We start from the raw sequence: 54,128 nt of genomic DNA on the forward strand, positions 1-54,128 counted from the left end.
CAGTTCCATCGACCGCCAGGGGCGCTATGCCTATGCCAATCAGCCGGTGCTGGCCCATTGGAACCTGGCCCGGCTGGCGGAATGCCTGCTGGAACAGATGGACCCGGACCAGGAGAAGGCGGTCGCCATGGCGACCGAGGCGCTGGGACGTTTCGCCGATCTGTTCCGGGGCTACTGGCTGGACGGCATGTTCGCCAAGATCGGCATCGCCGCGCCGGCGGAAGGGGACAATACCCTGGTGCAGGGCCTGCTGGACGTCATGAAGGACGGACGGCCCGACTACACGCTGACCTTCCGCGCGCTTTGCGACGTGGCGGAACGGCCGGACGAGACGGGGCCCGTGCGGAACCTCTTTCTCGGCATGGAGGGGATCGACGCCTGGCTGTCGCGCTGGAGCGCACGGCTTGCGACGGACGGGCGGGCGCCGGCGGCGATCGCGTCGGCCATGCGAGCCGCCAATCCCGCCTTCATCCCCCGCAATCACCGGGTCCAACAGGCGATCGATGCCGCCATGAGCGGCGATTTCACGCCTTTCCACCTGCTGGTGGACGTGCTGTCCCGGCCCTTCGACGATCAGCCGGAAAACATGGCGCTGACCACGCCGCCCGAAGCGGACGAACGCGTGCTCAAGACCTTCTGCGGCACCTGATCACCAGACGCCGGTTCACCAGACTCCCGTATTGCCCATGGAAGCCCAGGGCTCGGCCGGGGGCAGGCTGCCGCCCTTCTGCAGCAGCTCGACCGAAATCAGGTCGGGCGAGCGCACGAAGGCCATGCGGCCGTCGCGCGGCGGGCGGTTGATGGTGATGCCGGCGGCCTGGAGGCGGGCGCAGGTGGCATAGATGTCGTCCACCTCGAAGGCGAGATGGCCGAAGTTGCGCGCGCTGCCGTAATCCTCCGTATCCCAATTGTAGGTCAGTTCGATCAGGGGCGCGGTCTCGCTGCCGTCGTGCACGTCGTCCGGCGCGCCCAGGAAGATCAGGGTGAAGCGTCCCCCCTCGCTGTCCATGCGGCGCAATTCGCGCAGGCCCAGATGAGTGCAGAAGAAGGTGAGCGCCGCGTCGAGGTCGCGGACGCGGATCATCGAATGCAGGAAACGCATGATGCCCTCGCGTGGCTGATCGGAATTCGTGATGGCATGGTGAAGCGGCACCCGCCCGGGCGCAAGACGCGCCCGGGCATGGCTGGCAGTCGTTTCCGGGCGCGGTTATTCCGCGGCGTCGGCGGGAATCGGCATGGTGCCGTCGCGCAGCGAGATGACGGTCTGCGGGAACGGGATGGTGATGCCGGCGGCGCCCAGCTTGATCTTCAGTTCCTTGAGGAGATCCCAGCGCGTGGCCCAGAAATCCTCGCGCCGGACCCAGCCGCGCACCAGGATGTCGACCGACGACGCGCCCAGCTCGCCGACCGCGACGATCGGTGCCGGTTCGGCCAGAATGCGGGACTCCGCCGCCATCACGTCGCCGATGATGGACATCGCCAGGTCGACGTCGTCGTCATAGTCGATGCCCATGGTGACGTTGATCATGCGCGTCGATTCGCGGCTGTAGTTGATCACGGCCGAGGACCAGACGGTGCTGTTGGGAATCTGGCGCCAGATGCCGTCGAAACTGACCAGCACGGTGGCGAAGAGGCCGATCTCCCGCACCGTGCCGGCATGGTCCGAAACCTCGACGAAATCGCCCAGCTTGAACGGGCGCAGCAGCAGCAGCATGAAGCCGGCGGCGACATTCGACAGCGTGCCCTGCAGGGCAAGACCGATGGCGAGGCCGGCGGCGCCCAGCATGGCCAGCAGGCTGGCGGTCTGGACCCCGAAACGGTCGAGGACCGCGATCAGCACGAAGACCAGCACCAGATAGCGCGCCAATGTCGCGATCACGGGCACCAGGGTCGGCTCGACGCGGGAGGAGGAGCCGAGGACCTTGCGCAGGGTGCGCGACAGCCAGCCCGCGACGGTCCAGCCGATGACGATGATCAGCAGCGCCACCAGAAGGTTCAGGCCCTGATCGATGATCCAGGTCACGAGGACGGGCGAATCCGCCATCAGTTGCTTGAAATCCATCGCTGCTTCCTTTCCGTCGTCCAGCGCTTTCCCGATCGGAACAGGGGCGAGGCTAAGGACTTTGCTTCATGGTGCAACCGCAAAAAAGCCTTAACGCTGCGTTGCACAATGATGAAATCGCAACCCTGGGCGGGAACCTTCCGCGCCCATCCCGCATTGTGACCCATGCGCATGGCCAAGCCGTGCGCGGGCTCGCCGGACACCGTTCCGGGCCGGGCGACGAAGTCCCCCATTCCGGGTATCCTGATGAAGACACGATCGAAATTTCCCCTCGGGCGCGGGATGTCGGCGCTCGCCGCCCTGCTGCCGGTGCTGGTCCTGACGGCGGCCTGCGCCGGGCCCGCAGCCCTGCCGGAAGCCGGCGTCGACTGGACCCTGGCGGCCATGCCGGGTACCGAACTGGAAGGTCCCGCGCCGACCATGACCTTCGCCGAGGAAGGCCGGGTCCACGGCTCGACCGGCTGCAACCGCTTCACCGGCACGGCCGAGGCCACGGCGGACGGTCTCAGCTTCGGGCCGCTGGCGGCGACGCGCATGGCCTGTATCGGCCCGACCGTCGAGACGGAATATCTGGCCCGCCTCGAACGGGTCGCGGGCTGGCGCATCGACGGCGAATCACTGGTCTTCACGGATGGCGCCGGCGCCGTCCTGATGGTCTATGATCGCTGAACCGTCGCATGGGCGCGAGGCGCAGGAAGGTTCCGTCATGCTGAATGATCCGCTTCCCAATCCCCGCACCAGGGAAGACGAGTTGCGCGGCTTCGCGCTCGCCGCCCATATCTGTATGGGGGCGGGCTTCATCAACGGCATCACCTTCGTCGTCGCCGTCGTCATCGCCTACATCAAGCGGGGCGAGGCGGAAGGCACGATCTATCGCAGTCACTTCGACGCGGTGATCAAGACCTTCTGGCTCTCCCTGCTGTTCGGCATCATCGGCGCCGTCGCCACGGTCATCCTGATCGGCTTCGTCGTTCTCGCGGCGGTCGCGGTCTATGTGATCTATCGCGTTGTCATCGGTATCGTCCGGGCCCTGGACAGACGGCCCTACTGACGGCGCCGCCTTGCCCGCGGCGGCGGGGATCGGCAAGATCCCCAACCCATGAGCAATCGTCTTCGCCCCTTCCTTCTGGCATCGCTGCTGATGGCCGCGCTCTCCCCCGGCGCGGCGGCGATCGAGCGCGAGGCGGCGCCGGCCGAGATCCTCAATATCGACGCCCATTATCCGGAAGGGCCGCAGCTGCTCGCCGACGGCAGCCTGCTGAGCGCCGAAATGCCCAGGGACCGGGTGGTGCGCAGCGGGCCCGGGGGCTCCGATGTCGTCTGGCAGGAGAAGGGCTGTGGTCCGACCTCGGTCAAGCGCCTGCCGGACGGCGGCTTCTGGGTGCTGTGTCATCTGGGCGGGCGCGTCGTCCGCCTGTCGCCGGATTTCCAGACGCTGGCCCATGTCGACTGGGCGGAGGACGGCAGCCGCATCACCTGGCCGAACGATGCCTCGGTCGATGAGAAGGGCAATCTGTTCCTCTCGTCCTCCGGCCTGTTCTCCCGCGCGGCACCGGCGACCGGCCGCCTGATCCGGATCGATGCCGCGACCAATGCCGCCAAGGTGCTGGCCGGCGGCATTCACTACAGCAACGGCGTCCTGGTGCAGGAGGACCGCCACCGGGTGCTGGTTTCCGCCCATCTCGACGGGCGGGTGCTGTCCTTTCCCCTGCTGGCGCCGGATCGGGTCGGGCCGCCGTCGGTCTTCTTCGATCTGGCGACGATTCCGCCGGTCGAACATCCCTATGACCTCGGCGGGCCGGACGGGCTGGCCGCCTTTGCCGACGGCGACGTGGTGATCGCGAACTACGGCAACGGGCGCCTGATCGTCGTCTCCGCGACGGGGGAATTCCACATGGTCATTCCGGTCGCCCTGCCCTATGTGACGAATATGGCGATCACGCCGGACCAGAAGAGCCTCTACGTCACCATGACCCGCGACAACCGTTCCCACGACCTGGACGGCCGCGTGCAGCGTTACGCCATCCGGCAAAAGGACAAGGATTGAGCATGGCCGAAACCGCCGCGCCCGCCGCGAGCCCGATGCGCAGCGCCGCCCTTCATGGCGCCGCCTTCTTCTCGGGCTTCGTCACCATGGCGCTGGAGATGATGATCGGGCGCACCTTCATCCCCTATTTCGGCGGCACCATCTATACCTGGGGTGCGCTGATCGCCGTCTTTCTGATCGGCATGACCGTCGGCTACGTGATCGGCGGGCGTTACGTCGACCGCCATCCCCACGGCCGGATCGTCGCCCTGCTGTTCTTCCTCTCGACCTTCACCATCCTGTTCATGCCCTTCTGGGGGGAAGAGGTGATCAACCGCATCCTCGACGAGGTCTACGACCTGCGCTACGCGGCCCTTCTCGCCGCCGTGGCGCTGGCGTGCCTGCCGGCGGCGCTGCTGGCGGCGGTCGGGCCGTTCTGCCTCCGCCTGCTGCTCGACGCGCGGACCCATTCGGGTACGGTGTCCGGCCGGATCTCGGCGCTCAATACGGCGGGCAGTATTCTCGGCACGCTGGGCACCAGCTTCTATTTCATTCCGAGTTTCGGCATGCGCTCGATCTATTTCGTGCTGGCGGGGGTCACGCTGTTCTTCAGCGTGATGGTCTATCTGCTGACCCGGCCGCGCCGGGGTGCGGCGAAGACGGCGGTGGCTGTGGCCTGTGCCGTGGTCGCGGCGCTTTCGACCGGCGGCGTGCCGCGCCCGGCGGCGGCGCAGGATGTCTCGCGCCTCGCCGCGCTGCCGGACGGCCTGCTGGAACGGGTCGATTCCGAATACAACACCGTCTTCGTCGAGAAGCATGGCGATGTCGTGGGGCTCTATTTCGGCTATCGGCGCCTGCGCTATACGGAATCCGCCATCAGCATCTCGAAGCCGCGTGCCCTGATCGTGCCCTATACCCGCTTCATGACGGCGGCCCTGGCCTTTCGCGAGGAGCCGGTGAAGCGGATCGCCCTGGTCGGCCTCGGTGGTGGGCGCACCATCAACTATCTGGTCCAGGCCTTGCCGGGCGCCGTCGCCGACGTCGCCGAGCTGGATGGTGCCGTGGTCGATCTGGCCGAACGCTATTTCGATACCCATGAAAGCGAGCGCCTGCACATCCACACCATGGACGGCCGCATCTTCATGCGCCGCACCGACGAGACCTATGACCTCGTCCTGCTCGATGCCTATCGCGGACCTTTCGTGCCCTTCCACCTGACGACCCAGGAATTCTACCGCCTGGTGCAGGAGAAGCTGTCGCCCGGCGGCATCGTCGCCCAGAACGTGGAGCCCACCACCATGTTCTTCGACAGTGCCTATGCCACCATGGCCTCGGTCTTCGATCAGGTGGACATGATCGTCGCCCAGGGCAACATCGTCCTGGTCGGCTATCAGGGCCCGCGCCTTTCGGACGAAGAGCTGGCGGCGCGTGCCGCCCGCGTGCAGGCCCGCGACCGGCTGCCTTATGACCTCCGCGAGCTGATCGAGGCGCGGCGCGACGTCGGCACCATCGACGAGCCGACCATCCTGACCGACGATTTCGCCCCGGTCGAAAGCCTGCACACCATCGAACGCCACAACGAAAAGCGGGAATAGGGCTCAGCCCTCGATCAGGGCCAGGATTCCGCGCCGCCAGTCCAGGGCCTCGGCATCATCGCCGACATGGGCGACGAATTCCTGCCCGCGCGAGGCGATCGCCAGCCCGTCGGGTGCCTGCCAGCGGTCTTCCCTGCCGTGATAGGAAAGCCCGATGCGGCGCAGCCAGGGCGGCACGATCCACTGGCGCAGCGGCCCGCCCGGCCGGGTCAGGCGCAGTTCCGGACCGGCCCGCCGCGCCAGGGCGCCCGGCCCTTCATAAAGACAATTGCCCGAACCCCATGCGCCGAGCCCATGGGGATGGGGCCTTTCCATCGGCCCGATCCCGGCGGGCACCGGGGTATGCACGGCTTCGACCGTCATCGCCCCGAAAATCCGGTGATGCCGCTCCCCCGTCGCCTCTTCGGCAAAAAGGCCGAAGAACAGGAAGACGTCGCCGATGCCAACGCCCTGATTGCGCAGATGGCCCTGGGCCGCGCCGTCCTGCCCGAACAGGCAGCGCCCGTCGAAAAACATGGGATCGTCATGGCACAGGTGATCCCGCCCGATCCGCCCCCTGGTCGCCACCTCGACCAGATCCCCGAGCCCACGCTGCGCATATGTCGTCCGCGACCGGTCGAGCGCCGGTATCGGCAGACTGACCGGCCGCCCACCCACGATCGGCGACGCCGCCCCGCCCGCCGCCGTATCGAAACCCTTCCGGCTGAAGATGATGCGCATGGGGCCTTGCTCAGCCCCACGGATTGATCACCGGCACGCCCGCCGCTTCGAAGGGTGCCGTATCTCGTGTGGCAACCGAGAAGCCGTGACTTCGGGCGATGGCGGCGATCTGGCCGTCGGCGAAGGCGATGGCGCGGCCCTTCATGCGGCAGTCTTCCTGAATGTCGGCGAAGATCCGGGCTGCTGCCGCATCGAAGGGCAGGATTCGATCGCCGAACAATCGGTCCAGCAGCGCGGCCAGGGCCCGGTCCAATCCGTCGCGTCGGCGACCTTGCGGCAGACGCCCGATGCCGACCAGCAATTCGGCGAGACTGACGGACGTCAGATAGAGTGTCTCCGCCGCCTGGGCATCCAGCCACGCACGCACGGCGGGATCGCCGTCGAGGCGCATGGGTTCGGAGACGACATTGGTGTCGAGGACGATCATTCGAAGTCGGCCGGCTCGACGGGGGTGTGATCGCGCTCCACCACCAGGTCCAGGCCGCCCATCTCGGCGCCGAAGGCGGCGAGGGCGGTGCCGATGGCGAGGCGTTCTTGCGGGCGCACCGCCGCCTCGAGGATGGCGCGGATCTCCGCCTCCGTGCTGCGGCCGTGGGCCGCCGCGCGCTGCTTGAGGGCGCGGTGGGTTTCCGCCGGTAGGTTGCGGATGGTGACGGCGGGCATGGCGCTAGCTTTCGATATCAAATCTTGAATATTGATATCATCCGGGGCGACCCAGGATCAAGAGAGCGCCTTGCGTGCCCCCCGACTCTCCGCTATAAGGCCCGCTTCCATCGCGGGGCCGGGCGAAAAGGGCTGCCTGGGCACCGCTTGACGATCCTTTGGATCAAGGAGGTTCAAATGCCCAAGATGAAGACGAAGAGCGGGGCGAAGAAACGCTTCACTCTGACCGGGACCGGCAAGGTCAAGGCGCTTCAGGCCGGCAAACGCCACGGCATGATCAAGCGCACCAACAAGCAGATTCGCAATCTTCGCGGTTCGACCACCCTGTTCAAGACGGATGGCGACAACGTGAAGAAGTATTTCCTGCCGAATTCGTGACGGAGGCCTGAGCTATGTCCCGCGTGAAACGTGGTGTGACCGGCCATGCCCGTCACAAGAAGGTTCTGGATATGGCCAAGGGTTATCGCGGCCGCGGTAACTCGTCCTTCCGGATCGCCATCGAGAAGGTCGAAAAGGGCCTTCAGTACCAGTACCGCGATCGTCGGGCCCGCAAGCGCAATTTCCGCGCCCTGTGGATCCAGCGTATCAATGCCGCCGTGCGCGAGCACGGCCTGACCTACAGCCGATTTATCGACGGTCTCGCGAAGGCGGGCGTCGAGGTCGACCGTAAGGTCCTCTCCGACCTCGCCATTCGCGAGCCCGGCGCCTTCAAGGCGCTGGTCGAGCAGGCGCGGGCGGCTCTCCCCACGGAGGCCTGACCCCCCGCCAAAGCACTGGCATTCATCCCCGGGGTTTGTGATAACCCCGGGGACACGAATTGGGGTCGAACATGAGTAATCTGAACGGTCTGGAGGCCGAGGTTCTGGCTGCCGTCGAAGGCGCCGCCGACCTTGCCGCCCTGGACGAAGTCCGCGTTTCCGCCCTTGGTAAGAAGGGGCGCATCACCGACCTGATGAAGACCCTGGGTGCCATGGCCCCGGACGAACGGAAGGCCTTCGGCGCAGCCGTCAATCAGGTGAAGGACCGGATCGCCGAGGCGATCGCCGCCCGCAAGGCCCATCTCGAAGACGAAGCCCTGGAGCGCCGCCTGGCCGCCGAGCGGGTCGACGTCACCCTTCCCGTCGCCGCCCAACCCGCCGGCCGCATCCATCCCGTGACCCAGGTCACCGAGGAATGCATCGAAATCTTCGGCGCCATGGGCTTCTCGTTGGCCGAAGGCCCGGACATCGAGGACGACGAGCATAATTTCACGGCGCTGAACTTCCCGCCCGGTCATCCCGCGCGCGAAATGCACGACACCTTCTTCCTGCCCCCGAATGCGGCGGGCGAGAAGGTTCTGCTGCGCACCCATACCTCCCCGGTCCAGATCCGCACCATGAAGAATGTGCAGCCGCCGATCCGCGTGATCGCGCCGGGCCGCACCTATCGCTGCGACAGCGACCAGACCCACACCCCGATGTTCCACCAGATCGAAGCCCTGGTGATCGAGAAGAACATCCACATGGGTCACCTGAAGGCGACGATCGAGCATTTCGCCGCCGCCTTCTTCGAGGTGGACGAAGTGAAGATCCGCTTCCGTCCCAGCTTCTTCCCCTTCACCGAACCCTCGGCCGAAGTCGACATCGGCTGCGCGCGCTCGAAGGATTCGATCCGCATCGGCCAGGGCGACGACTGGCTGGAGATCATGGGCTGCGGCATGGTGCACCCCAATGTGATCCGCAATTGCGGCCTCGATCCCGACGAGTGGCAGGGCTTTGCCTTCGGCATGGGGCTGGACCGGATCGCCATGCTGAAATACGGCATTCCCGACCTCCGCGCCTTCTTCGACTCGGATCTGCGCTGGCTGCGGCACTATGGTTTCGCCGCGCTCGACCTGCCGACCCTGGGCGGAGGGCTGTCGCGATGAAATTCACCGTCAACTGGCTGAAAGAGCATCTGGAGACGACGGCCACCGCCGCCGAGATCGCCGAACGCCTGACCGCCATCGGCCTCGAAGTGGAAGACGTGGACGACCGGGGCGAGACCCTGAAGCCCTTCACCGTCGCCCATGTGCTGACCGCCGAACAGCACCCCAACGCCGACAAGCTGCGCCTGTGCACCGTCGATGCCGGTGATGCCGCGCCCTATCAGGTGGTCTGCGGCGCGCCCAATGCGCGCGCCGGCATCAAGGTCGTCTTCGCTCGCATGGGTACCACCATCCCGGTCAACGGCATGGTGCTGAAGCCCACGGCCATTCGCGGCGTGGATTCCCAGGGCATGATGTGCTCCATGCGCGAAATGGGCCTGGGGGAAGATCACGACGGCATCATCGAACTGCCGGAGGATGCCCGCATCGGCCTGCCCTTCGCCCAGGTGCTGGGCCTCGACGACGCGGTGATCGACATCGCGGTGACGCCGAACCGCCAGGATTGCCTGGGGGTCGCCGGCATTGCCCGCGACCTCGCGGCCGCCGGCCTCGGCACCCTGAAGACCCCGCCGGTCGAAAAGATCGCGGGGCAATTCCCCTGTCCGGTCACCGTCCGCCTGACGGACGAGGTGAAGGATGGTCCCTGCCCGATCTTCACCGGCCGCCTGATCAAGGGCGTGAAGAACGGCCCGAGCCCGGCCTGGCTGAAGAACAGGCTGGAGGCGATTGGGCTGCGCCCGATCTCCACCCTGGTCGACATCACCAATCTGATCACCTACGACCGTGCCCGCCCGCTGCACGTCTTCGACGCGGCGAAACTGACCGGCGGCATCCATGTCCGCTTCGGCAAGTCGGGCGAGGAGGTGGAAGGCCTGGACGGCAAGACCCATGCCCTGGACGCCGCGACCATCGCCATCGCCGATGACGCAGGCGCGCTCGGCCTTGGCGGTATCGTCGGTGGTGTGCCGTCCTCGGTTACCGATGAAACAGTTGACGTCTTCGTCGAAAGCGCCCATTTCGATCCCGACGTGATCGCGGCGACCGGCCGGCGCACCGGCATCCAGTCCGATGCCCGCCACCGTTTCGAGCGCGGCGTCGATCCGAAATCGGCCCTCGACGGGCTCGAGCTGGCGACCCGGCTGATCCTCGATCTCTGTGGCGGCACGCCGTCCGAGGTGGTGGTGGCCGGCGAATTCCCGGCGGATTTCCCGTCCCGCAGCTTCCGCCCGGCCCGGGTGGAGAAGCTGACCGGCCTGCTGGTCCCGCTGTTCGAGATGGAACGCATCCTCGAAGCGCTCGGCTTCGGCATCGAGAAGGGCGACGACGCCTGGACCGTCGCGGTGCCGTCGTGGCGCCGCGACATCGAGGGCGAGGCGGATCTGGTGGAGGAAGTGGCGCGTATCACCGGCCTCGACAAGCTGCCGGTGGAACCTTTGCCGCGCACCACGGTCGTGCCGCTGCCGGCGCTCTCGCCGGCGCAGCGCCGCAACCGCCTGGCGCGGCGCCTGCTGGCGACGCGGGGCATGGTGGAGACGGTCAATTACAGCTTCATTCCGGAAAGCCATGCCGTCGCCTTCGGCTGGTCGGATCCGGCGCTGAAGGTCGCCAATCCGATCTCCGTCGAACTGGCGGTCATGCGGCCCCATCTGGTGCCGAGCCTCGCCGCCGCCGTGGTGCGTAACGCCGCGCGCGGCAATGACGACCTCGCCCTGTTCGAAGTCGCGGGCACCTATCACGGCATCGCGCCCAAGGACCAGAAGTCCGTCGCCGCCGGGCTGCGCACCGGTTACACGGCGCCCCGCCAGTGGCAGGGCGGGCGCCGGCCGGTCGATGTCTTCGATGCGAAGGCCGACGTGTTCGCCCTGCTCGGCGAATTGGGCGCGCCGGTTGGCAATCTGACCGTCGCGGCCGAGGCGCCGGCCTGGGCCCACCCCGGCCAGTCGGGCGTCGTCAAGCTCGGCCCGAAGACCGTGCTCGCCAGCTTCGGCGCGCTCCATCCCCGGGTGGCCAAGCTGCTGGATATCGACGGCCCGGCCGTGTTCTTCGAGGTCGATCTCGACGCCATTCCCCAGCCGAAGGCCCGCGCCAGCAAGGAGAAGGGCGCGCTTTCGTTGTCCGACTTCCAGGCGGTGACGCGCGATTTCGCCTTCCTGGCGGATGATTCGGTGGCGGCTGAGGCCCTGATCCGGGCGGTGAAGGCGGCCGACAAGGTGCTGATCACCGAGGTTTCGGTGTTCGACCTCTATCGCGGCACCGGCGTGCCCGAGGGTAAGGTCTCGGTCGCCATTTCCGTCCGGCTGGAGCCGAGGGACCGCACCCTCTCCGAACAGGATATCGAGGGTGTTTCCGCCAAGATCGTCGCCGGTGTCGAAAAGGCGACCGGCGCCACCCTCCGCGCTTGAGTCGACAGGCCATGACCGATCTTTCGCATATCCGCAATTTCTCGATCGTGGCCCATATCGACCACGGCAAGTCGACCCTTGCCGACCGGCTGATCCAGGTCTGCGGCGGCCTCACCGAACGCGAGATGACGCAGCAGGTGCTGGACTCGATGGATATCGAGCGCGAGCGCGGCATCACCATCAAGGCGCAGACCGTGCGCCTCGAATATAAGGCGAAGAACGGCGAGACCTATCAGCTCAACCTGATGGACACGCCCGGCCATGTCGATTTCGCCTATGAAGTCTCGCGCTCGCTCGCGGCCTGCGAAGGTGCCTTGCTCGTGGTCGACGCCTCCCAGGGCGTCGAGGCCCAGACCCTGGCCAATGTCTATCAGGCGATCGACGCCGATCTCGAGATCGTGCCGGTCCTGAACAAGATCGACCTGCCGGCGGCGGAGCCGGAGCGCGTCCGCGCCCAGATCGAGGATGTCATCGGCATCGATTCCTCCGAAGCCCTGCTGGTCTCGGCCAAATCGGGCATCGGCATCGAGGAGACGCTGGAAGCGATCGTCCACCGCCTGCCGGCACCGAAGGGCGACGCGAATGCGCCCCTGAAGGCCCTGCTGGTGGACAGTTGGTACGATGCCTATCTGGGCGTCGTCATTCTGGTACGCGTGGTCGACGGCGAGATCCGCAAGGGCCAGCGCATCAAGATGATGGCGGCCGACAAGGTCCATCTGGTCGAACGGGTCGGCATCTTCACGCCGAAGAAGGTGGTGGTCGACAAGCTCGGCCCGGGCGAGATGGGTTTCATCACGGCGGCGATCAAGGAAGTGGCCGATACTTCGGTCGGCGACACGATCACCGACGAGAAGCGCCCGACCGACACCCCGCTGGCGGGCTTCAAGCCCTCGGTGCCCGTGGTCTTCTGCGGTCTCTTCCCGTCCGACGCGGCGGAATTCGACACATTACGTGAAAGCCTCGGCAAGCTGCGGCTCAACGACGCCAGCTTCCAGTTCGAGATGGAGACCTCGGCGGCGCTCGGCCTCGGTTTTCGCTGCGGCTTCCTCGGCCTTCTCCACCTCGAGATCATCCAGGAACGGCTCGAGCGCGAATTCGACCTGGACCTGATCACCACCGCGCCCTCGGTCGTCTATCACGTCTATATGACCGACGGCACGATGGAGGAGATGCACAATCCGGCCGACATGCCGGACGTCATGCGCATCGCCCGGATCGAGGAACCCTGGATCAAGGCGACGATCTTCGTGCCCGACGAATATCTGGGCGACATCCTGAAGCTCTGCCAGGAACGGCGCGGTCAGCAGGTCGAACTCACCTATGCCGGCAACCGCGCCATGGTGGTCTATCGCCTGCCCCTCAACGAAGTGGTGTTCGATTTCTACGACCGCCTGAAATCGGTCTCGCGCGGTTACGCCTCCTTCGACTACGGCCTCGACGGCTACAGCGAGGAAGACCTGGTGAAGATGTCGATCCTGGTCAATGGCGAGCCGGTCGATGCGCTGGCCATGATCGTGCATCGCTCGCGCGCCGAAATGCGCGGCCGCCAGCTCTGCGAACGGCTCAAGGACCTGATCCCGCGCCAGCTCTTCCAGATCGCGGTCCAGGCGGCGATCGGCGGCAAGATCATCGCCCGCGAGACGGTGAAGGCGATGCGCAAGGACGTGCTGGCCAAATGCTATGGCGGCGACGTCAGCCGCAAGCGCAAGCTCCTCGACAAACAGAAGGCCGGCAAGAAGCGCATGCGCCAGGTCGGCAACGTCGAGATCCCCCAGGAAGCCTTCATCGCCGCCCTCAAGATGGACGACGACTGAGGGCTGGGTTCAGACATGAAGTTTGTTGATCATGAAGTGGCATTTTGTGATCGACAAACGAATTTGTCGTACATACATGAGACTCAAAGAGACGTATTGAGACTCAGAATACGTCGCGCCCCTCGGCAATGTTCAGCAGTTCCGGAAAACAGAAGATGGCGGAGCGCCGTCCGGCACCGGCCCGCAACTCCCGCAACAGCCCGTTGTCCCGGCAAACCCGGAGGATTCTGGCCGCAGTCGGCGCCGGAATGCCAGCGGCATCGCGGAATTCGGAGGCCTGGAAAATCGGCCGCTCGAACATCCAGTCCAGCGCCCTGACAGCGTATTGGGAATGTGTCTCGGCGGCGATCCAACCCTTCCGCATATTATAGAGATCCAGGATGGCTTGGACGCGCTGTTGATTGCTTTTGGCTTGCTCGGTCAATGCACGCAGGAAGAAGGCGCACCATCCGGTCCAATCGCCAATTCTCGAAACGGCCAGCAGGGCGGCATAATATTCATCGCGGTGGCCGTCCAAATATTCGCTTAGATAGAAACATGGTCGAGCAAGAAGGCCACGGTTGAACAGAAACAAGGGAACGATGAGGCGGCCAAGCCGTCCATTGCCGTCCAGGAACGGATGAACTGCCTCGAATTCCGCATGGATGACGGCTAGTTGGATCAGGATATCCGGCGCTTCGACGTGGAGATAATTCTCCCAAGCCGTCATTGCCGCCGGGATTTTTTCCGCGCTCGTCGGGATGAAGCGGGCCTGATCGATCGTGCATCCTTCCGGGCCGATCCAATTGGGAATGCGCCGATATTCACCAGGATCCTTCGACCGCCCCCTGACGCCCTGCATGAGAACCCGATGGGTCTGCCTCACCAGTTTCTGTGACAGAGGCAGAATGTCCATCAGCCGCGTCGCCTCGCGTAACGCCGCGCGATAATTCAGGACTTCGCGGATGTCCGCTTTCTTCGGCGTGCTTTCATCGATGGGGCCGCCTTCGGCCTCCACCTCGAGCACTTCGCCCATGGTGGCCTGCGTGCCTTCGATACGGCTGGACAGTACGGCTTCCTGCATCGTCATCGGCGACAGCAGGACATCGGGATTGGGAATGCCTTCCAGCAGGCCGGCATAGCGCGCGATGGCGGCATTGGCCGGACCGATCAGGGGCAGAAGCCGCGGCCAGTCGAAGGTTTTGGGCGGGAAGGCGCCGTCGTGATAGAGGACGGGACTCAAGGCATGTCACCAGCGGTTCGCGAATATTGCTGTCGATAGAAGATCGCGAGAAATAAGCCTTGAACAGCAATTGTTTCGCCGCTGTTCCGGATCACAGCACCTCGGCACCCAGTTTCTCGCACCAATGGGTCTGGCGGTCGCGCAGGCGGCGGGCGACGAGATAGGCTTCCTCTTCTTCCGGCAGGGTCTCCAGGACCTCCAGCGTGAAGGTGTCCGCGCCGTGGCGCTTCCAGGCGTCCTGGAGGGCGCGGTGCGGGTCCTTGCCCATGCCGAGCGAGAACCAGATGCGGTTCCGTACCGTTTCCAGATTGCGGCTTTGCCCGACCCAGGCTTGGCCCGAGGCGGCACAGCGAAGCAGGAAGATGCCGCCGTGCGTCTTCCGTTCCTTATAGGCGGCGATGGCCGCCTTCCTGTCTTCCTGTCGCATTGTGCGCTCTCGTGCCGGTTTCGGGTCGGCGGGCACGATAGGGATATCGCGCCCTTGTCGCAATAATTTTATCCGGGTAAAATACGCCATGACGAAAGATGGCGATATGGCCGAACCTTCGGGCTGGACGGCATTCGAAGGGCAGCGCCGGCTGGCGGCCGGGCCGCCGGCGACCGTGGCCCTGGCGGTGAAGGCGGCCGAAGCCCGGGGCGACGGGGCGGCGATCCTGGTGTTCGACGATGCGACGGGACGGGTGGTCGACCTCGACCTGCGCGGCAGCGATGCGGAGATCGCGGCGCGCGTCGCCCCGCCGGAGCCGGCGATGGCGGTGACGGTGCCCGCCACGCGGAAGCGGGGACGGCCCCGGCTCGGCGTCGTGGCGCGGGAAGTGACGCTGCTGCCCCGGCAATGGGACTGGCTCGCCGCTCAGCCGGGCGGCGCCTCCGTCACCCTCCGCCGGCTGGTGGAGGAGGCGCGGAAGGCCGAAGGCGGCGGGACCGCGCGGCGCGCCGCGCGGGACGCCGCCTATCGCTTCATGGCCGCCCTGGCCGGCGATCTGCCGGGTTACGAGGATGCCCTGCGCGCCCTCTTCGCCGGCGACCCGGCGGGCTTCGATGCCCGGATCGGGGCGTGGCCGCGCGACGTTGCGGCCCATGCCCGTCGTCTGGCATTCGGCGGGGCGCCGGACACGGGTTGATCACCGTCTCAAGGCACCGCCATCAGGGTGACGGTGGCGGTGGCGACGCGGGTCTCCTTGTCCCCGTCGCGGGTGATCAGGTCGACCTCGCTGACGCGCAGGGCGCGGCCCGGGTGGGCGCAAACGGCGCGGGCGACGATGCTGCGGCCCCGCGCCGGCTTCATGAAGGTGACCTGCAGGTTGGTGGTGACGACGCGGGTGGTCATCGGCTCCGCCGTGGCGCCGGCCCCGCCCCCGGCGCAATCCGCCAGGGTCGCGATCAGCCCGCCGTGGAAGAAGCCGTCGAATTGGGTCACGGCGTCCGACATCTCGACTCTGAGGTCGACGGCGCCGGGCGCGACCGCTTCGATCTCGATCCGCGCGGTCGAGGCGAAGCCCGAACGGGCCAGCACGGTCTCCACCAGACTGCGGTGGGGCGATTTCTCTTCCATGGTCGCGCGTTTCTCCTTCGTTCGCTCGCGGCTGCAGGTCTATCCGCCCCGACCGGCCGTGGCAACTCGGCTCGTGCGCGGGCCGTTTCGGGGGGGCGGCCTGACCGCCGGTCAGAGCGCGAAGGCGTAGGTGCCGCCCTTCTCGATCGCGGCCTGATAGGCGGGGCGATCGTGGATGCGCCTGGCATAGTCGGCGAGGCGGGGATAGGGCTCGCCATAGCCGAACAGGCGCGCCAGTTCGACGATGAAGATCAGCAGGAAGTCGGGGCCCCTGGGCGTGTCGCCCAGGAAGAACGGCCTGTCGCCCAGCGCCGCCTCCATATAGCCGAGGTGGTTCGCCACTTCCGACCGGATGCGCGGCATCAGGGGCGCGGCGGCATCGCCGAGGCGGCTGGTGTAGAGCGTCAGCATCAGGGGCAGCATGGCCGAGCCCTCGGCGAAATGGAGGAAGTGGTGATAGGCGACCTTCTCCGCCGTCGAGGGGCCGGGGCCGAAGCGCGCGGCGCCGTAAGTCTGGACCAGATAGTCGACGATGGCGCCGGATTCGGCGATCACCAGATCGCCGTCCGTGATCACCGGCGATTTGCCGAGGGGATGGATCGCCTTCAGTCCGGCCGGCGCGAGTTGGGTTTCGGCATCGCGGGCATAGGGCAGGATCTCGTAGGCGAGGCCCAGTTCCTCGAGCAGCCACAGCACCCGCTGCGAGCGCGAATTGTTCAGATGATGCACCTGGATCATCGCCGTCTCCCCGTTCGTTGTCAGCAGACTAGAGCCGGCGCGGGGTCTGGCAAGGATGTTTCTGCGGGATGGCGGGTTTTGCCGCGCCGCCCCTACCAGCGCCGTCCGGCGAGGATGGCGCCCAGCGTGATGGCGATACAGGCGACGATGATGCCCGTGGTCGGTTCCGCGCGCCCGGCCAGCACCAGCAGCACGGTGGAGGCGAGCGGAGCGCCATAGGCGAGCGCGCCGAGAAGGCGCGGATTGCCGCCCTTCATGCCGATGTCCCAGAACAGGAAGGACAGGCCGACGGGCCCGATGCCGAGGGCGAGAAGGGCGATCCAGGAGGTCGCGTCGGGCGGCGTCACCCAGGTCTCGAACATCAGGTGGAAGGGGATCGCCAGGATGGCGGTGCCGAGCGCATAGCCGGCGACGATGCCGCTGGGCACATGGGCGAAGCGCCGCGCCGCGAGCGAATAGGTCGCCCAGGTGACGGCGCCCGCCGCCGCCGCGAGATAGCCGCCCATGGCATCGAAGGAAAATTCAGCCCTGGGCCCCAGGAGGAAGGCGACGCCGCCGAGGCCGAGGGCGGCGCCGAGCACGTGGAGTGGGCGCAGCCGCTCGCCCGGCAGGAGCGCGGTGCCGACGACGATGAGCAGCGGCCAGAGATAGTTGACCAGGCTCGCCTCCGCCGGCGGCGCCAGATGCAGCGCCGTGAAGAAGAAGGCGTGATAGGCGAACATGCCGCCCAGCCCGACGGCCCAGACCCGCCAGGGCTGGCGGTAGAGGGAGAGTCCCTGACCCCGCGCCAGATTGGCGAGGGCGAGAAGCCCGCCGCCGACGGCGAAGGACAGTGCCGTCTTCTCGAAGGGCGGCACCTCGGCCATGGCGGTGAAGAGGGCGAGGGTCGACCAGAGCACGACGGCGCCGGCGCCGATCAGGGTGGCCCTGCCCCCCAAATGCGTCGCGCGGCCATCGGGGCCGCGCGTCGTCACAGGTGTCATGATGGAAGCCGATCTCCGGCGGGCGTCAGCCCGCGATATACTGGCCGCCGTTGATGGTCAGGGTCGAGCCGGTGATGAAACCGGCCTCGTCCGCCGCCAGGAAGGCGACGGCGCGGGCGATTTCCGAACCTTCGCCCAGGCGGCCGACGGGAATGGTGCCGATGATCTTCTGCAGGACGGCTTCCGGCACGGCGGCGACCATCTCGGTGTTGATGTAGCCCGGCGCGATCACGTTCGCGGTGATGCCCTTCGAGGCATTCTCCTGGGCGATCGCCTTGGTGAAGCCGATCACGCCCGCCTTGGCGGCGGAATAGTTCGCCTGGCCGATCTGGCCCTTCTGGCCGTTGATCGACGAGATCGAGATGATGCGGCCGAAACCGCGGGCGCGCATGCCCTCGATCACCGGACGGGTCATGTTGAACATGGAGTTCAGGTCGGTGTCGATGACCTGGGTCCACTGCTCCAGGGTCATGCGGTGCAGGGTGGCGTCGCGGGTGATGCCGGCATTGTTGACGACGACGTCGATCGGGCCCAGTTCCGCCTCGATGGTGGCGAGACCTTCCTGGCACTCGGCGAAGCTGGCGACGCTCCACTTGTAGACCGGGATGCCGGTCTCTTCCTTGAACTTGGCCGCCGCCTCGTCGTTGCCGGCGTAATTCGCCGCGACGGTGTAGCCGGCTTCCTTCAGTGCGATGGAAATGGCGTGACCGATGCCACGCGTGCCGCCCGTGACGACCGCTACCCGAGCCATGATTTCCTCCAATGCCCTAGTTTGCTGCTTGGTGAGAATGACCGGCCGGGAGCCCTGTCCCGGCCGGTCGGGAGTTGGTGATCAGTCGCGCTCGACCGTGAGCGCGACACCCATGCCGCCGCCGATGCACAGCGTGGCGAGACCCTTCTTGGCGTCGCGCTTCTGCATCTCGTGAAGCAGGGTGACGAGCACGCGGGCGCCCGAGGCGCCGATCGGGTGGCCGATGGCGATGGCGCCGCCGTTCACGTTGACCTTCGAGACGTCCCAGCCGAGATCCTTGTTCACGGCCAGCGCCTGGGCGGCGAAGGCTTCGTTGGCCTCGATCAGGTCGAGATCGTCGACGCTCCAGCCGGCGGCCTTCAGCGCGGCGCGCGAGGCCGGGATCGGGCCGGTGCCCATGATCTTCGGATCGACGCCGGCCTGGCCCCAGGAGACGATCCGGGCCAGCGGGGTCAGGCCGCGCTTCTTCGCTTCCTCGGCGCTCATCAGGACGACGCCGGCGGCGCCGTCGTTGATGCCCGAGGCATTGCCGGCGGTCACGGTGCCTTCCTTGTCGAAGGCGGGCTTCAGCTTCGCCATCATCTCGATGGTCGCGCCCTTGCGGATGTATTCGTCGTCCGAAACCACGATGTCGCCCTTGCGGGTCTTGATGGTGACGGGGACGATCTCGTCCTTGAAGCGGCCCGAGGTCTGGGCGGCTTCGGCCTTGTTCTGGGAGGCGAGGGCGAAGGCGTCCTGCTCCTCGCGGGTCAGCTGCCACTGGCGCGCCACGTTCTCGGCGGTGATGCCCATGTGATAGCCGTAGAAGGCGTCGGTCAGGCCGTCCTTCAGCATGGTGTCGATCAGCTTCAGGTCGCCCATCTTGGCGCCGGCGCGCAGATGCGCGGCGTGCTGCGCCATGCTCATGCTCTCCTGGCCGCCGGCGATGACGACAGCCGAATCACCGTTCTTCACCGCCTGGAAGCCGAGCGCCACGGCGCGCAGGCCCGAGCCGCAGAGCTGGTTCATGCCCCAGGCCGGCACTTCGACCGGCAGGCCGGCGTTGACCGCGGCCTGGCGCGCCGGGTTCTGGCCCTGGCCGGCCGAGAGGATCTGACCGAGGATGACTTCGGAGACGTCGGCGGCAGGGACGCCGCTGCGGACCAGCAGCTCCTTGATCACGGTCTCGCCCAGCACATGGGCCGGCACATTGGCGAAAGCGCCGTTGAAGGAGCCGACCGGCGTGCGGGCGGCGGCGACGATGACGACGTCAGTCATGAGGTTCACTCCCGGATCTTGCTGCGGCATTGCGGGCACGGAGCCATCGCCTCGAATGCCTGGTTCGTCGAATGATTGGGCGGCCAGGGGCCGTCGCGGGCGCCACATTGCATGACCGACCCATGTCGGTAAACGAGAAATTAGTCGTGTTCCCGCACCCGGCATTGCTGCAAATCAAATGACGCCGCGTTGCGCATCATTTCGCACGCGGCGCTTGCGTGACGGCACCGCAACAAGCGACAATGCCTGAAACGTCCCTCAGAACGAATGGTACGGCTGTGGCAAAAAAAACGAATGGCGAGGCTCCCGTCACCATCAAGAAGTACGCCAACCGGCGTCTCTACAATACGGCGACTTCCAGCTACGTCACGCTCGACCATCTGTGCCAGATGGTGAAGAACGGCGACGATTTCGTGGTCTATGACGCCAAGACGGGCGAGGACATCACCCGTTCGGTGTTGACCCAGATCATCTTCGAGGAAGAGGGCAAGGGCCAGAACCTGCTGCCCATCCGCTTCCTGCGCCAGCTCATCCGCTTCTACGGCGACCAGCTCCAGGGCGTGCTGCCCAATTATCTGGAACTGTCGATGGAGAGCTTCGCCAAGAACCAGGAGCAGGTGAAGAGCGTGATCACCGAGGCCTTCTCGGGCAAGAATCCGCTCCGCACCTTCGAGGAACTGGCGCGTCAGAACTTCCAGCTCTTCGAACGCGCGATCCGCGCCTTCTCGCCCTTCGCCGCGCTCCGCGCCGCGACCGGCGAGGGCGGCACCGGCGAGGAACTGGTGGCCGGCGCGCCCATGGCGGTCCCGGGATCGGAGGGCGAGATTTCCGCGCTCCGCGCCCAGATCGAGGCGATGCAGCGCCAGCTCGACGACATCGCCAAGAAATCGGACGGCGAACCCGAAGCCGAGAAATAGGGAGGGCTTCAGCCCTCCGTATCGCGCGACGTCTCGCCCGCCAGCCAGTCGACGCGCGCGCTGCCGGTGGCGCGCCAGCCCATGGCCTCGATCAGCAGTGGCAGGTCGCGGGCCAGGTCCTCGTCCAGGCGATAGGGCGGGCGGATCACGATCAGGCCGGAGCCGGCGAAGCGCCCGGCATCGTGATCGGGCTGGGTCAGCAGCTCGACCGCCAGGATCTTGGGAATCCCGGCGTCGCGCATCGCCCCATGCAGGGCTTCCGCCGCGCGGCGGCCCTTCACCGGATACCAGCCGAGAATGATCGCCGTCGGCGCGCGCCGCGCCGCTTCCATCATGTGGTTTGCCAGACGGGTGAAATCGCCGCCGTCCTCGAAGGGCGGGTCGATCAGCACCACGGCGCGTCCCGGCTTGACCGGCAGGAAGGCGCGCAAGGCCGACCAGCCGTCGCGGCGATGGACGGCGGCGCGCGGATCGCCCGCCAGGGCGTGTCGCAATTCGGCGGCGACGGGCTCCACGGTTTCGCAGGCGATCACCCGGTCGTGGGGGCGCAGCAGTCGAAGCGCGATCAGGGGGGAACCGGGGTAGGGCGTGACCCGGCCCGCCAGGGCAGCGGCATAGGGCGCGGCGATTTCGGGCCAGGCGGTCGTATCCGCCGGCAGGCGACCGATACCGTCCCGCCATTCCCCGCCCGCCGGATCGAGGTCGTAGAGGCCGGCGCCGGCGTGGCTGTCGATCACCGTGATCGGTGCGGGCTTCGCCTTCAGGCGCTCGAGGATCGCGGCCAGCACCATGTGCTTCAGGACGTCGCCCACATTGCCGGCGTGGAAGTGATGGCGATAGTTCATGCGGCGGCGCGTTCGAGGACGGCGGCGAAGAAGCCGTCGGTCTCGTGCCGCGCGGGGCTGAGCACGAGGTTTCGCGCAACAAAATCGGGACCGTCGTCGGGCGCGGGCCGCGCGGACCCGGTGGCGGCCCAGGCTTCGGCCAGCGGCACGGTCCGATAGTCCGGCCGGCGGGCCAGGAAGGCGTCGATCTGGTCCTCGTCCTCGGCGCGCAGGATCGAACAGGTGGCATAGACCAGCCGGCCGCCGGGTTTCACCAGATCGGCGGCGCGGTCGAGAAGGCGCGCCTGAAGCGCCGTCAGATGCGCCAGCTCCTCGGGGCTGGAGCGCCATTTGGCGTCCGGGTTGCGGCGGAAGGTGCCGGTGCCGGTGCAGGGCGCATCCACCAGCACGCGGTCGAAACCGCCCTTCTGGCGCGACAGCCACTTGTCGCCCTCCGCTCCGATGGCGTGGCGCGCGACATTATGCACACCGGCCCGGCGCAGCCGCGCCACCGCTTCGTTCAGGCGCCGCTCGTCGGCGTCGGTCGCGATCAGGCGGCCCTTGTTGGCCATGGCGGCGGCGAGCGCGAGGGTCTTGCCGCCGGCCCCGGCGCAGAGATCCAGCACCCGTTCGCCGGCCCGCGCCCCGACCAGCAGGGCGGCGAGCTGCGAGGCTTCGTCCTGAACCTCGACCAGCCCCTCGCGCCAGGCCCGGGTGCGGGTCAGGGGCGGGCGCCCGTCGACGCGCAGGCCGACGGGCGAGAAGGGCGTGGGCACGGCGATGACGCCGTCCTCCGCCAGGGCGGCGATGGCACCGTCGCGCCCGATCTTCAACGTATTGGCCCGCAGATCGAGGCCGGCCTCGGCGCAGAGGGCGGCGGCTTCGGGCAGCAGGCGCTCGCCGAAGCGTGCCTTCAGGTGCGGCATCAGCCAGGCAGGCAGATTGGCGGCCACCGCCGGCGGCTGATCCGGATGGTCCAGCGTATGGTCGAACATGGTCTCGATGGCGCGCAGTTCCGGTGTCGGCAGGTGGGGCAGATGCTTGCGCAACGTGCCCTTGTCGGCCTTGCCCATCAGCACCAGGGCGGCGCCCAGCCTTGCCAGCGGCGCCGGGCGGCAGCCGCCGCGCTCCAGCCACCAGTCGATCTGCGCCCGGTGGCGGCAGACGCCGAGGACGAGGCGGGCGATCCGGCCGCGCGCCGGCGGCGGCCATTTGCGGCGGTCGAAGGCGGCCTTCAGCACACGGTCGGCGGCGCGGCCGTTCTCGATCGCCACCAGGGCGTCGAGGGCGGCATCGGCGATCTCGGCCTCGGGCCGGGCACGGCGCGGGCGCCCGCCGCCGGAGGAACGCGGGCCGGAAGGCGCGCGCGGACCGGAAGACGGGCGGGAACGGGGATCGGGGCGGTCGGAATGGGCCATGATCGGCGCACCCTAGTCGCGCTTCGGTCGCGCCGCCATCGCGGAATGCGGGGCATGATGCGGTGGCCATGCCGTTCAAACGCGCATTGATTATTTTTTGTGCATTGATGGTCTTTTGGGCAGCAATTTGTCGAAAATAAGACGATTATCCTGCCATGCGCTGCGCTCATCCGGGGCCAAAGCCGGGACATGGGCCCAAGAGGCTGCTTTGGCACGCTTCTTGATTCCCAGGTATCGGGTGGCGCGTCCGGCCTTGGGGCGCATGCGGCTTCGTTCGCATGTGGTCCGGTCGGGGCCGGCGTGGCCCTGAGGTCAATCGTGAGGGGAAAACCATGAAACTCGTGATGGCCGTCATCAAACCGTTCAAGCTCGATGACGTGCGCGAAGCCCTGGCAGCCGTTGGTGTGCCCGGGCTCACGGTAAGTGAAGTGAAGGGTTTCGGCCGCCAGAAGGGGCACACCGAAATCTACCGCGGTGCTGAATACACCGTCAGCTTCCTGCCCAAGGTGAAGATCGAGGCCGCGGTCGCCGACGAAATCGTCGAGCAGGTCGTGGAAGCGATTCAGAAGGCCGCCCATACGGGCAAGATCGGCGACGGCAAGGTCTTCGTCGTCGACCTTCAGCAGTCCATCCGCATCCGCACCGGCGAAACCGGTCCGGATTCGCTTTGAGTGCCGACGAGAGGTGCTTCCCATGAAGATTAATTGGAAACTTCCGCTCCTGCTCGGCACTGCGGGCCTGGCGATGGCGATGCCCGAAATGGCCGCTCACGCTCAGGAAGCCGTCGCCGAAGCCGAGGCTGCCGCCCCGATCCCCGATAAGGGCGATACCACCTGGATGCTGATCTCCACCATCCTGGTGCTCCTGATGACGGTGCCGGGCCTGGCCCTGTTCTACGGCGGCCTCGTGCGCGCCAAGAACATGCTGTCGGTGCTGACCCAGGTTCTCGCCATCGTCTGCGTCGTGGCGATCATCTGGGTGGTCTACGGCTATTCGCTGGCCTTCACCGGTGCCAACCCCTTCGTCGGCGGCTTCTCGAAGCTGTTCCTCGCCGGGATCACGCCGGATTCGACCGCCGCCACCTTCTCGGACGGCGTCGTCATTCCGGAATATGTCTTCGTCATCTTCCAGATGACCTTCGCCTGCATCACCCCGGGCCTGATCCTCGGCGCCTTCGCCGAGCGCATCAAGTTCGGCGCCGTGATCCTGTTCACGATCCTGTGGGTGACCTTCATCTACTTCCCGATCTGCCACATGGTCTGGTACGCGGGCACGGGTGAAGTGGGCGATCCGGACGGCCTGATCTTCGGTTGGGGCGCGCTGGACTTCGCCGGCGGCACCGTCGTCCACATCAACTCGGGTATCGCCGCCCTAGTCGGCTGCCTGATGGTCGGCAAGCGTATCGGCTATGGCAAGGAAGCGATGCCTCCGCACTCGCTGACCATGACCATGATCGGTGCCTCGCTGCTGTGGGTGGGCTGGTTCGGCTTCAACGCCGGTTCCAACCTGGAAGCCAACGGCGGCGCCGTCCTGGCCGCGATCAACACCTTCGTCGCCACCGCGGCGGCGGGCTGCTCGTGGCTCTTCGTCGAATGGATCGCCAAGGGCAAGCCCAGCCTGCTCGGCCTCGCCTCGGGCGTGGTCGCCGGTCTGGTCGCGGTGACCCCGGCCGCCGGCATCGCCGGCCCGATGGGTTCGATCGTGCTCGGCTTCGTCGCCGGCGTGGTCTGCTTCATCGCCGTCACCTCGGTGAAGAACGCGCTCGGCTATGACGACAGCCTGGACGTCTTCGGCATCCATGGCGTCGGCGGCATGATCGGCGCCATCGGCACCGGCATCTTGGCCGCCGAAGGCCTCGGCGGCATCGGCCTCGGCGATGTCTCGGTCGGTTCCCAGGTCTGGATCCAGATCAAGGGCGTGCTGGTCACCATCCTGTGGTCGGGCATCGGCTCGGCGATCCTCTACAAGATCGTCGACGTCATCATCGGCCTGCGTGCCACCGCGGATGTCGAGCGCGAAGGCCTCGACGTCGGCGAACACGGCGAGCGCGCCTACAACTGATCCCGATCGGGCGGCCCAGGGTCGCCCGGTCACCACACCCGGAAGAGGGGCGGCGACGCCCCTCTTTCTTTTTGCGGCGCTTCTTTTTCATTTTGCTCGGATTGCGCCGGCCCTAGACTTCGCGCGCATAGACCATCGCGAGGACAAATGGCCGGTTCATCGAAGAAGGCGATCATTGCCGCAGCCCTCGGCAATTCGGGGATCGCCGCCACCAAATTCGCCGCCGCCGCCTGGACCGGTTCCTCGGCCATGCTGTCGGAAGGCATCCATTCCCTGGTCGATGTCGGCAATCAGTTCCTGCTCCTCCACGGTCTGCGCCGGGCCGAGCGTCCGTCGGACGCCCGCCATCCCTTCGGTTACGGCAAGGAGCTGTATTTCTGGTCGTTCCTGGTCGCGATCCTGATCTTCGCGCTGGGCGGCGGGCTCTCGCTCTATGAAGGCATCACCGCCGTTCTGGCGCCGGCGGCCCATCTGACCGATCCCCTGGTCAACTACGTCGTCCTCGGCGTCGCCATCCTGTTCGAAGCCTATTCCTTCACCGTTGCGCTCCGCGAATTCAACAAGGGGCGCGGCAAGAAGCCGATCTTCCGCGCCATCCGCGACACCAAGGATCCCAGCCTCGTTACCGTGCTGCTGGAGGATTCGGCGGCCATGGCCGGCCTCGTCGTCGCCCTGCTCGGCATCTTCCTCGGCGAATTGCTGGAAATGCCGGTGTTCGACGGCATCGCCGCCATCGTCATCGGCTGCATCCTGCTCATGACCGCCGTCATCCTGGCGATCGAATGCAAGGGCCTGCTGATCGGCGAAGGCGCCGATCCCCGCGTGGTCGGCGCCATCAGGGCGAGGGTCGGCGCCGATCCGAGGATCGAGAGCGTGGGCGAGATCCTGAGCGTCCATTTCGGCCCGAACGATCTCATCGTCCTCGTCACCGTCGACTTCGGCGCCGGCCTGACCAGCGACGAGGTCGAGGTGGCGATCCGCGACCTCGCCGCCGCCGTCAAGGCCAGCGAACCCATGATCCGCCACTTCTACGTCGAGGCGGCGGCCACCCCGCGGAGCTGAAGGCGCCGGCAATCCGGCCCTGTCGTCCCCGTTCGGCGTCCGCCGGACGGCCGCTTACCCGAATGACAAAATGTCACGAGTCCGCTGGACCCGAAGGATCAATTCGGGTTAGGAAGGCGGCGAAAGGCGAGAGGAGACGCCATGCTGCAAGGCATCATCGAGACGGCCGCGAAATATGATCCGACCGGGCTGGTCGCCCGCGTCGACAACGAAGCCCAATATCTGCAGAGCATGTTGAACGTCCTGCGCAAGCTGGCGGGCGTGAAGCTGGACGGCACCTATACCGTCGTCAGCATGGTCGAGCAGCAGGCGCGCCGCGCGGTGAGGCATGCCCCCGCCCTGATCTTCGAAGGAACGACCGTCACCTGGCGCGAGATGGATGCCCGCGCCGACCAGGTCGCCCATTGGGCCCAGGCCCAGGGCATCGAGAAGGGCGAGGTGGTCGCCCTGATGATGGCCAACCGGCCCGAATTCATCATCACCTGGCTGGGCGTCGCCAAGGCGGGCGCGACCATCGCCCTGATCAACACCAATCTGACCGGCGGCCCGCTGGCCCACAGCCTGACCGTGGCGGCGGCACGGGCCCTGATCATCGATGCCGACTATCTGCCGAACCTGGAGACCGCGCGCGGCCTGATGGACGAAGTGCCGCCGGTCCATGTCGCCGCCGGTGCGCCCAGGGGCGCCCGCGACTTCGATGCCGAAGTGGCGGAACATCCCCGGACCGAGCTGCCGCGCCACCGCCGTCCGCATCTGACGGCGCGGGACAAGCTGTTCTACATCTATACCTCGGGCACCACGGGCAATCCCAAGGCGGCCCACATCAGCCATTACCGCTTCCTCCAGGCCAGCAACGCCTTCGCGGTGCAGATGGGCGCCAGTCGCCGCGACCGCATGTATTGCGTGCTGCCGCTCTATCATTCGGCGGGCTGCATCATCGCCGTCGGCTCCATGCTGTCGGTCGGCGGGGCGGTCATCCTGCGCCGGCGCTTCTCCGCCAGCCAGTTCTGGGACGACGTCTGCCGCTACGACGCCACCTGCTTCCAGTACATCGGCGAATTGTGCCGCTATCTGGTCAACACCCCGCCCCACGGCAAGGAGCGCGCGCATCATCTGCGGGTGGTCTGCGGCAACGGCCTGCGGCCCGAGATCTGGCCCGGCTTCCAGGACCGTTTCGCCATCCCCAAGGTGGTCGAATTCTATGCCGCGACCGAAGGCAACGTCGCCCTGATCAACGCCGACGGCAAGGTCGGCGCCATCGGGCGCATTCCCTTCTATCTGGACCGGGTGTTCAACACCAAGATCATCCGCTTCGACGTGGCGGCGGAACAGCCGGTGCGCGACGCCAAGGGCTTCTGCATCGAATGCAAGCCCGACGAGCCGGGCGAATGCATCGGCCTGATCCCCCAGGACCCGAACAAGCCGGTCGGTCGCTTCGAGGGCTACAAGGGCAAGGCCGAGACCGAGAAGAAGATCCTGCGCGACGTCTTCGAGAAGGGCGACATGTGGTTCCGCACCGGCGACCTCATGCGCCGCGACGCCCATGGCTATTTCTATTTCGTCGACCGCATCGGCGACACCTTCCGCTGGAAGGGCGAGAACGTCTCCACCGCCGAAGTCGCCGAGGCGCTGACCGTCTTCCCGGGCGTGAAGGAAGTGAACGTCTATGGCGTCCAGGTGCCGAATACGGACGGGCGGGCCGGCATGGCCTCCCTCGTCGCCGGCGACGATCTGGACCTCGAAGCCTATGACGCCCATATCGCCAGGGCGCTGCCGAGCTATGCCCAGCCCTATTTCCTGCGCATCCAGCCGGAGATCGAGATCACGGGCACCTTCAAGCACCGCAAGGTCGACCTGGTGAAGGAAGGCTTCGATCCGGCCAAGGTGGCGGACCCGCTCTACATCCGCCATCCCGAACTCGGCGGCATCAAGCCCCTGACACCGGCGATCCACGCCGATATCGTCGAAGGCCGGCTGCGCTTCTGATCGTCCTTGCGCCCGCCGCGCTTCAGTGCAGGCGGGCTCTCAGTGCAGATGGGCGAGACCGGCATTGCCGACCGGCGCCCTTGCGAACAGCGGCTCCAGCGCCGAAAGCCGCCCGCAGGCGGTATCCGCCAGCCGCAGCCCCTGCAGCGAGAAGACATCCGCCACATGATTGAGGGCGGCGGCGCCCGCGCGCGCGGCGGCGGGCGCCACCAGCATTTCCAGCAACCCCCGGGCCAGCGCGTCCTGCCCCGCCTGGCAGGCGGCCAGCGCCCGCAGCATCAGGGCCTCGTCATGGCCGAGGCCCGGCGTCTGGGGCGTGCGCAATTCGACCGGGCGATGGGCACCCGCCGCCAGAATGCGCAGGAAGGTTTCCAGCGCCGGCAGGGCCCGGTCCACCGCCGCCACCGAAAAGGCTTCCGCGACCAGGTCGCGGGTGGCGCCGTCCCCGTTCAGGAGGCCGAGCCCCTGACGCAGGGACCACAGCGCCAATTGTCCGGCGAAGCGCAATTCCTGCAAACGCGGCTCGCGCAGGCGCGGCTCCGCCATGGCGCGGGCGGCACTTTCCTGTCGATGCATCGGTTCTCCCCGTTTCGATCCCACGCCACTGTAAATTCCGTGCGAACGCAATTGCAAGTCATTCGCATTTAGTCTAGAAGGAAGATGCAGGCCGGTGAACGGTCGGCGGGGATCCATGCGAGTTGAAGGGCGCATGCCCCCATGGGAACGCCCCAACCACCGCAACCCCGGACGTTGCGTCCAAGGACATCCGGTCCGACGTACCGGCCCTTCGTGAAGATGAGGAAAGACGATCATGCCGATCTCGCTGCGTCAGATCCGCTATCTGGTCGCCGTCGCCGATCATCAGAGCTTCCGCAAGGCGGCCGCCGCGCTGAACGTCAGCCAGCCCGCCATGACGGCCCAGATCCAGCTTCTCGAACAGGCGCTGGACGGACTGGTGCTCACCCGTTCGCGCCGGGGCGTCACCCCGACCGCGCTGGGCGAGGCCGTGATCGCGAAATCCCGCCACATCCTGGCCGAGGTCGAGAACCTGCGCGCCCTGGGCGCCGCGGCGGCGGCCCGGCCGCTGCGCCTCGGCATCATCCCGACCATCGCGCCCTATATCGGGCCGGACGTCGTGGAGATGGGCGCCGCCTATGCCGCCGAAGGCCTCGAAGTGGTCGAGGGGCGGACGGCGGAACTGCTGGCGTCGCTGCGCAACGGTACCCTCGATGCCGCCCTGCTGGCCATGCCGACCACCGGCGCCGGCCTCGGCCGCGACATCGAGACGGCCGCCGCCTTCAGCGAATCCTTCTACGCCCTTCTGCCCGACAGCGATCCGCTGGCCGGGCGGATGGAGATCGACGTGCAGGCCCTGACCGAGCGTCCGCTCCTCCTCCTCGAGGAAGGTCACTGCCTGGCCGATCAGGCGCTCAGCGTCTGCGGCGAGGGCCAGCAGCGCGCGCCGATCCGCGCCGCGTCGCTCGCCACCCTGTCGCGCCTCGTCGCGCGCGGCAAGGGCATCACCCTGCTGCCGGCCATGGCCGTGGGCGTCGAATTCCATCCCGGCGACGGCACCGTGCTGCGCCCCCTGCCGGAACCGGCGCCGGGCCGCACCGTCGGCCTCGCCTGGCGGAAGGGCGCCACCGGCGAACGCTGCTGGCGCCGCCTGGCCCAGGGCCTCGCCCGGCTGAAGCCCGGTGTCGACCTGCGCCGTGCCGCGACCCTGGCGATCGCCGCCGAATAGACCGCCGCCGAATAACCTGGGCCGAGTAGATCGGGAACGCCCACCACCCCAACGGTGGCGGGCGATCGGGCCAGGATCGGTCACCTCGAGATCGATCAGGTCAGGGTGGGCGGCCGCAGTTTCAGGGCCGCCGTCATCCGCGCTTCCTTCTCCATGAAGCGGAACAGGCTGCGCAGCTTGGGGCGGTCCGCCGCCTCGGGCCGCGTCACCAGCCAGTAGGACTGGCCCGACGGCACTTCGACCGGAAAGGGCGCGGCCAGCCGGCCGAGGGCGATGTCGTCCGCGATCATGCAGACGTCGCCAATGGCGACCCCCATGCCCTGTTCGGCGATGCGCAGCGCCATGTCCAGGATGGCGATCACCTGCGCCTTTTCCCCGGTCAGCTTGTCCAGACCCACCACCTGCAGCCAGTGGCGCCAATAGCGCCGGTCCTCCGTCGTGTCGATCAGCGTATGCCGCGCCAGATCGGCGGGCGACTTCAAGGGCCGGTCGCCGTCGATCAGGCGCGGCGCCGTCACCGGGATCAGCCGCTCGCCGGCCAGCTTCAGGGCCTGCAGGCCCTGGGGCGGCGTGGCGCCGTAGTAGACGGCCACGTCGAAGCCCGAGAGTTCCGTGATGTCGTCGGTGGTGATGGTCAGGCGGGCGTCGATGCGCGGGTTCTCGGCCTGGAAGCGGGCGAGGCGCGGCATGAACCAGCGCATGCCGAAACTGGGCGGCGCGCCGATCGACAGGCGCCAGGGATCGTCGCGCAGCGCCGCCGTCGCCTCCGCCATGCGCTGAAAGCAATTCGTCAGCACCGGCAGCAGTTTCTCGCCCTCCAGGGTCAGGGTCACGCCGGTCGCGCCGCGATGAAACAATTCGATGCCCAATTGCCCCTCGAGAAGGCGGATCTGGCGGGAAATGGCCCCCTGGGTGACCCCCAGCGCCTCCGCCGCGCGCGAGAAATTGTGCAATTCCCCCGCGACCTGGAAGGCCCGCAGCGCATTCAGCGAGGGAAGGTTGCCGCGCCCGATCACGGCATTTCCGCCACAGCAGGAAAGGGCATGAGAAAAGCTGATACCAACATGATCAGAACTCCGTGGCGGAAGATCATGGAAGAGATCATTGTCTGGGCAAATTCAAGGAGCGCAAGTCATGAACACGACTTTCATCACCCCTGTTTCGCCGAAATCCGGCGTCCTGAGCCGTCTTGACCACACCGTCCGCAACATGATCGCTGATCATGCTGCGTGGCGGGAGCGGCGCCGGGTCGGGCGCGAGCTGCGCCGCCTGGCCGCGACGTCCCCGCATCTGCTGACCGATATCGGTCTCGATGCGCCGCTGGCGCCCGCCGGCCGCCCGTCCGTCTACTTCGGCTGGTGAGTCGCGCCCCTCGGGCAGTCCGGGGCTAGAGCAGGGCCGCCCGCACCACCCGCGACAGGCGGGCCAGTTCGATGGGCTTTTCCACCAGGGCGAAAGCGCCCGACGTGGTGGTCAGGGCCGGGTCGACCCATTTGGGGTTGCCGGTCATGAGGATGATGCGGATGGAGGGATCGCGCCGGTGGATGGCCTGCGCGATCTCGATACCGTTCCAGCCGGGCAGATCGACGTCGAGCACGGCAAGATCGGGACGCTGGCGGCGCAGGGCCGCCGACAGGGTGGGACCGTCGCCCGCCTGCATCACGTCATAGCCGGCGCCGGTGAAATATTCCGCCAGCTCCTCGCGCAGGGCGACATGATCGTCCAGCACCAGCACCACTTTCTTGGCGGCCTGGCCATTTGATCTCGCCGCACCCTCGGACATTCCCACCCGTCTCCCTACCTAGCGTCGTATCGATACGCAATCATGGCACGGCCCGCCCCGGCAACGAGAGTTGTTCCCAACCCCGCCCCACGGGCAGAATTTCGGGTGGATCACACCCGATAGCCGATGCGGAAGCCGCCCCAATGGCGTCCGGCCACGGTGATCGGCACCGAAAGATCCTTCATCAGGGCGAAATGCCCGCCCCCCATGTCGCGGCGATAGGTCTGCAGCAGGAAGGGTTCGCGGTTGCGCGCCGCCGCCAGGCCGACCCGGTCGTCGAACAGACGCCGGTTGCGGCTGTTGGCGGCATTCCAGGCCGGATCGCGGCCCTGCGGCTGGGAGAACAGCCTGTTGTGGGTCGGCAGATAGCCGTTGCGGTCGACGGCGGCGGCGAAGACGATGCGCGCTTCGCGCGCCAGGATCGGTTCCTGGATGGCGGGCAGCAGCCGGTCGGTCAGGGCGGTGAAGCGGGTCGTGTATTGCACCGGGTCGCTGCCGGGCACCGGGCGATAGGCTTCGTCGAACAGGTCGTCGATCGTCTGGCGGCCGTCCGCCAGTTCGCGCGCCAGGGCGGCTTCGAACGCGGTCCGCGCCGCCTCGGCCAGGCCGCGCACCAGGGCGTCGGTGGTCTCGACCCCGGGCACCAGGGTCCGGCCCAGCAGCTTCTCGGCGATGCCGAGAACGGCGGTGCTGCGCGCCCGGGCATCGGCGACGGCGCGGGACGAATCCTCGACGCCGCCGGCCAGCGTCCCCAGGGTATTGACCACGCCGTCCACCCGCGCGGCGATATTGTCGGCGGCGCCGGCGATGGCTTCGATGCCGCCGTCGACCGAGGCGAAGCGCCCGGCCAATTCGCCGATGGCGGCGCCGATGGTGGCCGTGCCGGCCTCGACCGCGGCGACCCGCTGGCTGACGTCCGCGCTCTCCGCGATCAGATGGGTGCTGTGGTCGCTCAGCATCACGAGGGTGGCGTCGATCTCCTCGGTCGCGATGGAGGTCGAGCGGGCCAGCGCCTTCACCTCGGCCGCGACCACGGCGAAGCCGCGTCCGGCCTCGCCCGCGCGGGCCGCCTCGATCGAGGCGTTGAGGGCGAGGAGATTGGTCTGGCGGGCGATGCCGTCGATACGGCGCGCCACCTTGCGCACGTCTTCCAGCGAATCGACCAGGGTGCGGAGGTCGGCGGCGATGGAGCGCGCGCCGTCGACCAGGGCGCGGATCTCGGCCAGGGACCGGCCGACCTCGGCCTCGTTGCGGCGCATGGCCTCGGCGGCGGCGCGGCTGGTGCGCCGTGTCTCCTCGACCGTGTCGAGAATGCTGCGGTTCGAATCGAGAAGGCTCTCGGCGTCGAGGCGAAGGGCGCCGAAGGCGGTCGCCTCGGCATCCATCGCCGCCGCCAGACCGTCGACATGGCCGGAGACGTCGGCGATCTCGACGCTCAGGCGGCCGATGTCGTCGGCGATGTGCAACAAGGCCGTCTGCGCGGCCTTATCCTGATGCATGTCCATGTATCACCCGGTCGTGGGCGGCCCTCGGACAAGGGATCGCACGGCAGGGTTAAGGGCGGCTTAAGAATTCGCGATCAGATCGCGCTCGGAAAGCGCCGCCGCCAGGCCCTCCGGGCCCCGGAAATGGTGGGTATCGAAGCCGAGTGCGGCGGCGGCGGCGACATTGGCCGCATTGTCGTCGATGAAGAGACTTGTCTCGGGCGCGATGCCGAAGCGCCGGCAGGCCAGGCGGAAGATCGCCGGATCGGGCTTCGCCAGCTTCTCGACCCCGGAGACCAGAATGTCGCGAAAACGGGCGAGGAAGGGGAATTGCGCCAGCCCCTCTGCCCATTTGTCCGCCGGGTAGTTGGTGATGGCAAAGAGCGGCACGCCCCGGGCGTCGAGCCGTTCGAGGAGGCGCACGCTGCCCGCGATGGCGCCGGCGAACATGGCCGGCCATTCACGGTCCCAGGCTTCGATCAGCGCGGTCTTGTCGGGGTGGAGGGCGGCGAGCCGGCGCACGTTCTCGGCCATGGGCAGGCCGGCATCGCAGCGCGTGTGCCATTCCATCGTGCAGACGGAGGCGAGAAAGTCCTCCATCGCATCGATATCGGCGCCGAAGTGGCGCCGGTACAGATAGCGCGGGTCCCAGTCGATCAGCACCTTGCCGAGGTCGAAGACGACCGCGGTCATGGGACCGACCGGATGCGAAATCAGCCCTGGCGGGCCTTGAAGCGGCGCTGGGTCTTGTTGATGACGTACACCCGGCCGCGACGGCGGATGACACGGCAATCCCGGTGACGGGTCTTCAGCGACTTCAGCGAATTGACGATCTTCATGACAACCAACCCGGCCCTGCGGCCCAGAAAATGAAACCGGCGCCAGAGGCGCCGCCGAAAGAGAGGGCGCCGCGTGGGCGCCGAAAGCGAGGGCGGACCATAAAGGCGGGCCCCGTCGCTGTCAATCGCGGAGAATCCGTGAAGAACGCCTGCCGAGAACACTTGCAAGGCCATTCGCGTCGTGAACCATGCCTTGGCCGGGGAAACATGCCAAGGAAACAGAGGAGACGGCGCCCATGACCACCGAACGCCACGAAGACGGCCAGATCACCACGGAACTGCTGGAGGGCGGTGTCCTCGCCATCTGCATCGACCGGGCGGAGAAGCGGAACGGCTTCACCCCCAAGATGATGCTGGAACTGGCCGAAGCCTATACGGCGCTCGAGGAGAACGGGGACGCGCGCGTCGGCCTCCTTCATGCGGCGGGCGGTCATTTCACCGGCGGGCTGGACCTGCCGAAGATCGTCGCGGCGCAGAAGGCGGGCGACACGCTGTTCCCGTCCGGCCTGGTCGATCCCCTGGGCCTTCACGGGCGGCGGGTGTCGAAGCCCGTGGTGGTCGCGACCGCCGGCATCTGCTTCACGATCGGCATCGAACTGATCCTGGCGGCCGACGTCGCGGTCGCGGCCAGCAACAGCCGCTTCTCCCAGCTCGAGGTGAAGCGCGGCATCATGGCCTATGGCGGCGCCACCATCCGCATGGTCGAGCGTGCCGGCTGGGGCAATGCCATGAAGCTGATCCTGACCGGCGACGAATTCGACGTCGAAACCGCCAGGGCCTATGGCTTCATCCAGGACATCGTCGCCCCGGGCGAGGAATTCGACGCGGCCCTGGCGATCGCCCGGCGCATTGCCGTCCAGGCGCCGCTGGCCGTCCAGGCCAGCCTCGCCAATGCACGCCTCGCCGTGCTGAAGGGCCCTCAGGCCGCCGTCGACGCCTTCGGCGAGGTCACGGCCATGCTCGCCGCCAGCGAGGACGCGGCCGAAGGCGTCGCCTCCTTCCGCGAGAAGCGCCCGCCGGTCTATCGCGGGAAGTAATAGGGCGCGTCGCCCCGGCGCGACGAGATGGGGTTCGACGTCAGCTCGCCTGGTCGAAGCAGCCGAGGGGGGCGACGCCGTTGACCAGGATGCGGACCAGCTCGGCCTGACGGGTGACCCCGGTCTTGGCAAACATGGAGCGCAGGTGGGCGCGGGCGGTGTTGTAGCGGATGTTCAGTTCGACCGCCGCCTCGTCCAGGCTCTCGCCCTTGGCCAATTGGGTCGCCAGCGCCGATTCCGCCTGGGTGAAGCCGAAAAGCTGCTTCAGGATCGCGGGATCGGTGCGAACACCATTCTCGGGATCGCGGATGAAGATGGTGACGCCGGTGCGCCAGCGGTCGCCCACCTTGTTGCCGAGCCGGATGCGGTTGATGACGAGGCCGAGATCCCGCGCGCCCGAGGAGCGGGCGACGGTCAGGGCCTGGGGCTTGCCCGTATCGGCCGGCGCGGCGTCGCCCGCAAGGGCGGTCCGGATCAGGGCCTGCAGCGACCGGTCGTCCTGGGTCGAGACGGCGTGGACCATACCGTTGACCATGGTGATGCCGTCGCGCCGCTTCATCAGGTCGGCGCCGATGGCGTTCATCACCAGGATCTTGCCGTTCTCGTCGAGAACGATGCCGCCCACCGCCAGGCGGTCCATGGCGTCGGCATAGATCTGGTTGACGATCTCGCATTGGGCGAGGCGCGAGCGGATGTCGAGGGCGCGGGCGAAATGGGGCGCGATCAGCGAAATCAGATTGGCTTCCTCGCGCACGAAGGGATCGGCGTCGCGCGCGCGCATGACGCGGATGAAGCAGTCGACGTTCTCGAGGCTGCACACCCAGGCGCCCATGTAGTGGTTGATGTCGCCGATCTCGAGCAATTCGTTGAACTTGCCGAATTCCGCCCGGTTCAGGCTCAGCCAGTCGTTGATGGTATAGACCTCGCCCAGGCGGGTCTCCACGTTCGGCCGGTATTGCTGATATTCGTTCTCGTACTGCAGGAACTGGTCGAAGGCGATGGGGCCGACGTTGATCGTCGCTTCCTGGCGCAATGCCGTCTTGGCCACCAGGGACAGGGTGACGAAACGCGCGTCGAGATATTCGCGCAGCAACTCCAGCGTCTGCTTCCAGGACACGTCCTCGAAGGACCCCTGGTAGATGTGACCGATCAGCAGGCTCAATTGTTCCTGCGAGGTCACGGTAACGGCGCGTTGATCCAGCATATCGAGCCTCGTGAACGTCGAACGCAGTTCAGATCGAAAGCCCGGCAGGAAACGCGGCCGGACTTCCAAATTGAATCGGCCTCAGTTTAAGTCCGTCAAACCGGGCGACAGACTTGGCCGACAAGTCGTACAACGCTACCGAAACGGCTCACCGCCATGGCCGCTTCGGGCACTACCGAGATGGATCGTGTGGTAAGTCCCGCAATGGACCGGGTTCCGTCCGGGCATGGGGCCCGCGAACCTCGCCTTCCTGCTGCCGGGGTCCCACGTCCCCCCTCCTCCAGACGCCTTCAGGCATACGCCCATCGGCAAACGCCTCTCGGCTCTCCTGTCGAAAGATCGTTCCCGGGCGGGAATGTCCTCCATTTGAGGGAGGCCGGACGGCTTTATTACATATCAATATAACATATCTCGCATTGTGGCCAATCCTGGTCATACCCGTTTCGGGGCGGCTTTTGGGGATGCCGGGCTTGGTGCGGGCGGAATATTTGCAGCGGCGATGCGGATAGAACCGCAAGGCCGAGCGAGGGGAGGAAGACCGTGAGCATCACCCATCCGGCCGTGGCGGAGACGCGGCCGATCCTCTGGTGGGCGTCGATCGGCGCCGGTTTCGCCGCGTTCCAGCTCTATCTCTTCGCGGCATGGGCGCTGTCGCCCGGCTTCGCCCCCATCGATCCGGGGCCCGACGCCATGACCGAGGTCGGCACCTGGGTCATGTGGGGCGTCGGCATTTCCTTCTGCGCCATGGCGGTCGCGGGGCTGGCCTGGATCCTGTCCGACCTGGCGCGCGGCCGGGCGCTCAACATCGTTCAGCTCCTGATGATCGGCTGCGCCTTCTGCCTGTGGCAGGACCCCACGGTGAACCTGCTGCGCCCGGTCGCCATGTACAACACCCATTACCCGAACATGGGCAGCTGGGCGGAGCATATTCCCTGGTGGTTCAGCCCGAACGGGGCCCGCAACGCCCAGCCCCTGACCTTTCAGTCGGCGCTCTATCCGGTCATGGTGCCGATCTGGGTGCTGACCGCCTGGGCCGTGATGACCGGTGCGCGCCGGCTCTGGCCCCGTCTCGGCGGGCCGGCGCTGGCGCTGATCGCCGTCGCCTCCATCACCATCGGCCAGACCGGCGCGGAAGTGGCCATGGTCCGGGGCGAGATCTTCGCCTATGGCGGTGTGATCGAGGCCGGCACGGTCTTTGCCGGCACGCGCTGGCAATTCCCGGTCTATGGCGCCTTTCTCTGGGCGATCGGGACCGTCGCCCTGGCCTGCCTGATCTTCTGGCGCGATGCGGGCGGGCGGACGGCGGTCGAGCGCGGGCTCGATACCCTCGGCCTCGGCACGGGCGGGTCCAATCTTCTGCGCGCGCTCGCCTTCGTCGGGGCCGCCAATCTGGCGATCCTCGCCTATTACCTGCCGTTCCAGTTCGTCTCGCTCTATTCCGATCCCTGGCCCGACGTCTTCCCGTCCTATTTCATCAACGGCGTCTGCGGCGAGGGGACGGGCTATGCCTGCCCCGATCCGGCCCTGCCGGTGCCGGGACCGCGGGTGCCGCCCTCGTGATCAAGGACCGGAAAATCGCGGTCTGACCGCGCCGCAGGGGAGCCATCGGCTTTTTCCGCGCCTTTTCCATGGACGGCAGGGACGGCTTGAGTAAACTCCGCCCGCCATGACGGAATACGCCGCCCGCGCCCTGCTGCCCGAAGGTCTGCACGACGAACTGCCCCCCGCCGCCGAACACGAGGCCGCGGTGTCGGTTCGGCTCGTCCAGGCCTTCGCCGCCCACGGCTATCAGCGGGTCAAGCCGCCCCTGATCGAATTCGAGGAAAGCCTGACCACGGGCCCCGGCGGCGCCAAGGGCACCGAGATGTTCCGCCTGGTCGATCCCGCTTCCCAGCGCATGATGGCGGTCCGCTCCGACATGACGGTGCAGGTGGCGCGCATCGCCGCGACCCGCCTGCAGAAGGCGCCCCGGCCGCTGCGCCTCTCCTATGCCGGCCAGGTGCTGCGGGTGAAGGGCACGCAATTGCGCCCCGAACGCCAGTTCACCCAGGCCGGTGTCGAGCTGGTCGGCGTGCGCTCCGTCGCCGCCGACGCCGAGGTTGTGCTGCTGGCCGCCGAATCGATCGCCGCCTGCGGCAACGACCGGCCGGTGACCGTGGATCTGACCCTGCCGACCCTGGTGCCGGCGATCGCGGCCTTCTTCGGCCTGCCGAGCGCGGAAGCGGCCATGGCCCGCGACGCGCTGGACGGCAAGGACATCGCCGCGCTCGACGCGATCGAAGGGCCGGCCGGCGCGCTCTTTCGGGGCCTGCTGCAGGCCGCCGGCCCGGCCGACCGCGCGCTCGAGAGGCTCGCCGCCCTCGATCTGCCGCCGGTCGCCCGCGCCGAAGTGGACGAATTGGCCGGTCTCGTCGCGGCCGTCCGCGCCGCCGATCCCAAGATCGTGCTGACCATCGATCCCGGCGAATATCGCGCCCATGAATATCACACCGGCTTCGGCTTCACCCTGTTCGCCGCGGGCGTGCGCGGGGAATTGGGCCGGGGCGGGCGCTACGACATGGTCGGGCCCGACGGCGGCACCGAGGAAGCGGTCGGCTTCACCATCTATGTCGATTCCCTGTTGCGCTCGCTGGCGAAGCCGGCGGCGCCGGCCTTCGTCTATCTGCCCTTCGGCACGGCGCTGGCGGATGCCCGCGCGCTTCGCGCCGACGGGCATCGCACGGTCGCCGCGCTGGCGCCGGCGACGGACGCCGAAGCCGAGGCGAAACGCCTCGGGTGCAGCCACATTTTCCTGAACGGCGCGGTTCGTCCGCTCGCCGCCTGATCCGAAGATCGAGGACTGAAGCATGGCCAATGTTGCGGTGGTCGGCGCCCAATGGGGCGACGAGGGCAAGGGCAAGATCGTCGACTGGCTGTCGGAACGCGCCGACGTCGTCGTGCGCTTCCAGGGCGGGCACAATGCCGGCCATACGCTGGTCATCGGCAATCAGACCTACAAGCTGTCGCTGCTGCCGTCCGGCATCGTGCGCGGCGGCAAGCTGTCGGTCATCGGCAACGGCGTGGTCATCGACCCCTGGGCCCTGTTCGCCGAGATCGGCCGCCTGGAAGCCCAGGGCGTGAAGGTGAGCCCCGACAATCTGCTGATCGCCGAGAACGCCTGCCTGATCCTGCCGGTGCACGGCGAATTGGACGGCTATCGCGAGGACAGCAAGAATGCCGGCGGCATCGGCACCACGCGGCGCGGCATCGGCCCCGCCTATGAGGACAAGGTCGGCCGGCGCGCCGTCCGCGTCTCCGACCTCGCCGACGCCGCGACCCTGTCCCGCCGCCTGGATGCCCTGATCACCCATCACGATGCGCTGCGCGCGGGCTTCGGCGCCCCGCCGATCGACCGCGCCGCGCTGGAGGCCAAGCTGGCCGAGGTGGCGCCCCGCCTGCTGACCTTCGCCAAGCCGGTCTGGCTCGCGCTCGAGGAGATGCGCGCGGCGGGCAAGCGCATTCTCTACGAAGGCGCGCAGGGCACCATGCTCGACATCGACCATGGCACCTATCCCTTCGTCACCTCGTCCAATACGGCGGCGGGTCAGGCGGCGGTCGGCGCCGGTGTCGGGCCGCGCGCGGTCGGCTATGTGCTCGGCATCACCAAGGCCTATACCACCCGAGTCGGCGGCGGCCCCTTCCCGACGGAACTGAACGACGCCGTCGGCCAGCGCCTCGGCGAACGCGGCCATGAATTCGGCACGGTCACGGGTCGGGCCCGGCGCTGCGGCTGGTTCGACGCCGTCATGGTGCGCCAGGCGGTGAAGGTCGGCGGCATCGACGGCATCGCGCTGACCAAGCTCGACGTGCTCGACGGGCTGGACGAATTGAAGATCTGCGTCGGCTACAGGCTGCGCGGCGAGGTGATCCGCCATTTCCCGGCCAATGCCGGCGATCAGGCGGCGGTCGAGCCGGTGTTCGAAGTGCTGCAGGGCTGGTCCGAATCGACTCAGGGGGCCCGGCGCTGGGCCGATCTGCCGGCGACCGCGATCAAATACGTGAAGCGGATCGAGGAATTGATCGAAGCCCCGGTGGCTCTGCTCTCGACAAGCCCCGAGCGCGACGACACCATTCTGGTGCACGATCCGTTCCGCGACTGAGCGGCCCCTACCCGAACACCGGGGTTGCCGGCGATCACGAATGGCGATCGTCGGGTGGGGGGTTCCCGCTGTCTCTTGCGTGTCATATTCTCGATGCCTATATCGGAGCCGGGACACGATTGTGGTAAATTGCAATCGCGCTGCCCGCAGCGCTACCGGTGTCACAGCAGGAGTAGTCGGGCATGGGCCGTCACTGGGGACAGGAAGATATCCGATGGGATGACTTCGATCCCTCGAAGGTCGATCCAGACATGGTCATGGCGGTGAAGACCGCCAGCCTGGTCGAAGCCAATTCCGAGGATTACGTCACCTATCTGCTCAGCGTCTTCCGCGAGGAGACCTGGCTTCACGACGCGCTCCGCAGATGGGGCGCGGAGGAACGGCTGCACGGCGAGGCACTGGCGGCCTGGGCGCATCGGGTCGATCCCGGCTTCGATTTCACCGAGCGGCTGGCGCGCTTCCGCGAAGGTTACCGCCTGCCGCTGGAGGCGACCGAATCGGTGCGCGGCTCCCGCGCCGGCGAACTGCTGGCGCGCTGCGTCGTCGAATGCGGCACGTCGAGCTATTATTCCGCGATCCGCGACGCGACCGAGGAACCGGTCCTCAAGCAGATCGCCCATCTGATCGCCGGCGACGAATTCCGCCATTTCAAGCTGTTCTACGACACGCTGAAGAAGTTCGATCCGCAGGATTCGCTCGGTCTCTTCGCCAAGCTGAAGGTGACGCTGAGCCGCGTGAACGAGACGGAGGACGACGAACTCTCCTTCGCCTTCCACTGCGCCAACAACGATCCCTCGATTCCCTACGACCGCGAGAAGTCCATGCTCGCCTACAGCAAGCGGGCCTATCGGAACTATCGCTACGGCCATCTGGCGCGGGCCATCTCGATGATGCTGAAGGCCGTCGGCCTCGCCCCTCACGGCGTCATCGCCCAGGTCACCCAGCGCGGCGCCTGGTGGCTGTGGGAGAAACGCGCCCGCAAGCTGGAGCGCATCGCCGCCTGACGAAGGAGAGAGACCATGGGCCTGATTGCCACGATCATTGTCGGTGCCGTGCTCCTCCTCGTCTTCGTCAATCTCGCGCGCGGCGGGGGCAAGCGCGGCAAGAAGGCCGGGTCGGAAACGCTTCCGGGCGCGCACTCCTATCGTCCGCCGGGGCCGGGCGGCATGAATTTCCCCTGACCGTACGGCTTGCCCAAGCCTCTCTTTCGACTGCAAAATCCCTGGCCGCATCGTGCTGGGGGGATTTCAATGCGCCGTCTGTTCCTGAGCGTCTTCGTCGGTCTCGCGGCGGTCGGTCTTTCCGCCTGCCAGCCTGAGCCCACACCCTATCAGGCGCTCCTGGCGCCCGCGGTCCATGTCGCCTCGGTGAAGGTCGACGTCGACGGCGCCAAGATTCCACGCAGCCTGGTCAAGGCCCTGAAGCAGCGGATCGAAAGCGAATTCGCCGCCGATCCGACCGGGCAATACGGCCTTCGCCTCGACGTCGCGGTGACCGGCTACACCAAGGGCAAGGGCGACGGCGACACGGCGCTCGAAATCGGCGGCCAGCTGAACGGCAGGCTGCAGCTGGTCGGGCCCAGATCGGGCCTCGTCGCCGCGACGGCGGATCTCGAGGTTCGGCGCGACAATGTCAACGGCGTCACCATCGAACCATTGCCGGGCCTGCCGGACGACGTGCTGATCGACAATTTCGCCCGGGCCGCCCGCTCCGTCCTGTTCGGGCCGGAATCCAGGGGTCTGCTGATCGACGGCGATCTCTGAGGCCGATGCCCCCATCGTCATCCCGGCGCAGGCCGGGATCCGTCTCAGGCGGGGGCGCCCTCTCGTCCAGGGGCCCCGGCCTTCGCCGGGGCGAGAAGAGGAGCGTCAGGCGCGGGGCGAGAGATATTCGCGGTTGACGGCGCCGAGGATCGCCATGGCGGTCTCGACCACGGTATCGATGGGGGCGGCATAGCCCGAGCGCACCCAGCCGAGCGCGATCTGCACCACGGCGCCGATCAAGCCGTCGGCGAAAAGGTCGAGATCGAGACCGAGGTCGTCCGCGCGTTCCGCCGCATCCGGCGCGAAACGCAGGATGGACAGGGAGACCTGACGGATGGTGTCCCAATAGATCGTGTCCATCCTGGGGCTGACGCCCAGGATTTCGACCAGGAAGACCCGCGCCTCGTTCGGATTGGCCCGCAACTGGCCGTAATAGGTGGCCAGCGCGGTGCGCACGATCGACCCCATGTCGAAGGTCGAGAGCGGCGCCAGCGCCGTCATCACCTCTTCCGTCAGGCGCGCCATCACCGCCTCGAAGGCGGCGGCCAGCAGGGCCTCTCCATTCTCGAAACTCTCGTAGAAATAGCGTTCGGTCAGGCCGGCCTCGGCACAGATCGCGCGCACCGTGGCGCCGTGATAGCCGACGGCGCCATAGACCGCGATCGCCGCATCGACGAGTTTCTCGCGCCGTTCGGCCCGTCGCTGTTCGTTGCTGACGCCCTTGTAGCGCCGGCCGCTGCGGATTTCCGTTTCCATGATTCAGATGTTGACATCATGTGTTGTCAGATGCAATGTCGATATTGACAAGAAACGTTGTCAGATTTGTCCGGCACCGAACCGGTGCGGCGCTGACGATCGCAGATGGAGGAGAGCAGCATGACCAGCCCGTTGCGCCACCCCCTGGTGACCAAGCCCGACCATGACGTCGCCGTCATCGGCACCGGCTTTTCCGGCATCGGCATGGGGATCGCCCTGAAGAAGGCCGGAATGAACGATTTCGTCATCCTGGAGAAGGCGGATTCGATCGGCGGCACCTGGCGCGACAACCATTACCCGGGCTGTGCCTGCGACGTGCAGAGCCACCTCTATTCCTTCTCGTTCGAGCCGAATCCCGACTGGTCGCGCATGTATTCGCCCCAGCCCGAGATCCGCGCCTATATCGAGCGCACGGCGACCAAATACGGCGTCACCCCCCATATCCGTTACGGCGTCACCCTGACCGGCGCCCATTTCGAGGAAGACCTGGGCCTGTGGCGTCTGACCACCGCCTCGGGCGAGACGATCACGGCCCGCGCCGTCGTTTCGGGCATGGGCGCATTGTCGATCCCGGCCTATCCGAACATCGAGGGGCGCGAGAGCTTCAAGGGCGAAACCTTCCATTCGCAGGACTGGAATCACGATTACGACATGGCGGGCAAGACCGTCGCGGTCATCGGCACCGGCGCCAGCGCCATCCAGTTCGTGCCCCAGATCGCCAAGACCGCGGCCAAGGTCGAATTGTTCCAGCGCACCGCCCCCTGGGTGATGCCGAAGCCCGACCGCGCCATCGGCGGGCTGGAGCGCGCCGCCAATCGCTACGTCCCCGGCTTCCAGCGCGGCTTCCGCGAGCTGATCTACTGGTATCTCGAAGCCCGCGTGCTCGGCTTCGTCATCCGGCCCAGCCTGATGTCCAAGCTGGAAGGCATGGCCAAGCGCTATATCGCCAAGCACATCAAGGATCCCGAGCTGCGCCGCAAGGTGACGCCCGATTACACGATCGGCTGCAAGCGCATCCTGCTGTCGAACGACTATTACCAGGCCCTGGCGCGGCCGAACGTCGACGTGATCACGACGGGCATCGCCCGCATCACCGAGACCGGCGTGGTCACCACCGACGGCGTCGAGCACAAGGTGGACGCCATCGTCTACGGCACCGGCTTCAAGGCGACGGACATGCTGGCCGGCTTCGACATCACCGGCGTCGGCGGCGAGAGCCTGAACGCGCGCTGGAAGGAAGAGGGCGCCCATGCCTATCTCGGCACCGCCACCGCCGGCTTCCCCAATCTCTACTTCCTGATGGGCCCCAACACCGGCCTCGGCCATTCCAGCATGGTCTATATGATCGAAAGCCAGATCCATTACGTGATGGAGGCCCTGAAGCTGATGCGGGCCAAGGGCTACAATCACCTCGACGTGAAGCCCGAGGTGGAGACGGCCTTCAACAGGAAACTGGCGGGCAAGCTGGACGGCACGGTCTGGAACAACGGCGGCTGCATTTCCTGGTACCGGGACGAACAGGGCCGCAACGTCACCCTCTGGCCGGACTTCACCTTCCGCTTCGGCCGGGCGACGGCGCGGCTCGATCCCGCCGACTATGTCGCGACCCCGGCCGCGGCGGTCGCGGCGAAGCGCGAACAGGCGGCGGCGCCCATCGCGGCGGAATGACGGGATCTTGAAATCCCCGGCGGTCGGGGCAAGGTAGAGCGCGATGTCCCGCGTGAGCCCGCCCCGCCGCCATGACCGTTCCTGATCATGCTCTCCCTGAAATCGCCCCCGGGGAAGGGCTGGACCGCTGGCGCGGTCTGATCCGCGCGCGCGAACGCCGGGAACGCTGGAACCGGCGCCTGACGGCGGGCGTGGTCGCGGCGATCTGGGGCGCCTATGGCCTCGGCTTCTTCATGACGGTCACCGCCGACAGCGGTTTCGGCGCCTTTTTCGGGGCGGCCGGGCTGATGGTCGCCCTGATGCCGGCCATGCTGCTCTCCCTCGGCATCCTGCTGGCGCGGGGCTGGCTGGCGCGCCGGGCCGGGCTCGCCCTGCTCGGGCCGCGCCACGGGCCCGCGCGCATGGCGTTCGAGCCGCAGTGGCCGGTGGTCGCGGCCGCCGTCGCCGACATGGACCGGCTCGATTTCGAACCGGACGAGCGCCGGCAGGCCGGGAACCGGCTCGACCAGCTCGCCGGTATCTTCATCGCCCTTCGCCATCTGGGGCCGGAGAGCGACCGCCTTCATGCCCAGCGCCTGGCGCAGGGCGTGGCGCCCCTGGTGCGGGACCTGGCCGACGTGCGCCGCCGCGCCCTGTCGCGGACCATTTCGGGCAGCCTGCCGCCCGGCGGTGCGCCCGGCTTCCTGGCGGGCGGCGAGGTGCCGCGCCCCGTCGCGCCCGCCGTGGAGAAGCTGGAGGCGGCGCTCGCGCTCGCCGGCCGGTCGGACCGCCCCGCCACGGTGGCGGCGGCGCGCCGGGCCCAGGACAGCGCCGGGCGCGCCCTTGCGGCACTCCGCGCCGATACCGCCCTGGCGCCGCGTACCCGCGACCTGATCGAAGCCCTGACGGCGGAAGTCGCGGCCGAACTGGCGCGCGACGGCGCGGGGCGTGACCCGACGACGGCGCTCGAAATCGAGGAACGGCTGATGCGGGCGCGCAAAGGCGACGCCTGAGACAGGCTCCGCCGTCAGGCGCGGGTCATGAGGGCGCGGACCGCTTCCGCCGGCATCGGCCGCGCGAGGCCGAAGCCCTGACCCATGTCGCAATCGTGGAGGCGCGCCCATTCGGCGACCGCGTCGGTCTCGATGCCCTCGGCGACGACAGCCATGCGCAGGGCGTGGGCGAGATCGATGATGCGGGCGGTCAGGCCGGCAATGTCGGGATCGCCCAGATCGTCCAGGAAGCTGCGGTCGATCTTCACCTTGTCGAAGGGCAGGGCCCGCAATTGCCGCAGATTGGCATAGCCCGAACCGAAATCGTCGAGCGCCAGCCGGACGCCTGCGGCATGCAGGGTGCGGACCATCTGATGGGCCATGGCGGCGTCGTCCGGCAACGCCCGCTCGGTGATCTCCAGGCAGAGACGGCCCGCCGGCGCCTCCTCCTCGGCGAGGACGGCCAGGATCCGGGCGGCCGTGCCCTCGGCCGAGAATTGCTGGGGCGACAGATTGACCGAAATCCAGCACGGCGCCGGCCAGTGGCGCAGCTCGCGCAGCGCCTGGCGCAGGATGGTGTCGAAGATGCCGGCGATCAGGCCCGCGTCTTCCGCCAGCGGAATGAAGATGCCGGGCGGAACCGGGCCGTGGCCGTCGCGATGCCACCGGGCCAGGGCTTCCGCGCCGACGGGGCGTCCCGTCTTCATGTCGAAGATGGGCTGGAAGTGAGCGACGACATCTCCCCGTGCGAGGCCGGCGCGCAGGGCCGCCTCCATTTCCAGGCGCTCCCGGTTCATCCGTTCCAGGCCGGCGTCGAACAAGGCATAGGTGTTGCGGCCCTCCGAACGGGCCTGCTGCAGGGCGGCTTCGGCACGGCTCAGCAGGATGTCGACGCCGTCCCCGTCGTTCGGATGGATGGCGATGCCGATGCTGGCCGTGATCTTGCTGTCGGCGACGGGGTGAACCTCCGGACTGCCGATCGCCGCCTGCAGGCGGCGCGCCAGACGCAGGATGTGGTTCTGGTCGACGGTCGGCGGGGTGACGAGGGCAAACCGGTCGCCGCCGAGGCGGGCGGCGATCGTGTCGGCTGCCATGACCTCGGTCATGCGGGCCGCGATCCGCCGCAGCAAGCGGTCGCCGATGCCGGTGCCGAAGCGCTGGTTCACCTGCTTGAAACGGTCCAGGTCGATCAGCAGCAGGCCGATGCAGCCGTTCGCCGGCGCCGCCGCCAGAAACGGTTCGACCGCGTCGAGGAACCCCGTGCGGTTGCGAAGACCGGTCAGGGCGTCGAACCGTTCCAGGCCCTCGAGGCGCGCCTCCGCCAGGCGCCGCTCGGCTTCCGCCTGTTTCAGGTCGCGGTTGCGCACGATCAGCACCGCGATCAGGGCGAAGGACAGGACACTGAAGATCGTGAAGACCCCGTCCAGTTCCCAATCTTCGTGGTCGCGGCTGTAGTGATAGAGCCACTCGAACGTGTCGAGGGAGATCAGCAGCGCCTGAAGCGCGAGCGCCCCGACGATGATCACGACGAAGATCGGCCGGAAGCGGGCGCGTGGGCGATTTGAGAAGGCGCGATCTGTATCTGACATTCTGCTTGCTGCTTGGTTCTTGGCCGGCCGTTCCGACGTGACGATTTCCACCCCTCCCCGGAGGGAATCATGATCGCACGATAGCGGTAAATAAAGTCTCGCTGTACGGCGAAGCGGGATTCACGTGGGCCCCGGAAGCGGCGCGGGCGAGGGAGCGGGTCCGAGAGCGGCGCGCGCCTATGCAATTTTAAGAATATAACAATGGAAAAACACGTTTTGAGATATATAATGTCCCGGCAAATCCCCTAAAGGGGAATCTCGTCTCCAGAACAACGGGGGTCGCCCATGCCTGTCGGAATGTGTGATTCATCGCGCGCGGCTTCGGTCAGGGGACGTGGCGCCGTCGCCTGCCGCGCCATCTTGGCGGCGCTGTCCGTCGCGTCGCTGCCGGCCCTAAGCCCCGCCGCGTCGGCGCAGAGCGTCGGATCGACCTGCTACGAGGGCTATATCGTCGGCGTCGTCGGTCCCTACCCACCCGGCAGAGGCGGCGCCTGGGACGAATTCGGCGTCTATGTCTCGAAGAATTCCTATTGGGACGGAAGCCAGGTCTTCATGTTCTCGGATTCGACGAACATCTCGCTCCAGACCGAGCTCGGGCGCGTTCTCTACGCCCAGGCCGTCAACGCGATGAACATGGGCTACCAGGTCGTGTTGAGTTCCATAAACAACTCATGCGGTTCCTTGGGGTTCAGCACCATTCGGCAGATGAAATAGGGATCGGCGCCCGACAGACCCGAGGCGCGCTGTTTTACGGGAGGCCGGACCATGGAAAAGAGGACAAGGATCGCCGCTTTCTGCCTCGGATCCGTGCTGGCTGCCGGGGCGGTGCCACTCGCCGCCCTCGCCGGCGGCGGCAATCCGCCGGATCCGCCGGAAGACGGCGACTATCGCCTGAGCCTGCCCTCGCAAGGGCGGCCCGACGCGCCCTACCCCGCGCTGGATGACTACACGCCGGACCTGCAGGCGCACGGCCAGGGACCGTCCTACACCGTGCCGGTGTCGCGGCACCACATCATCCCCCTGAACGTCCTGCGGGGGTTCTACAACAATGTCGTCGAGCGCGGGGATCTCCTCTATATCCGCGGCTTCCTGTCGTCACTCGGATCCAACATCAGGCTCTACGCCAGTGCCGCCTCCATGGTCTGCTCCGTCGCCGCGGTGAGGTTCGACCTGATGAGTGCCAGCTATGTCTCGACCTTCATGGCGCAGGGGCGGGTGCGGCCCGGCGGCAGCGACGTTCCGCACGGCTTCGACACATTCGCCGCATTCTATGCCTGGCTGCCGGGAAACCTGTTCGTCGGACCGCGCAACCGAAGCGACGACCCGGGGGAAAATCTCGACGCCGGGGCCCAGTTCATCATCGGCGCGGAACGCTTCGCGATCCTGCGGCGGCTGTACGACAACATGGTCGATTACAACGCCGGGATCGGCGACCCCCTGAATGCCATCATTGCCGATCTGACGCAGGTGGTCCGGTGGCAGCGGGTAACGCCGTTGAGCGCCCAGGAATGGGAACGCGTGTCGGATAACCCGCCCAAGACGCCTCGGTATCGGATCAGGCGCGACCGGATCGACGGTTCCGTCGCGGCGCTCGACGGCGGGCCGCTCGACGCATCGACGCCGGACGGCGACTGTCTGGGCGTTCCCCCCGCGCTGGGCACCGATCCCATGATCGCCATCCTGCCGCTTCTGTTCGATCCGCCGCCACCTCAGTGAGGCGCGGCGGGTGCCTCCGCCATCGGCTTGTCGTGGGCGGCGAAGCGCTCGACCATGGTGGCGCTGGCTTCGTTCAGGCCCTCCACGGTCACCTCGGCCCCGGCCCGGCGGAGCCTCAGCACCGCCTTGTCCAGGGCGCCGATCGACGAGATGTCCCACAGGTGGGCGTGGTGCAGATCGATCGTCACCTGGGGCGGCACCTCGACAAAGTCGAAGCCGCGCAGGAAGGTCTCGGTCGAGGCGAAGAAGACCTGGCCGCGCACGACATAGCGATCGCCCTCGCGCGTGATCGAGATCAGGCGCGAGACCTTGCCGGCGAAGAACACGCCCGACAGCAGCACGCCGACGATCACGCCCTTGGCCAAGTCGTGGGTGGCGACCACGGTCACCACCGTCGCCAGCATGACGACGGAAGAGGGCAGGGGATTGCTGCGCAGCTCGAGGATCGAACGCCACGAGAAGGTGCCGATCGAGACCATGATCATCACCGCGACCAGGGCCGCCATCGGAATGATGCGGACGATGTCGTCGAGCACCAGGATCAGGAACAGCAGGAAGGCGCCGGCGACGAAGGTGGACAGGCGCCCGCGCCCGCCCGCGCCGACGTTGATCACCGACTGGCCGATCATGGCGCAGCCGCCCATGCCGCCGATCAGCGCGGCGGCGATGTTGGAGGCGCCCTGGCCGAAGCATTCCCGGTGGCGGTCGCCCTGGGTCTCGGTCATGTCGTCGACGATCTGGGTCGTCAGCAGGGATTCGAGCAGGCCGACGGCGGCCAGCGCCAGGGAGAAGGGGAAGATGATCCGCAGCGTCTCGAAGGTCAGGGGCAGGTCCGGCAGGGCCAGCATGGGCAGGCTGGACGGCAGTTCGCCGAGATCGCCGACGGTGCGCAGATCCATGCCGAACCCCCAGGCGACGGCGGTCAGCGCTGCGATGGCGATCAGCGGCGCGGGCACGGTCCTGGTCGCCAGGGGCAGCAGATAGATGATGGCGAGACCGGCCGCGACCATGGCATAGGTCGCCGGCGGCACGTCGATCAATTCCGGCAATTGGGCGAGGAAGATCAGGATCGCCAGGGCGTTGACGAAACCGGTGATCACCGAGCGCGAGACGAAGCGCATCAGCCGGTGCAGGCGCAGGAATCCGGCGCCGATCTGCAGCACGCCCATCAGGATGGTCGCCGCGAACAGATATTGCAGGCCGTGTTCCTTGACCAGCGTGACCATCAGCACGGCGGTCGCCGCCGTCGCGGCGGAGATCATGCCGGGCCGGCCGCCGACGACGGCCGAGACGCAGGCGATGGCGAAGGAGCCGAACAGGCCGAGCTTGGGGTCGACGCCGGCGATCGCGGAAAAGCCGATCGCTTCGGGAATCAGGGCCAGCGCGACCAGGACGCCGGACATGAGGTCGCCGCGAATGTTGTGAAACCATTCGTGGCGGTACAGACGCAACGGGGTCATGGGGTCTTCCGATGTGCGGACGCTTTCCCGCCGCCCTCTTCGGGCCGGGCGGGGCGCAACAGGCGTCCTCTCATGGTCCGGCGGATCGGCGGCCGGAAGAGCCACCCGGGGTCTCACCGGGTCCTTCTCGAATGCGAGCAATATGCCTTTGCGATTGCTGCGATGCAACAAGACGGTGCGCATGCATGGCCGCGTTCACCGCATGGCCTTGCCTGCCCCCACGTCCTCCGCTATGGTCGCTCAAAATGAATTGAATTCAACAAAGGAGGAGATCGTGGCGACGGCGAAGGGCGCGGGCCCGTTGCGCATCGGTTGCGCGTCGGGGTTCTGGGGCGATTCCCTCGAAGGCACGGCGCAACTGGTGACGCGCGGCGGCATCGATTTCCTGGTCTTCGACTGGCTGGCGGAAATCACCCTGTCGCTGCTGGCGCGGGTGAAGGCGAAGAAGCCCGAGGCGGGCTATGTCCCCGATTTCATCGAAGCGATCGCGCCCCATCTCGCCACCATCAAGGACCGGGGCATCCGCATCGTCTCCAACGGCGGCGGCATGAACCCCGCCGCCTGCGCGGCGGCACTGGCGGCACGGGCCGAGGCGGCGGGCCTGTCCTTCCGCATCGCCACCGTGGCCGGCGACGATCTGAAACCGGCGGAGGACGAGATCCGCGCCGCCGCCGTGCGCGAGATGTTCACGGGCGCGGCCCTGCCCGACAAACTGGTGACCGCGAATGCCTATATCGGCGCGCGCGGCATCGCCGCCGCGCTCGATGCCGGGGCGGAGATCGTGATCACCGGGCGCTGCGTCGATTCGGCCGTCACGCTGGGGCCGCTGGTGCATCATTTCGGCTGGGACTGGCAGGACTGGGACCGGCTGGCCCAGGGCAGCCTGGCCGGCCATCTGATCGAATGCGGTGCCCAGGGTACCGGCGGCCTCTTCACCGACTGGCAGGCGGTGCCGGGCTGGGACGACATGGGTTTCCCCATCGTCGAGGTGGAGGGTGACGGCGGCTTCACCCTGACCAAGCCGGACGGCACCGGCGGCCTGATCACGCCGCTGTCGGCGGCCGAACAGCTTCTCTACGAGATCGGCGATCCCGCCGCCTATCTGCTGCCCGACGTCGCCTGCGATCTTCGCGCCGTCAGCCTCGTCCAGGCGGGGCCGGACCGGGTGCGCGTGACCGGGGCCCGGGGCCGCCCGCCCAGCGGCAGCCTGAAGGTCAGCGCCACATTCGCCGACGGCTTCCGCATGATCGGCGCCGTCACCATCGCCGGGCGCGAGGCGGCGGCCAAGGCGGAACGGACGGGCGCCGCCATCGTCGCACGCGCCATGCGCCTGATCGCCGAAAAGGGCCTGCCGCCCCTGAGCGAAACCTCGATCGAGGTTCTGGGCAGCGAGGCGACCTATGGTCCCCATGCCGCGCCGGCCGCCAAGGCGGCGCGCGAGGTGGTGTTGAAGATCGGTGCCCGCGCCCCCGTCGCCGCCAGCCTCGACCTGCTGGCCAAGGAGGTGGTGCCGGCGGCGACCGCCATGGCCCAGGGCCTGACCGGCCTCTATGCCGGGCGCCCGGGCGTGGCGCCGGTATTCCGCAATTTCTCCTTCCTGTGGCCGGCGGCCAAGGTGCCGGCGACCGTGACCCTGGGCGCGGAAAGCTTCGCCGTCGACAATCCGGTGCCGCCGGTAGCACCCGCGCCCGTGGCGGTGCCGGCCGTCGACGCGGCGGTGGACGGGGTGGAGACGGTGCCCCTGATCCGCCTCGCCGTCGGGCGTTCGGGCGACAAGGGCGACATCGCCAATATCGGCGTCATCGCGCGCCGGCCCGACTATCAGCCCTATATCCGCGCGGCCCTGACGGTCGACGCGGTCAAGGCCTGGTTCGGCCATCTGGGGGTTTCCCGGGTCGAGCGTTTCGACCTGCCGGGCTTCGATGCCCTGAACTTCATGCTGCACGACGCGCTCGGCGGCGGCGGAGTCGCCTCGGTCCGGATCGATCCGCAGGGCAAGGCGCTGGCGCAGATGCTGATGGATATGCCGGTGAAGGTGCCGGCGGGATTTCCGGGGTGACGATGATGGAACGTTTCGGCTACACGGACGACGAACTCCTCGCCCTGCCCCTGTCCTACCGTCCCGACCTGCTGGCGGGCAAGGTCGCCATGGTCTCGGGCGCCGGCACCGGCATCGGCAAGGCGATCGCCGTCACCCTCGGCCGGCTCGGCGCGAAGCTGGTGATCTGCGGGCGCAAGATCGAGAAGCTGGAAGCGACCGCGGCCCTTCTTGACCGTGCCGGGGCGGCGGTCATGGCCCATGCCGTCTCGATCCGCGATCCGGAGGCGGTGGCGGCGCTGCATCAGGCGGCGACGGACCGTTTCGGCGGCATCGACATCCTGGTGAACAATGCCGGCGGCCAGTTCCCCCAGGCGGCGATCAACTTCTCGCCCAAGGGCTTCAACGCCGTCGTCGACACCAATCTGGCCGGCACCTGGTACATGATGCAGGCGGCGGCGCGCCAGTGGCGGGACGCGGGACGGCCCGGCGCCATCGTCAATATCGTCGCCGTGGTCGGCCGGGGCATGCCCGGTGTGGCCCATACCTGCGCCGCGCGGGCGGGTGTGATCGCGCTTTCGAAGACCGTGGCGATCGAATGGGCGCCGCTCGGCATCCGCATCAATTGCGTGGCGCCCGGCATCATCGCGACCGAGGGCATGAACGTCTATCCGGACGAAGCCCGCAATGCGATGCCCGACACCAATCTGATGCGCCGTTTCGGCACCGCCCTCGACGTCGCGGAACTGGTGGTGCATCTGGGCTCGCCGGCCGGCAATTTCATCACCGGCGAAGTCGTCCATGTCGACGGCGGCAACCAGATCTGGGGCGATCAATGGACCATCCCGCGCCCCGACTGGTACACGACGCCGCAGGAATCGGCGTTTCCGGGGCGATAGGCGAAACGCCGCCGTCAAGAGGACGCGGCGCCAGGGGCGCCCCATCGGGAGAAAGACCCCGGCCTTCGCCGGGGCGACGAGAACGGAAAGAGCGTGAAGCCTCAGCTCACGCCGTTCTTCTTCTTCAGGCCGGCGAGAAGGGCATCCATGCCGCCGTTGCCGATGACGCTGCTGAAATCCTCGCGCTGGGCATTGCGCATCGAGAGGTTCTCGATCACCACGTCGACGATCTGATAGCTGCCCGGGTTGCCGGACAGCAGCCAGTCGACCACGACCGGGGCGCCGCCCTTGGGGCTGACGATCTGGCTGTGCACCAGGGTATTGTCGCCCTGGGGCTGGCTGCCCAGGGTCTGGAGCTGTTCGCCGGCATATTGCGACAGGCGGCGGGAATAGGTCTTCACCACGTCGATCGTGTAGAGGCGGTTGAATTCCTCGATCTGTTCCGGCGTCGCGCTGCGGCGCCAGCGGCCCAGCACGAAGGCGCCGATGGCCGGCACGTCGAAGGCGGTGAGGAAGAGGTCGCGGAAATCGGCCTCGCGCTGATCCGCCGACAGGCTGTCGTCGGCAAGCACGGCGATGGCGCGGCCGCCGAGATCGTCGATGAAGGCGGTGGCGGCGTCGGCGGCGAAGGCGCCCTTTCCGCCCAGCGCCAGAACGACGCCGGCGGCGCCGGTGGCCAGCAGCATTTGACGTCGGGTGGTCATTTCGTCATGCCTCATACGGAACGGTTGGCAGGTCCGGTGTAAACGGCCTTTCGGCCGCGCCGGTTCCGCGGCGCGGCCCGGGTCGGTGCGATGCCGGCTATTGAGCGGGGACCAGGGTCGTGTCGGCGCGGCCGTCGTCGCGGTTCTCGATGGCGGCGGCACGGCGCTGGCGATAGAGGTTGCGGATCGTCGCATAGAGGTCGAGGGACGATGCCTCGATCTCCTCGAAAGCGTCGATGCCGCGGGCGCGGCTGTCGATGATGTCGGCGGCCAGCAGGCCGTAGCCGACGACTTCGGCGTCATTGGCCGGAAGGACATAGGTCAGCGGATCGAAGAGCTGATCGACGCCGAGACCGACCAGATCGCGCGGCG

At 67.5% G+C, this 54,128-nt stretch carries 57 protein-coding genes and 1 other annotated feature (2 of these 58 only partly in view); of the genes, 31 read left to right on the plus strand and 26 right to left on the minus strand.

The features are described 5' to 3' along the window. Window positions 1-649: the end of a protein adenylyltransferase SelO gene (locus L2U69_RS14705; protein WP_236107876.1), read on the plus strand. It extends 854 nt beyond the left edge of the window; the window shows 649 of its 1,503 coding nt (coding positions 855-1,503); its start codon lies off the left edge, out of view; its stop codon occupies window positions 647-649. 15 nt (window positions 650-664) lie between these two features. On the opposite strand, the gene L2U69_RS14710 is transcribed toward L2U69_RS14705, so the two are convergent. After that, window positions 665-1,102, minus strand: a complete 438-nt coding sequence (locus L2U69_RS14710) for a VOC family protein (protein WP_236107877.1) — start codon at window positions 1,100-1,102, stop codon at window positions 665-667. A gap of 105 nt (window positions 1,103-1,207) precedes the next feature. Then, the gene (locus tag L2U69_RS14715) at window positions 1,208-2,062 is read right to left on the minus strand and encodes a mechanosensitive ion channel family protein (RefSeq protein ID WP_236107878.1); all 855 of its coding nucleotides are present in this window, start codon (window positions 2,060-2,062) and stop codon (window positions 1,208-1,210) included. A gap of 246 nt (window positions 2,063-2,308) precedes the next feature. Between L2U69_RS14715 and L2U69_RS14720 the strand changes: the two genes are divergently transcribed. From L2U69_RS14720 to L2U69_RS14735, 4 genes are read left to right on the plus strand one after another with little or no spacing between them, the layout of a single operon-like run. Beyond that, on the plus strand, window positions 2,309-2,731 hold the full coding sequence (locus L2U69_RS14720) for an META domain-containing protein (RefSeq protein ID WP_236107879.1): 423 nt from the start codon (window positions 2,309-2,311) through the stop codon (window positions 2,729-2,731). A gap of 37 nt (window positions 2,732-2,768) precedes the next feature. Further along, on the plus strand, window positions 2,769-3,113 hold the full coding sequence (locus tag L2U69_RS14725) for a DUF4870 family protein (RefSeq protein ID WP_236107880.1): 345 nt from the start codon (window positions 2,769-2,771) through the stop codon (window positions 3,111-3,113). A gap of 48 nt (window positions 3,114-3,161) precedes the next feature. After that, entirely contained in the window at window positions 3,162-4,109 is a 948-nt protein-coding gene (locus tag L2U69_RS14730; RefSeq protein WP_236107881.1) for an SMP-30/gluconolactonase/LRE family protein, read from the plus strand. A gap of 2 nt (window positions 4,110-4,111) precedes the next feature. Beyond that, window positions 4,112-5,683, plus strand: a complete 1,572-nt coding sequence (locus tag L2U69_RS14735) for a spermidine synthase (protein WP_236107882.1) — start codon at window positions 4,112-4,114, stop codon at window positions 5,681-5,683. Between the two features lie 3 nt (window positions 5,684-5,686). Here L2U69_RS14735 and L2U69_RS14740 read toward each other — a convergent pair whose 3' ends face one another. From L2U69_RS14740 to L2U69_RS14750, 3 genes are read right to left on the minus strand one after another with little or no spacing between them, the layout of a single operon-like run. Next, on the minus strand, window positions 5,687-6,403 hold the full coding sequence (locus tag L2U69_RS14740; RefSeq protein WP_236107883.1) for an Nmad3 family putative nucleotide modification protein: 717 nt from the start codon (window positions 6,401-6,403) through the stop codon (window positions 5,687-5,689). 10 nt (window positions 6,404-6,413) lie between these two features. Beyond that, entirely contained in the window at window positions 6,414-6,830 is a 417-nt protein-coding gene (locus L2U69_RS14745) for a type II toxin-antitoxin system VapC family toxin (protein WP_236107884.1), read from the minus strand. Continuing rightward, entirely contained in the window at window positions 6,827-7,066 is a 240-nt protein-coding gene (locus tag L2U69_RS14750; RefSeq protein ID WP_236107885.1) for a FitA-like ribbon-helix-helix domain-containing protein, read from the minus strand. The genes L2U69_RS14745 and L2U69_RS14750 overlap by 4 nt, the downstream gene beginning before the upstream one ends. Before the next feature lie 177 nt (window positions 7,067-7,243). Between L2U69_RS14750 and rpmI the strand changes: the two genes are divergently transcribed. The 5 genes from rpmI to lepA all read left to right on the plus strand — a co-directional run bounded on the left by rpmI (window position 7,244) and on the right by lepA (window position 13,188). Beyond that, on the plus strand, window positions 7,244-7,444 hold the full coding sequence (gene rpmI, locus L2U69_RS14755) for a 50S ribosomal protein L35 (protein ID WP_236107886.1): 201 nt from the start codon (window positions 7,244-7,246) through the stop codon (window positions 7,442-7,444). 14 nt (window positions 7,445-7,458) lie between these two features. Further along, window positions 7,459-7,824 carry a 50S ribosomal protein L20 gene (gene rplT, locus L2U69_RS14760; protein ID WP_109905124.1) on the plus strand — a complete coding sequence of 122 codons (366 nt, stop codon included), beginning with the start codon at window positions 7,459-7,461 and terminating at the stop codon, window positions 7,822-7,824. 71 nt (window positions 7,825-7,895) lie between these two features. Beyond that, window positions 7,896-8,972 carry a phenylalanine--tRNA ligase subunit alpha gene (gene pheS / locus L2U69_RS14765; RefSeq protein ID WP_236107887.1) on the plus strand — a complete coding sequence of 359 codons (1,077 nt, stop codon included), beginning with the start codon at window positions 7,896-7,898 and terminating at the stop codon, window positions 8,970-8,972. Next, entirely contained in the window at window positions 8,969-11,374 is a 2,406-nt protein-coding gene (gene pheT, locus L2U69_RS14770) for a phenylalanine--tRNA ligase subunit beta (RefSeq protein WP_236107888.1), read from the plus strand. Before pheS ends, pheT begins: the two co-directional genes overlap by 4 nt. Window positions 11,375-11,385: 11 nt before the next feature. Beyond that, window positions 11,386-13,188: a translation elongation factor 4 gene (gene lepA / locus L2U69_RS14775; protein ID WP_236107889.1), complete on the plus strand. Its 1,803-nt coding sequence runs from the start codon at window positions 11,386-11,388 to the stop codon at window positions 13,186-13,188. A 103-nt stretch (window positions 13,189-13,291) separates the two neighbouring features. Here the strand turns inward: lepA and L2U69_RS14780 are convergent, their stop codons facing one another. Beyond that, window positions 13,292-14,410 carry a Fic family protein gene (locus tag L2U69_RS14780; RefSeq protein ID WP_236107890.1) on the minus strand — a complete coding sequence of 373 codons (1,119 nt, stop codon included), beginning with the start codon at window positions 14,408-14,410 and terminating at the stop codon, window positions 13,292-13,294. A gap of 91 nt (window positions 14,411-14,501) precedes the next feature. After that, window positions 14,502-14,837: a GIY-YIG nuclease family protein gene (locus L2U69_RS14785; RefSeq protein WP_236107891.1), complete on the minus strand. Its 336-nt coding sequence runs from the start codon at window positions 14,835-14,837 to the stop codon at window positions 14,502-14,504. 106 nt (window positions 14,838-14,943) lie between these two features. On the opposite strand from L2U69_RS14785, the gene L2U69_RS14790 reads away from it, so the two are divergent. After that, window positions 14,944-15,534: a DUF2239 family protein gene (locus L2U69_RS14790; RefSeq protein ID WP_236107892.1), complete on the plus strand. Its 591-nt coding sequence runs from the start codon at window positions 14,944-14,946 to the stop codon at window positions 15,532-15,534. A gap of 8 nt (window positions 15,535-15,542) precedes the next feature. Here the strand turns inward: L2U69_RS14790 and L2U69_RS14795 are convergent, their stop codons facing one another. The 5 genes from L2U69_RS14795 to L2U69_RS14815 all read right to left on the minus strand — a co-directional run bounded on the left by L2U69_RS14795 (window position 15,543) and on the right by L2U69_RS14815 (window position 19,694). Beyond that, on the minus strand, window positions 15,543-15,965 hold the full coding sequence (locus tag L2U69_RS14795) for a PaaI family thioesterase (protein WP_236107893.1): 423 nt from the start codon (window positions 15,963-15,965) through the stop codon (window positions 15,543-15,545). Window positions 15,966-16,076: 111 nt separating this feature from the next. Then, window positions 16,077-16,703 carry a glutathione S-transferase family protein gene (locus tag L2U69_RS14800; RefSeq protein WP_236107894.1) on the minus strand — a complete coding sequence of 209 codons (627 nt, stop codon included), beginning with the start codon at window positions 16,701-16,703 and terminating at the stop codon, window positions 16,077-16,079. A gap of 92 nt (window positions 16,704-16,795) precedes the next feature. After that, window positions 16,796-17,686 (minus strand): aromatic amino acid exporter YddG, encoded by an 891-nt coding sequence (yddG, locus tag L2U69_RS14805; RefSeq protein WP_236107895.1) that lies wholly within the window; start codon window positions 17,684-17,686, stop codon window positions 16,796-16,798. A gap of 25 nt (window positions 17,687-17,711) precedes the next feature. Further along, on the minus strand, window positions 17,712-18,437 hold the full coding sequence (gene phbB, locus L2U69_RS14810; RefSeq protein WP_236107896.1) for an acetoacetyl-CoA reductase: 726 nt from the start codon (window positions 18,435-18,437) through the stop codon (window positions 17,712-17,714). 81 nt (window positions 18,438-18,518) lie between these two features. Further along, window positions 18,519-19,694, minus strand: coding sequence for an acetyl-CoA C-acetyltransferase (locus L2U69_RS14815; protein WP_236107897.1), 1,176 nt, complete (start codon window positions 19,692-19,694; stop codon window positions 18,519-18,521). A gap of 278 nt (window positions 19,695-19,972) precedes the next feature. On the opposite strand from L2U69_RS14815, the gene phaR reads away from it, so the two are divergent. Next, window positions 19,973-20,611 (plus strand): polyhydroxyalkanoate synthesis repressor PhaR, encoded by a 639-nt coding sequence (gene phaR, locus L2U69_RS14820; protein WP_236107898.1) that lies wholly within the window; start codon window positions 19,973-19,975, stop codon window positions 20,609-20,611. A gap of 8 nt (window positions 20,612-20,619) precedes the next feature. On the opposite strand, the gene L2U69_RS14825 is transcribed toward phaR, so the two are convergent. Together L2U69_RS14825 and L2U69_RS14830 are read right to left on the minus strand one after the other, a co-directional pair. Then, window positions 20,620-21,456: a 23S rRNA (adenine(2030)-N(6))-methyltransferase RlmJ gene (locus L2U69_RS14825; RefSeq protein WP_236107899.1), complete on the minus strand. Its 837-nt coding sequence runs from the start codon at window positions 21,454-21,456 to the stop codon at window positions 20,620-20,622. Beyond that, entirely contained in the window at window positions 21,453-22,853 is a 1,401-nt protein-coding gene (locus L2U69_RS14830; protein ID WP_236107900.1) for an RsmB/NOP family class I SAM-dependent RNA methyltransferase, read from the minus strand. The genes L2U69_RS14825 and L2U69_RS14830 overlap by 4 nt, the downstream gene beginning before the upstream one ends. Window positions 22,854-23,185: 332 nt before the next feature. On the opposite strand from L2U69_RS14830, the gene L2U69_RS14835 reads away from it, so the two are divergent. From L2U69_RS14835 to L2U69_RS14850, 4 genes are all read left to right on the plus strand, one after another. Beyond that, window positions 23,186-23,524, plus strand: coding sequence for a P-II family nitrogen regulator (locus L2U69_RS14835; protein WP_109903193.1), 339 nt, complete (start codon window positions 23,186-23,188; stop codon window positions 23,522-23,524). 88 nt (window positions 23,525-23,612) lie between these two features. Then, complete coding sequence (locus L2U69_RS14840; protein ID WP_236107901.1) at window positions 23,613-24,914, plus strand: ammonium transporter; 1,302 nt, start codon at window positions 23,613-23,615, stop codon at window positions 24,912-24,914. A 147-nt stretch (window positions 24,915-25,061) separates the two neighbouring features. Further along, a complete protein-coding gene (locus L2U69_RS14845) occupies window positions 25,062-25,976 on the plus strand; it encodes a cation diffusion facilitator family transporter (RefSeq protein WP_236107902.1) in 915 nt (304 codons plus the stop codon). Window positions 25,977-26,117: 141 nt separating this feature from the next. Further along, window positions 26,118-27,962, plus strand: coding sequence for a long-chain-acyl-CoA synthetase (locus L2U69_RS14850; protein ID WP_236107903.1), 1,845 nt, complete (start codon window positions 26,118-26,120; stop codon window positions 27,960-27,962). 39 nt (window positions 27,963-28,001) lie between these two features. On the opposite strand, the gene L2U69_RS14855 is transcribed toward L2U69_RS14850, so the two are convergent. Then, a complete protein-coding gene (locus L2U69_RS14855; protein ID WP_236107904.1) occupies window positions 28,002-28,538 on the minus strand; it encodes a hypothetical protein in 537 nt (178 codons plus the stop codon). Between the two features lie 235 nt (window positions 28,539-28,773). Between L2U69_RS14855 and L2U69_RS14860 the strand changes: the two genes are divergently transcribed. Then, entirely contained in the window at window positions 28,774-29,706 is a 933-nt protein-coding gene (locus L2U69_RS14860) for a hydrogen peroxide-inducible genes activator (RefSeq protein WP_236107905.1), read from the plus strand. A 95-nt stretch (window positions 29,707-29,801) separates the two neighbouring features. Here the strand turns inward: L2U69_RS14860 and L2U69_RS14865 are convergent, their stop codons facing one another. After that, on the minus strand, window positions 29,802-30,722 hold the full coding sequence (locus tag L2U69_RS14865) for a LysR substrate-binding domain-containing protein (RefSeq protein WP_236107906.1): 921 nt from the start codon (window positions 30,720-30,722) through the stop codon (window positions 29,802-29,804). 118 nt (window positions 30,723-30,840) lie between these two features. Here L2U69_RS14865 and L2U69_RS14870 point away from each other — a divergent pair, with 118 nt between their 5' ends. Beyond that, a complete protein-coding gene (locus L2U69_RS14870; RefSeq protein WP_236107907.1) occupies window positions 30,841-31,068 on the plus strand; it encodes a hypothetical protein in 228 nt (75 codons plus the stop codon). A gap of 25 nt (window positions 31,069-31,093) precedes the next feature. Here L2U69_RS14870 and L2U69_RS14875 read toward each other — a convergent pair whose 3' ends face one another. The 4 genes from L2U69_RS14875 to ykgO form a co-directional block, all read right to left on the minus strand. Further along, window positions 31,094-31,489 (minus strand): response regulator, encoded by a 396-nt coding sequence (locus L2U69_RS14875; protein WP_236107908.1) that lies wholly within the window; start codon window positions 31,487-31,489, stop codon window positions 31,094-31,096. A gap of 110 nt (window positions 31,490-31,599) precedes the next feature. Then, window positions 31,600-32,988, minus strand: a complete 1,389-nt coding sequence (locus tag L2U69_RS14880) for a methyl-accepting chemotaxis protein (protein ID WP_236107909.1) — start codon at window positions 32,986-32,988, stop codon at window positions 31,600-31,602. A 66-nt stretch (window positions 32,989-33,054) separates the two neighbouring features. Beyond that, entirely contained in the window at window positions 33,055-33,666 is a 612-nt protein-coding gene (locus tag L2U69_RS14885; RefSeq protein WP_236107910.1) for an HAD-IA family hydrolase, read from the minus strand. A 20-nt stretch (window positions 33,667-33,686) separates the two neighbouring features. Then, window positions 33,687-33,812: a type B 50S ribosomal protein L36 gene (gene ykgO / locus L2U69_RS14890; protein WP_236107911.1), complete on the minus strand. Its 126-nt coding sequence runs from the start codon at window positions 33,810-33,812 to the stop codon at window positions 33,687-33,689. 236 nt (window positions 33,813-34,048) lie between these two features. Here ykgO and L2U69_RS14895 point away from each other — a divergent pair, with 236 nt between their 5' ends. Next, the gene (locus L2U69_RS14895) at window positions 34,049-34,849 is read left to right on the plus strand and encodes a crotonase/enoyl-CoA hydratase family protein (protein WP_236107912.1); all 801 of its coding nucleotides are present in this window, start codon (window positions 34,049-34,051) and stop codon (window positions 34,847-34,849) included. A 40-nt stretch (window positions 34,850-34,889) separates the two neighbouring features. Here L2U69_RS14895 and L2U69_RS14900 read toward each other — a convergent pair whose 3' ends face one another. Next, the gene (locus tag L2U69_RS14900) at window positions 34,890-36,053 is read right to left on the minus strand and encodes a helix-turn-helix transcriptional regulator (RefSeq protein WP_236107913.1); all 1,164 of its coding nucleotides are present in this window, start codon (window positions 36,051-36,053) and stop codon (window positions 34,890-34,892) included. A 540-nt stretch (window positions 36,054-36,593) separates the two neighbouring features. Here L2U69_RS14900 and L2U69_RS14905 point away from each other — a divergent pair. The 6 genes from L2U69_RS14905 (at window position 36,594) to L2U69_RS14930 (ending at window position 41,955) form a co-directional block, all read left to right on the plus strand. Further along, window positions 36,594-37,613 (plus strand): spirocyclase AveC family protein, encoded by a 1,020-nt coding sequence (locus L2U69_RS14905; protein ID WP_236107914.1) that lies wholly within the window; start codon window positions 36,594-36,596, stop codon window positions 37,611-37,613. 106 nt (window positions 37,614-37,719) lie between these two features. Beyond that, complete coding sequence (locus L2U69_RS14910) at window positions 37,720-38,877, plus strand: ATP phosphoribosyltransferase regulatory subunit (protein WP_236107915.1); 1,158 nt, start codon at window positions 37,720-37,722, stop codon at window positions 38,875-38,877. 22 nt (window positions 38,878-38,899) lie between these two features. Beyond that, window positions 38,900-40,192 (plus strand): adenylosuccinate synthase, encoded by a 1,293-nt coding sequence (locus L2U69_RS14915; RefSeq protein WP_236107916.1) that lies wholly within the window; start codon window positions 38,900-38,902, stop codon window positions 40,190-40,192. Between the two features lie 257 nt (window positions 40,193-40,449). Then, entirely contained in the window at window positions 40,450-41,196 is a 747-nt protein-coding gene (locus tag L2U69_RS14920; protein WP_236107917.1) for a ferritin-like domain-containing protein, read from the plus strand. Between the two features lie 15 nt (window positions 41,197-41,211). Continuing rightward, window positions 41,212-41,373 (plus strand): hypothetical protein, encoded by a 162-nt coding sequence (locus tag L2U69_RS14925; protein WP_236107918.1) that lies wholly within the window; start codon window positions 41,212-41,214, stop codon window positions 41,371-41,373. Between the two features lie 69 nt (window positions 41,374-41,442). Then, a complete protein-coding gene (locus L2U69_RS14930) occupies window positions 41,443-41,955 on the plus strand; it encodes a hypothetical protein (RefSeq protein ID WP_236107919.1) in 513 nt (170 codons plus the stop codon). Window positions 41,956-42,060: 105 nt separating this feature from the next. Here L2U69_RS14930 and L2U69_RS14935 read toward each other — a convergent pair whose 3' ends face one another. Next, complete coding sequence (locus tag L2U69_RS14935) at window positions 42,061-42,711, minus strand: TetR/AcrR family transcriptional regulator (protein WP_236107920.1); 651 nt, start codon at window positions 42,709-42,711, stop codon at window positions 42,061-42,063. Window positions 42,712-42,831: 120 nt separating this feature from the next. Here L2U69_RS14935 and L2U69_RS14940 point away from each other — a divergent pair, with 120 nt between their 5' ends. Both L2U69_RS14940 and L2U69_RS14945 read left to right on the plus strand, forming a co-directional pair. After that, window positions 42,832-44,379, plus strand: a complete 1,548-nt coding sequence (locus L2U69_RS14940; RefSeq protein ID WP_236107921.1) for a flavin-containing monooxygenase — start codon at window positions 42,832-42,834, stop codon at window positions 44,377-44,379. Between the two features lie 71 nt (window positions 44,380-44,450). After that, the gene (locus L2U69_RS14945; RefSeq protein ID WP_236107922.1) at window positions 44,451-45,371 is read left to right on the plus strand and encodes a hypothetical protein; all 921 of its coding nucleotides are present in this window, start codon (window positions 44,451-44,453) and stop codon (window positions 45,369-45,371) included. A 14-nt stretch (window positions 45,372-45,385) separates the two neighbouring features. Here L2U69_RS14945 and L2U69_RS14950 read toward each other — a convergent pair whose 3' ends face one another. Beyond that, window positions 45,386-46,939, minus strand: a complete 1,554-nt coding sequence (locus L2U69_RS14950; protein WP_236107923.1) for a putative bifunctional diguanylate cyclase/phosphodiesterase — start codon at window positions 46,937-46,939, stop codon at window positions 45,386-45,388. Window positions 46,940-47,224: 285 nt separating this feature from the next. On the opposite strand from L2U69_RS14950, the gene L2U69_RS14955 reads away from it, so the two are divergent. Both L2U69_RS14955 and L2U69_RS14960 read left to right on the plus strand, forming a co-directional pair. Beyond that, on the plus strand, window positions 47,225-47,653 hold the full coding sequence (locus tag L2U69_RS14955) for a hypothetical protein (RefSeq protein ID WP_236107924.1): 429 nt from the start codon (window positions 47,225-47,227) through the stop codon (window positions 47,651-47,653). A 93-nt stretch (window positions 47,654-47,746) separates the two neighbouring features. Then, complete coding sequence (locus L2U69_RS14960; protein ID WP_236107925.1) at window positions 47,747-48,655, plus strand: hypothetical protein; 909 nt, start codon at window positions 47,747-47,749, stop codon at window positions 48,653-48,655. On the opposite strand, the gene L2U69_RS14965 is transcribed toward L2U69_RS14960, so the two are convergent. Beyond that, a complete protein-coding gene (locus L2U69_RS14965; protein ID WP_236107926.1) occupies window positions 48,649-50,115 on the minus strand; it encodes a SulP family inorganic anion transporter in 1,467 nt (488 codons plus the stop codon). The genes L2U69_RS14960 and L2U69_RS14965 overlap by 7 nt on opposite strands. A gap of 71 nt (window positions 50,116-50,186) precedes the next feature. After that, window positions 50,187-50,242: a sequence feature (sul1 is cis-regulatory element that is thought to sense ions involved in sulfur or methionine metabolism; They are found in Alphaproteobacteria), on the minus strand. 147 nt (window positions 50,243-50,389) lie between these two features. On the opposite strand from L2U69_RS14965, the gene L2U69_RS14970 reads away from it, so the two are divergent. Together L2U69_RS14970 and L2U69_RS14975 are read left to right on the plus strand one after the other, a co-directional pair. Further along, a complete protein-coding gene (locus L2U69_RS14970; RefSeq protein ID WP_236107927.1) occupies window positions 50,390-52,174 on the plus strand; it encodes an acyclic terpene utilization AtuA family protein in 1,785 nt (594 codons plus the stop codon). A 2-nt stretch (window positions 52,175-52,176) separates the two neighbouring features. Continuing rightward, a complete protein-coding gene (locus tag L2U69_RS14975) occupies window positions 52,177-53,052 on the plus strand; it encodes an SDR family oxidoreductase (RefSeq protein WP_236108001.1) in 876 nt (291 codons plus the stop codon). A 101-nt stretch (window positions 53,053-53,153) separates the two neighbouring features. Here the strand turns inward: L2U69_RS14975 and L2U69_RS14980 are convergent, their stop codons facing one another. Both L2U69_RS14980 and L2U69_RS14985 read right to left on the minus strand, forming a co-directional pair. Continuing rightward, window positions 53,154-53,756, minus strand: coding sequence for an MlaC/ttg2D family ABC transporter substrate-binding protein (locus L2U69_RS14980; protein ID WP_236107928.1), 603 nt, complete (start codon window positions 53,754-53,756; stop codon window positions 53,154-53,156). A gap of 97 nt (window positions 53,757-53,853) precedes the next feature. Beyond that, window positions 53,854-54,128, minus strand: partial view of an MlaA family lipoprotein gene (locus L2U69_RS14985; RefSeq protein WP_236107929.1) — the 3' end only. The gene runs 550 nt beyond the window's last position; the window shows 275 of its 825 coding nt (coding positions 551-825); the start codon falls outside the window, past its right edge; its stop codon occupies window positions 53,854-53,856.

Source organism: Zavarzinia marina (assembly GCF_021568905.1).
Classification (GTDB): Bacteria; Pseudomonadota; Alphaproteobacteria; order Zavarziniales; family Zavarziniaceae; genus Zavarzinia; species Zavarzinia marina.

What these genes read in the sequence shown, in the direction of transcription:
- L2U69_RS14710 (WP_236107877.1), bottom strand. Translation starts at nt 1,102, where the DNA reads ATGCGTTTCCTGCATTCGATGATCCGCGTCCGCGACCTCGACGCGGCG.
- L2U69_RS14715 (WP_236107878.1), bottom strand. Translation starts at nt 2,062, where the DNA reads ATGGATTTCAAGCAACTGATGGCGGATTCGCCCGTCCTCGTGACCTGG.
- L2U69_RS14720 (WP_236107879.1), top strand. Translation starts at nt 2,309, where the DNA reads ATGAAGACACGATCGAAATTTCCCCTCGGGCGCGGGATGTCGGCGCTC.
- L2U69_RS14725 (WP_236107880.1), top strand. Translation starts at nt 2,769, where the DNA reads ATGCTGAATGATCCGCTTCCCAATCCCCGCACCAGGGAAGACGAGTTG.
- L2U69_RS14730 (WP_236107881.1), top strand. Translation starts at nt 3,162, where the DNA reads ATGAGCAATCGTCTTCGCCCCTTCCTTCTGGCATCGCTGCTGATGGCC.
- L2U69_RS14735 (WP_236107882.1), top strand. Translation starts at nt 4,112, where the DNA reads ATGGCCGAAACCGCCGCGCCCGCCGCGAGCCCGATGCGCAGCGCCGCC.
- L2U69_RS14740 (WP_236107883.1), bottom strand. Translation starts at nt 6,403, where the DNA reads ATGCGCATCATCTTCAGCCGGAAGGGTTTCGATACGGCGGCGGGCGGG.
- L2U69_RS14745 (WP_236107884.1), bottom strand. Translation starts at nt 6,830, where the DNA reads ATGATCGTCCTCGACACCAATGTCGTCTCCGAACCCATGCGCCTCGAC.
- L2U69_RS14750 (WP_236107885.1), bottom strand. Translation starts at nt 7,066, where the DNA reads ATGCCCGCCGTCACCATCCGCAACCTACCGGCGGAAACCCACCGCGCC.
- rpmI (WP_236107886.1), top strand. Translation starts at nt 7,244, where the DNA reads ATGCCCAAGATGAAGACGAAGAGCGGGGCGAAGAAACGCTTCACTCTG.
- rplT (WP_109905124.1), top strand. Translation starts at nt 7,459, where the DNA reads ATGTCCCGCGTGAAACGTGGTGTGACCGGCCATGCCCGTCACAAGAAG.
- pheS (WP_236107887.1), top strand. Translation starts at nt 7,896, where the DNA reads ATGAGTAATCTGAACGGTCTGGAGGCCGAGGTTCTGGCTGCCGTCGAA.
- pheT (WP_236107888.1), top strand. Translation starts at nt 8,969, where the DNA reads ATGAAATTCACCGTCAACTGGCTGAAAGAGCATCTGGAGACGACGGCC.
- lepA (WP_236107889.1), top strand. Translation starts at nt 11,386, where the DNA reads ATGACCGATCTTTCGCATATCCGCAATTTCTCGATCGTGGCCCATATC.
- L2U69_RS14785 (WP_236107891.1), bottom strand. Translation starts at nt 14,837, where the DNA reads ATGCGACAGGAAGACAGGAAGGCGGCCATCGCCGCCTATAAGGAACGG.
- L2U69_RS14790 (WP_236107892.1), top strand. Translation starts at nt 14,944, where the DNA reads ATGGCCGAACCTTCGGGCTGGACGGCATTCGAAGGGCAGCGCCGGCTG.
- L2U69_RS14795 (WP_236107893.1), bottom strand. Translation starts at nt 15,965, where the DNA reads ATGGAAGAGAAATCGCCCCACCGCAGTCTGGTGGAGACCGTGCTGGCC.
- L2U69_RS14800 (WP_236107894.1), bottom strand. Translation starts at nt 16,703, where the DNA reads ATGATCCAGGTGCATCATCTGAACAATTCGCGCTCGCAGCGGGTGCTG.
- yddG (WP_236107895.1), bottom strand. Translation starts at nt 17,686, where the DNA reads ATGACACCTGTGACGACGCGCGGCCCCGATGGCCGCGCGACGCATTTG.
- phbB (WP_236107896.1), bottom strand. Translation starts at nt 18,437, where the DNA reads ATGGCTCGGGTAGCGGTCGTCACGGGCGGCACGCGTGGCATCGGTCAC.
- L2U69_RS14815 (WP_236107897.1), bottom strand. Translation starts at nt 19,694, where the DNA reads ATGACTGACGTCGTCATCGTCGCCGCCGCCCGCACGCCGGTCGGCTCC.
- L2U69_RS14825 (WP_236107899.1), bottom strand. Translation starts at nt 21,456, where the DNA reads ATGAACTATCGCCATCACTTCCACGCCGGCAATGTGGGCGACGTCCTG.
- L2U69_RS14830 (WP_236107900.1), bottom strand. Translation starts at nt 22,853, where the DNA reads ATGGCCCATTCCGACCGCCCCGATCCCCGTTCCCGCCCGTCTTCCGGT.
- L2U69_RS14835 (WP_109903193.1), top strand. Translation starts at nt 23,186, where the DNA reads ATGAAACTCGTGATGGCCGTCATCAAACCGTTCAAGCTCGATGACGTG.
- L2U69_RS14840 (WP_236107901.1), top strand. Translation starts at nt 23,613, where the DNA reads ATGGCCGCTCACGCTCAGGAAGCCGTCGCCGAAGCCGAGGCTGCCGCC.
- L2U69_RS14845 (WP_236107902.1), top strand. Translation starts at nt 25,062, where the DNA reads ATGGCCGGTTCATCGAAGAAGGCGATCATTGCCGCAGCCCTCGGCAAT.
- L2U69_RS14850 (WP_236107903.1), top strand. Translation starts at nt 26,118, where the DNA reads ATGCTGCAAGGCATCATCGAGACGGCCGCGAAATATGATCCGACCGGG.
- L2U69_RS14855 (WP_236107904.1), bottom strand. Translation starts at nt 28,538, where the DNA reads ATGCATCGACAGGAAAGTGCCGCCCGCGCCATGGCGGAGCCGCGCCTG.
- L2U69_RS14860 (WP_236107905.1), top strand. Translation starts at nt 28,774, where the DNA reads ATGCCGATCTCGCTGCGTCAGATCCGCTATCTGGTCGCCGTCGCCGAT.
- L2U69_RS14870 (WP_236107907.1), top strand. Translation starts at nt 30,841, where the DNA reads ATGAACACGACTTTCATCACCCCTGTTTCGCCGAAATCCGGCGTCCTG.
- L2U69_RS14875 (WP_236107908.1), bottom strand. Translation starts at nt 31,489, where the DNA reads ATGTCCGAGGGTGCGGCGAGATCAAATGGCCAGGCCGCCAAGAAAGTG.
- L2U69_RS14880 (WP_236107909.1), bottom strand. Translation starts at nt 32,988, where the DNA reads ATGCATCAGGATAAGGCCGCGCAGACGGCCTTGTTGCACATCGCCGAC.
- L2U69_RS14885 (WP_236107910.1), bottom strand. Translation starts at nt 33,666, where the DNA reads ATGACCGCGGTCGTCTTCGACCTCGGCAAGGTGCTGATCGACTGGGAC.
- ykgO (WP_236107911.1), bottom strand. Translation starts at nt 33,812, where the DNA reads ATGAAGATCGTCAATTCGCTGAAGTCGCTGAAGACCCGTCACCGGGAT.
- L2U69_RS14895 (WP_236107912.1), top strand. Translation starts at nt 34,049, where the DNA reads ATGACCACCGAACGCCACGAAGACGGCCAGATCACCACGGAACTGCTG.
- L2U69_RS14900 (WP_236107913.1), bottom strand. Translation starts at nt 36,053, where the DNA reads ATGCTGGATCAACGCGCCGTTACCGTGACCTCGCAGGAACAATTGAGC.
- L2U69_RS14910 (WP_236107915.1), top strand. Translation starts at nt 37,720, where the DNA reads ATGACGGAATACGCCGCCCGCGCCCTGCTGCCCGAAGGTCTGCACGAC.
- L2U69_RS14915 (WP_236107916.1), top strand. Translation starts at nt 38,900, where the DNA reads ATGGCCAATGTTGCGGTGGTCGGCGCCCAATGGGGCGACGAGGGCAAG.
- L2U69_RS14920 (WP_236107917.1), top strand. Translation starts at nt 40,450, where the DNA reads ATGGCGGTGAAGACCGCCAGCCTGGTCGAAGCCAATTCCGAGGATTAC.
- L2U69_RS14925 (WP_236107918.1), top strand. Translation starts at nt 41,212, where the DNA reads ATGGGCCTGATTGCCACGATCATTGTCGGTGCCGTGCTCCTCCTCGTC.
- L2U69_RS14930 (WP_236107919.1), top strand. Translation starts at nt 41,443, where the DNA reads ATGCGCCGTCTGTTCCTGAGCGTCTTCGTCGGTCTCGCGGCGGTCGGT.
- L2U69_RS14935 (WP_236107920.1), bottom strand. Translation starts at nt 42,711, where the DNA reads ATGGAAACGGAAATCCGCAGCGGCCGGCGCTACAAGGGCGTCAGCAAC.
- L2U69_RS14940 (WP_236107921.1), top strand. Translation starts at nt 42,832, where the DNA reads ATGACCAGCCCGTTGCGCCACCCCCTGGTGACCAAGCCCGACCATGAC.
- L2U69_RS14945 (WP_236107922.1), top strand. Translation starts at nt 44,451, where the DNA reads ATGACCGTTCCTGATCATGCTCTCCCTGAAATCGCCCCCGGGGAAGGG.
- L2U69_RS14950 (WP_236107923.1), bottom strand. Translation starts at nt 46,939, where the DNA reads ATGTCAGATACAGATCGCGCCTTCTCAAATCGCCCACGCGCCCGCTTC.
- L2U69_RS14955 (WP_236107924.1), top strand. Translation starts at nt 47,225, where the DNA reads ATGCCTGTCGGAATGTGTGATTCATCGCGCGCGGCTTCGGTCAGGGGA.
- L2U69_RS14965 (WP_236107926.1), bottom strand. Translation starts at nt 50,115, where the DNA reads ATGACCCCGTTGCGTCTGTACCGCCACGAATGGTTTCACAACATTCGC.
- L2U69_RS14975 (WP_236108001.1), top strand. Translation starts at nt 52,177, where the DNA reads ATGATGGAACGTTTCGGCTACACGGACGACGAACTCCTCGCCCTGCCC.
- L2U69_RS14980 (WP_236107928.1), bottom strand. Translation starts at nt 53,756, where the DNA reads ATGACCACCCGACGTCAAATGCTGCTGGCCACCGGCGCCGCCGGCGTC.